We start from the raw sequence: 57,671 nt of genomic DNA, 5'->3' as shown, positions 1-57,671 counted from the left end.
CAGGCGACCGTCCCCAGCGGCCTGGGACTGCTGTTCACCAGCTGGAAGTTCGACGGCGCCCTGCTCTGGGCGGGGGTGATCACCATGGCGGCGATCGTCTACCTCCTGCTGTCGATGCGGGCCCGCAGACTCACCCCCGCACGGCTGGCCGCGGCAGCGCTCTTCTACGTCGTCTTCGGCCTGGGACTCATCCCGATCCTGACCTGACACCCGCACCGCCGGCTCCGTCGGCGGCCGGGGGAGCCGACCATCTGCGGCTGCCGGCAGCACCAACACCTTGAACGGCACAGTACTCGGCCACCACTACAGCCCGGTGCGCCGTCTGTACGGGAGAACGCTGTCCGGGTCCCGGTCCGAACCGGCCGCAGCGGAAAGGCCGGTCCTCTCCCGGGCGGCCCCTCAGGCCGAGGAAAAGCCCGGGACCGAGTCACCATTGAGGTTCCACAGGGCTGCGGTGTACCAGAGGAGAGCCACGCCGAGCACGAGGAGCGAGCCCGTCGCCGGGAGCAGCCAGCCGGGCAGGCGCCGGCTGCGTACGACGATCACCTTGGCCACGAACGCACCGTAGAGGGCGCACCCGGCGAAGGAGTGGATCGCGACCCGTGGGGACGTCGTCTCGATCCCGTAGGCCACGAGGCAGTGGTACGCGATCGGCAGGGAGAAGAGGAAGGTGAGGAATCCGAGCGCACGGTGCCCCAGCCGCACGGACCTGGACGCCGACCGGGCGCCGGGCACGCGGCCGTACATCCACAGGGCGAGGGCGAGCTGGATGAGAGCGAGGCAGAGGAGTGCGCTGCCGAGCCTGGCCTTGAGGTCCGTCGCGGCGGTGCCGTGCCGCCCGTAGAGTCCGCTGGTGTAGTCAGGGGTGTGCTGTGTGCCGAAGACATAGATCCCGACGCCGACCGCGATGGGCACCAGGACGGCGAGCGCGGCGCGGACCGCCCGGCCGTTGCCGCCGATTCCGCCGCGCTGGGCGCTCGCGCCGCTCTCCCGGCTCAGCTCCCGACCTGCTTGCCTTTGGCGTTCAGGACGTACCACGCGGCACCGAACTGGTCGAGGTCCTGTCCGTTGGTCTGGCCGGGCTCGGAGTCACCGGCGTAGTAGTAGAGGGGGTGGCCGTTGTAGGTGACCTGCTCGGTGCCGCCGGAGCGCTTGGTGATGTCGAGCAGCTTCTTGTCCACGCCCTTGCCGGCCTTGGCGGCGCCCTTGCTGAGCAGCGGTGGCCAGGCTTTCGCGCAGTCGCCGGTGCAGGTCGACTTGTTCTTCTCCTTGTCGGCGAGGAAGAGGTAGAGGGTGCGGCCCTTTTCGTCGACGAGGATGGTTCCGAGCTTGCCCGCGGACTTCGTGGTGACGGTGGCCTGCTCCACCTTCGTGGGGGAGGGGCTGGAGACGGCGGGGCCGTGGCCCTCCTCGGCGGAATTGCCGGTGCTGTCGGAGCAGCCGGTCAGGACGGTGGCGAGCAGGACTGCGGCGGCACACGCGGCCGCTGTGGCAGTGCGTTTCATCAGGTGCTCCATGGGGTCGCGGTGGGGCCCCCTTTCTCTCCCCGCTTCCGCCTGCCCGCGTACAGAGCCATCGTCAAGACCACTCGCCCGGCTCATACGACGGTTCGGCCGCCCTGTGCGCCCAGGACGGCTCGGACTCACCCGTACCGACACCCACGTACTGGTGACGCGTCTGTGGCCGTCCTGAAACATTCCCCGTGAGGGAGGGCGGGCAGGAATCGTGCTGACCATGGTTCTGAAGGTGAACGCCCGAAGGGCCATTGAGCAAGGCAAGGAGTGTTCATGATGCGTACCGACCGGAAGATTGCTGTCACCCTCGCCGCCACTGTGCTGGCGGGCGCTGCTGGTGCGGGATTCGCGCAGGCTTCACCGGCGACGGGCAGGAGCGCCGCCCCCTCCGCCTGCCGTCCGGCCAACCACACCGCGAAGATCACCGATGCGCCCAGCAGCGCGGGGCACCGTCACTACCGGGTCACCCTGACCGCACCGCGCGGGTACGAGCCGTGCGAGCTGGCCGGTTCGCCCACGGATGTGCGGTTCTCGGACCACGGCTCGGACAGCGGGGTCACCGCCGGCCGCTACGGCAGCCAGAAGACCGCGGTGACCTTCGGCCCGGGGCACCCGGTCCACTTCGACATCCAGGTTCCGAACACCGGCCGCGTTGCCCCCGCGGACGAGGCGTCATTCACGCTCCAGGCTCCGGGCGGGCAGATCCCCGGTACCTCTTTCGCCGAGGGTGGGTTCACCGTGGCCACCGGCACCCTCATCGGTCCGGTCCAGAGCGGCGCCTGACCACTGTCCACACCTCGGTGGTGTTCCGCAGCAGTCTCTCTGCCGCGGAACGCCACCGAGTTCCTGCCGGCGTCGGCGTACCCTCGTCCGTTTCATGAGGCAGACACCGACCGGGGGAGCGGCGCCTCGCACATGCCTGAACCAGGCCCGGGGCGACAACACCGAACGACCCGCCGGTGACGGTCCCGGCCCTGGACGACGTGCTCCCTGATGGTCAGCAGGCAGCGCCCCCCGCGCCGCCGGGGCCACCGGTGCCGCTCGCCGAGCCGGGGGATCCGGGGCTGCCGGGGTTGAGGCCGAAGCAGCCGGCGCCGCCGTGGCCGCCGGCTCCACCCGGGGCACCCGCGCCGCCGGCGCCGCCTACGCCCCCGACCCCGCCGGCTCCTCGGGAGCCTGCGCCGCCGTTACCGCCGATACCGCCGTTTCCGCTGGTGTGGGAGGCGTCGCCGCGGGCTCCCCCTCCACCGCCGGCCCCGCCGGGTCCACCTGTTCCGCCGTCACCGCCGCTGCCGCCGTTCGCTCCGGCGGAACCGTTCCCGGTCGCGCCCCCGGCTCCGCCTGCGCCTCCGGCACCTCCCGCACCGCCGATGCCGGTGCCGGAGCCATTGCCGCCGTGGCCTCCGAGGCCGGCAGCGCCGCCGGGGCCACTGCCGAATCCGGCGCCGCCCGCCCCGCCGACGCCTCCGGCACCACCCGCATCCCCGAGGGTTCCGTTCCCGCCGTTCCCGCCGCTCGTGCCGGAGTAACCGCTCGGGTGCACGAGGTTGCCCGCACCTCCTGCGACGCCTGCGGAGCCTGCGGTACCCGCGGTGCGTCGGCCGGTGTCCTCGCTGATCCCACCACCCGTGCCGGAGGCGTCGTCCGGGTATGCGGCGACGCCCGCGCTGTCGGCAACGTGCTCGGTGGCCGCAGCGGCGGTACCGAAGGTGAGGAAGGCGGCGGCGATGAGGGCGTTGACGCCGAGCAGGGTGGTGACGCGTTGCCTGTTCACGACGGAGTCTCCTTGCGATGGGGACGGGTGCCGGGGAACGGCGGCAGTCCGGCACGGCATGAGGGCTGGACCGGGTCCCGTTCAGTGTCTACCGGAGCAGCTCGCCGGCCATAAGATCACGAAACGTCATGTATGCGACGTTCCCTGGACTACTGGGAATACCGCGCCGAACCTGAGGCGGCCTGGGCTGTGGAGGGTCGGCAGCGGGGTGAGGGAAACTGGCCCTGTGGGAACAGGCGACGGCTGTATGCGCGCACGCAGTTCTGGGTGATGCGAGTGGACCTCGTCGGCCGGCGGAGACACGGCGAGGCAACACAGGCCACAAATCCGCAGTTCCCTTCCGGGCCGACCCTTCAGCTCCGGCCCGGCACATCCCCGGAGAGAATCGTGGCCGGCTCCCAGCCGGTCTCGGCCAGGCTTCGTGAGGTTACGTACTTCGGCAGGCGCCGGACGGGGGCCGGGCTCGGTGTTCACTCATTCCGGTTGATTGGTGCGGACCCGGCCGGCCCGCCCGCGCCCGTGCGCCATTGTCGCCACGGGAGCGGCTTGCTCCTGTGGCCGATGTCGCTACGGCGGGGCCGGCCCGACCACGCAACGCAGGGAACCCGATATGACCAGCGCAGTCACCGAAACGTCCGAGATCGTCCGGCTCATGACGACCCCCACTTCGGAACGGGACCTGCAGTGGCTCAAGGACGGTTTGCAGGCCGCTGTCGCACTGGAACTGTCGACGCTCCCGCCGTACCTGTGCGGCTACTGGTCGGTCAAGTCGTCGTCGTCCGAAGCCGCTCGGCTCATTTCCCATATCGCGGTCGACGAGATGTTCCACATGGGACTGGTCTCCAACATGCTCACCGCGATCGGCGGGACGCCGCGCATCGTCGAGGCCGCGACGAAGATCTCCTACCCCGGTCATCTCCCGGGCGGGGTACGGCCCCAGCTGAGCGTGTACCTGTCCGGCCTCACGAAGAACTACGTGAAGGAGGTGTTCATGGAGATCGAGATGCCGGAACACCCCCTGGCCTTCACCGACGAGGGTGTGCCGACGATCGGAGCGTTCTACGACGCCCTCCTCGACGCGTTCAAGGACGTCAACCCCACCATCGATCCCGCCAGGCAGTTGACCAGCAACGTCGGTGCGGCGAACAAGCTCGTGCCGATGACCGGCCTCGGCGTCATCGAGGAGAGCATCGCCCTGATCAAGGAACAGGGCGAAGGCACACCGGATTCACCGAGCAGCGGGGACGCCCCGGCCCACTACTACCGCTTCGGCGAGCTGTACCACGGTCACAAGCTGCGGTGGACGGGTACCGACTGGAAGTTCGACGGCGACCCCGTCGCGTTCCCCGACGCCTACCCGATGGCCCGGCTCACGACCGCCTCATGGCCGGACCCGGCTCCGGACGTGGCCGCACTGCTCACGACGTTCAACCAGACCTACACCACCATGCTCGGACACCTCGACAAGGCGTGGGAGACCGGGTCCGCCACCGAGCTGGGTGCGTCGGTCGGCAAGATGTACCAGCTCGCCTCCCCCGCGCGTTCACTCATGCAGATGCCGCTGCCGGACAGCGACGGCACGCAGACCTACGGACCCGAGTTCCTCGTCGTGCCGACCTGAATCGACACCGCAGGTGCCGACCGTCGATCCGATGTCGGCTCCGCCCCGTCGACGTGGGCTCGAACGTGATCGCCCCTCGGGCCGAACGGCGGTGCGGTCCGCGCGCTCCGAGGGGCGGTGTGCTCTTCGCCCTACCTTCCGAGGGCGTGTCCGAGCGCTTCGTCGAGCAGTTCCCGCAGAGCCGAGGAGTCCGGTGCGACGGCTGTGGCGAGGAGCGCCGGACCGCCGGCCAGCGGTGCGAGGACGGCAGCCCCGTCCTTGGTCCCGTCGCGGAGCAGAACGGGACCGCGGCTGACGTCCAGCGCCGGATCCACCAGCAGGAGCTGGCCGACAGCGCGGTGTCCGTGCAGGACCGCGGGACTGTCCCATCCGGGCTCCGGGTCCCCGTAGGCGGTGCACTGGTCGAGCAGCGGCCGGCCCGCGTGGTGGACCCGGATGCGGCTGACGAGGTGGCCCGGCTCCTCGTCGGCCCTGCCCAGGAGTTGTTCCTCCCGCAGCAGCAGTCGTGAGGTGGCGGCGAGGTTCACGGTGCAGGTCTGCCGCAGGTTGCTGCCGGCTGCGCTGATCAGCGGCTGTGGCAGCCAACGCAGCCGGGCGTGCTCCCCGGCGGTCAGCCGTACGTCGTAGGTGGCCGGGGCGGTGGTGGGGCCGCGCAGTGCGAGCGTGGCGGCGGCCGTGGTGACTTCCAGTTCGGCCCGGTCTTCGGCGGTGATGTCGATGGCGAGCCGGTCGCCCCCGAGGGGGGCGCTCATCGCACCGATGATTCCCACCGTCGCGCCCCTGCCGCCGACGCGCATACGGCGCAGATGGAAGGGGCCGTCCCCGCGCAGTTGCGGGAGCGTGGTGACGCGTCCGTTGTACGTCGCGCGGATCCGTGCGGTGGCACGCACACCGTCCGGGTGCCCGGAGGGCTCACCGATGCCGGACACGGGGCCGGCGGGTCCGGGCGAATCCCCTCGGGTGGCGAGTCGGGCAGCGGTGCTCATGCTGCCGCCGCCGTACGCCACCGGGCGAGGTGACCGGTGACCCAGTCGGCGATCTCCCGGATGCCGTCGTCGGAGGTGAGGCTGGTGAAGATGACGGGAAGGCCGCCGCGTTGGCGCTCGGCGTCGGCGGCCATGGTGGCGAGGTCGGCGCCGACGTACGGGGCGAGGTCGGTCTTGTTGACGACGAGAAGGTCGGCGTTGGTGATGCCGGGGCCTCCCTTGCGGGGGATGTCGTCACCGCTGGAGACGTCGATGATGAAGATCTGCACGTCGACGAGGCCCTTGGAAAAGGTGGCGGTGAGATTGTCGCCGCCGGACTCGACGAGCACGAGGTCGAGGGGGTGCAGGCTCTCATCGAAGTGCTCGACGGCCTCCAGGTTGGCGGAGATGTCGTCCCGGATCGCGGTGTGCGGACAGGCTCCGGTCTCCACCGCGGTGATCCGTTCCGGCGGCAGCACGGCCTCGCGCAGGAGGAACTCGGCGTCCTCGCGGGTGTAGATGTCGTTGGTGACGACGGCGAGGGAGAGCTTGTCGCGCAGGGCGTGGCAGAGCGCGGCGACGCTCGCGGTCTTGCCGGAGCCGACGGGACCACCCAGGCCGACGCGGAAGGCGCGGGGACTGCCGTCCGCGCGCAGCGGCTCGGCACTGTGCGTGTGGTGGTGGGGAACGGTCACGGGGTGATCGAGGTGCATGGAAACTCCAACGAGGATGGATGGTTCAGGAGGCGAAGAGCCGCACGGTCCAGGCGGCGTGCTGCTCTGCGGTGATGTCCAGCAGTGGGGCGGACGCCGACGGCAGGGCGTCAACGCCCTCGGTCGTCGCACGGGCCCCTGCGTCGGCGGCGGCAGCGGCGACGGTGTCGATCTCCGTACTGAGGTGCACCAGCAGCCGCGAGGCATCCAGTGGGTCGAGGCTGAGCAGGCGCACCGCCGCGGTGGCCGGGCCGCCGACGCTCTCGTACGCCGTGGCGAGGGCGGTTTCCACCGGGGTGAGCCCGGCCGACCGGGCGGCGAGGCCCTGGACGACGCATTGGTGGGCGCCCCGGGGGAGCTCGGCGGCCAGGCGGTCGAGTTCGGCGGACGGGAAGGTGGCGCGCGCCGCCCGCATCATCTGCCGCCCGAGCCTGCGGGCCACGGCGCGCAGCGCGGGGACGGGGGTGCGTGCGTCGGCGGCGCCGTCCAGCCTCAGCGGGTCGCATCCGGCGGCGGCCGCGGCAGCGAGGCCGGCTGTGGTCAGGCCGGTGGTGTGCAGGCGCCCGCGGCAGAAGGCTTCGAGGCTGTCGATGTCGTGTACGGCTGTGTGGGCGATCGCGGATTCGACGCCGCCGGAGTGGGCGTACCCGCCGGCCGGGAAGCGGCCGTCGGCCAGCAGGAGCAGTGCGGCTCGGCTCATGGCGAGCGGCTGCCTTTCGGAGGGTCGGATGGTGTGTGCTGTGGCCCGTGCGGGTACCCCGCCCGGGCCACAGCGGCAGTGACGGCGCTCGGCAGGGCGGGGTCCGGCCCGGTCAGAAGAGGAAGTACCGCTGTGCCATGGGTACTTCAGTGACGTAGGCGCGTGGCACAGTCGCCCCGTTGAGTTCCGTCCGGGCGTCCCCCGTGGTCGCTCCGCCGATGGTGACCTCGAAGCTGTTGTGGTCGACCTCAAGGCTCTTTGGCACCGTGTCGTTCAGCTTCATGTCGGCCTTGGTGACGCCCCGGGTGCTGGTGATCTCCACGAATTTCTTGTCGAGGCCGAGGCCCTTCGGGTACGGCCCGTCGGCGGCAGAGTCTCCGCCGGAGTTGAGGCGGTCGGCCACTTCCTTGTCGGCCACGAAGTTGACCGAGTTGCTCCGGGTGGCACGGCCGGTCGCTCCCCAGACCTGCCGGGGCAGGTAGGGCTGCGGCGTCGTGATCGAGGCGTTGGCGTCGCCCACCTGCGCGTACGCGAGCTGCCCGCCCTTGAGGACCATGTGCATCTTGACGCCGAAGAACTTCGGCTCCCACAGCACCAGGTCGGCGAACTTGCCGATCTCCACGGAACCGACATGCCCGTCGATGCCGTGCGTGATCGCCGGGTTGATCGTGTACTTGGCAACGTAGCGGCGTGCCCGGTAGTTGTCGTTCGGGATCAGCCGGTCCGGGTTGTACGAGTGGTCCGTGTCGTTGGCGATCGGGCGGACCTTCGCGCTCTCCAGGTCCTCCGGCAGAGGGCCGTAGCGGGACTTCATGACGTGCGCGGTCTGCCAGGTGCGCATGATCATTTCCCCGATCCGTCCCATCGCCTGGGCATCGGAGGACATCATCGAGATGGCTCCCATGTCGTGGAGAAGGTCCTCCGCGGCCATGGTGGACGGCCGGATGCGGGAGTCGGCGAAGGCCATGTCCGCCGGAATGTCCGGGTTGAGGTGGTGGCAGACCACCATCATGTCGATGTGCTCCTTGACGGTGTTCACCGTCAGGGGGCGGGTCGGGTTGGTCGAGGCGGGCAGGACGTTGTCCTCCTTGACCAGCTCGATCATGTCCGGTGCGTGGCCACCGCCGGCGCCCTCGACATGGAAGATGTGAACCGAGCGCTTCTTCCCGTTCTTCGAGAAGGCGCTTCGGGTGCTCTCCAGGAAACCGGATTCGTTCAGGGAGTCGGCGTGCAGGGCCAGCTGCACCCCGCGGGCCTCGCACACGTCCAGCGCCGTGTCGATCACCGCGGGAGTGGCGCCCCAGTCCTCGTGGACCTTGAACCCGATGACCCCGGCGTCGACCTGTTCCAGGAGAGCATCCTCGTTCACCGTGCTGCCCTTGCCCAGCAGGCCGATGTTGACCGGGTACTCGTCCAGGCTTTCGAAAACCCGGGTGATGTGCCACGCCCCCGGGGTCACCGTGGTGGCCGTGCTGCCCTCGGCGGGACCGGTGCCGCCACCGATGAGCGTGGTCACGCCCGAGGCAAGAGCCTCGTGGATCTGCTCCGGACAGATGAAGTGGACGTGCGTGTCCACGCCGCCCGCGGTGAGGATCCGCCCGTTGCCGGAGATGACCTCGGTACTCGGGCCCACCACGAAGTTCGACGGTTCCGGCAGCCCCCGGCCCTGGACCGCTCCTTGCGCTTCTCCCTCGTGACCGTCCGGGGCACAGCGTTTCGGCATCTCGAAATCGAGGATCGGATCCATCGTCTCGGGGTTGTACGCCTTGCCGATCGCGGCGATCCTGCCGTCGCGGATACCGACGTCGGCCTTCACCACACCCCACCAGTCGAGGATCAGCGCACCCGTGATGACCGTGTCCACGGGCTCGCGGCCCTCAGGGGCCCTGTCCCTCGCGATGTGCGACATGCCCATCGACTCACGGATGACCTTTCCGCCACCGAAGATCATCTCGTTGCCGCTGTGCTGCGGCCCGCCGCTCCAGTCGGCCTCGATCTCGATCGTCAGATCGGTGTCGGCCAGGCGGACGCGGTCCTTGGTGGTGGGTCCGTACAGGGCGGTGTAATCGGCCCGTTTCAGTAAGTTGCTCGGCGTCGATTTCTCCCGCGAGTCGGCCGACCCGCTGCTCGACGAGGCGCTTGAGCCGTTGCTCATCGGTGCGTCACCCCGCGCAGCCCTTCGACCTGTCGGTCCCCCTGGATCTCCACCAGTTCGACACAGCACACGTCGCCCGGCTCGAAGCGCACGGACGTGCCGGCGGCGATGTTGAGCCGGCGCATCTGTGCCGCCTCACAGTCCTTGAGCTCCTGTGGCGGCGTCAGTTCCGGACCGGAAGGCACTTCGACCTTGAGGACCTTCAGCCCCGGGTTGACGTCGGGGAAGTGGTAGTGGGAACCGATCTGGATGGGGCGGTCGGACATGTTCCGCACCTTGATCCTTGTCCTGCCCCTACTGATCCCGCCACCGTCCGGCAGCTCGACGGCCTCTTCCTGGAGGTCTGCGTTGAACGTGATCGCCTCGTGCCAGGAAGCCGCGTCCTGGCACTGGTCACAGCACGACGACGGGTCTTTGCCGTTGCCCGCGCAGTCGACCGGACAGTCAGGCTCCCGCGGCGGCTCGGGGTGTTCGATCCTGCCCGGGTACACCTCGGGCTCCTCTGCGGCCTCCGGGAAGGGATCGTGGATCGTGACCAGCTTCGTGCCGTCCGGGAACGTGGCCTCGACCTGCACGTTCTTGATCATCTCCGGGACGCCGTCCATCACCTCGTCACGGCTGAACAACTGCCGACCCGAGTCCATGATGTCGCTGACCGTCTTGCCGGCCCGCGCCTGCTCGAAGACGTACACGGTCAACAGGGCCATCACTTCGGGATAGTTGAGCAGCAGCCCGCTGTCGCGGCGTCTGCGCGCCACGTCGGCCGCCACATGGATCAGCAAGCGTTCCTGCTCGTGCGGAGTTAAGTGCACAATGAGTCGATTCTCTTGATTCGGACAGTACGTGCGGCCGGGCATACCAAGAACGCGGCACACGCCCCCGCATGGCGCCGGACGCTCGTTGATCCTTGGCGGAAGAGGCATGAGGAGTGCTCCCGAGCACGGACCGCGTACACGATCGAGTGAAATGTGAGCGGCAGCATGCATATTCGGCACCCCGCTGTGAGATGGGGGTGGGGCAGAGATGCCGAACTGTGTGTCCGTGAAGGGGTGTTCAGTGAGGTGTCGTGGCTGGTGTCACACCCACGCTCTGCGCGGCTCCGTGTCCGGGGCGGGCGATCCTCGTTGAAGTCGGCATGATCAAGAATTCCCGCCGATTCGTGGCGCCCGCCGTCATCGCGACGGCCGTCGTGCTGTCCCATGGTGCTTTCCCGGCTTCCGCGGCCGAGCCCGCGGTAGAACTGCACTGCTCGGGCCCGGACCTCAATGGTGTGGTGGCTGTTGACTGTGCACCCGCTACCAAGGAGAAGCCGGCGAACCAGGACTGCAAGTCCCTGAAAAACTCCGACGACCCCGCGGTTGCCGGTCTCCTCGGCCTGCTCGGCGTCACTGTCTCCCCGGGTACCGGCATCGGGGTGACCTGCCTGCCGCACAAGCCCGCACAGGGCTGAGGGCTGACCCGGCCGGTCGGCTCACGGCCCGTCCGGCCGGGCACGCTTGGTGAACCCGACAGATCTGCCCCGACTTCCCCCTGGAAAGGGGATTCGCAGCCGAGTCACTGTCGGCGGCGCTGCTCCGGCCACGGCTGCCATCGGTGCGTCGCCGACGGGAGCCGGATCAGCGCTGCAGGACTGTCTCGACGGGGAGCGGGAGCCGTACACCTCGGCTGAGTTGACGCCCTCTATGATGTTCATGGGCCTGACTCACCAACAGACCATTCCGAGTGGAATGGCCCTCCTCGACCAGGAGTTCCCGGGGGTGTTCCGGTGGAGGGGGACGGGGAGGGGGAGGCCACCCTTGTCAAGCAGGGCTGTTTCCCACCGGCACAAGCCTGCGACGGGCGAAGACAGCTCCCAAGGAGTGCACGGCGCGCTGATCCCCCCTCAACTGCTTCCACCTCAGTGACGCGGACGGTAGTGCTATCGACGCGGCGGACTGGCGTTGCCCCACCACGGACCCTGCCTTCTGAAGCGCCCGTCCCATAGATTGATCGTATGAGGGATCAACGCGGTTCGGGTCTGCGGTGGATCGGCGAGCACGCCTACCAGGACGCGAAGGGCCGTATGCCGGGGATGCTCCACGGTATTTCCCTGACGGCGGCCCGCGGCGTGGACATGGAAGAGTTCCTCGTCCGGCTCGGCGCGGATCCTGAGCAGCTCGCATGCGGGGACCTGTACACGGAGCGTCACGATCTCGCCGTGCCCGCGGACATGGGGGACGTCAGCCGCGCGATGTACGGCACCTGCGGCAGCTGGCTCTACGTCCTGGAGGACACATGGGCCGCCACCTGGTCCCTCGGCTTCCGCGAGGTACCGGAGATGGATCCCCTCGTCGGCGAGGAGATCATCTGTCTCACCCTGAACCTCGGACCCGGCCCCTCCCGGATCCTGCACGCGCCGGGCGACGACGGCCGCACCTGGCAGGCCGAGTTCGCCGAGAGCACCGGCCGGAACTCGCAGCTCGACATCGCCCTGCACGCTGCCGGGGCTGTCTTCCCCACCGCCTACGACGGCATGCACACCCAGGAGGAGGCGTCGCGCTACTTCGAGGAGCACCACCGTGACATTTCGGCTCGCGTGTTCGGCGGTGTGGGCGACTACTGCGGCCTCACGATCGACCGGGGCGTGGTGGAAGCCGGAACGCTTCCGCTGGTTCTGCTGCCGGTCCCGCAACTCTGAGACGCGAAAGAGCGCGCGCTCACCTTCCCCCGGGGAGCCCGCTTCGGCTGCCACTCGCTGCGCGGACGGGCGCGCAGCTGGTTACCGCTCGTGCTTGGACGGCGGCTCGGCGCGGTGCGGAGCGGCCAGGTCGAGCAGGAGCATCGCGTCGTGGTCGGGAGTGCCGGGTTCGGCGGTGTAGATGCCCATGCGATGGCCGGGGGTGCCTTCGAGGGCCATGCCCTGGAAGCTGAGGGTGATTCTGCCTACCTGGGGGTGCTGGAAGGTCTTGGTCGTGATCTTGCGGCCAGTGACCTCGTAGCGTTCCCACAGTCCGGCGAAGTCCGGGCTCTTGAGGAGCAGCTCGCCGACGAGCTGGGTGAGATCGGGGGCGTCGGGGTCGGTGCCGGCCAGGGCGCGCAGGCGGGCGACACAGCCGCGGATCTGGTTGTCCCAGTCGGGGAAGACCTCGCGGGCGGCGGGGTGGAGGAAGAGGTAGCGGGCGAGGTTGCGCCGGGTGGCGGGCCAGTCGTCGATGCCCGCGTACAGCGCGAGGCCGCCGGGATTGTGCGCCAGGACGTCCATGCTGCGGCTGACGACGTAGGCCGGGTTCGGTCGCACCGTCTCCAGCAGCAGCTTCAGGTGCGGGCGCACGGTCCGGCTCGGCGTCGGGGCGGTCCGGGGCGCGTAGCGTGCGGCCCGGACCGCGAGGTCGCGCAGATGCTGGTGCTCGGCGTCGTCGAGCTGCAGGGCGCGGGCGAGGGCGTCGATGACTGCCGGGCTGGGGCGGGTCTCCTTGCCGCGTTCCATACGGGTGTAGTAGTCGATGCTGACCCCGGCCAGCGTGGCCAGCTCCTCACGGCGCAGCCCGGGGGTGCGGCGTACACCCGGCCCGGGGGTGCGGCCGGCCGACTGGGGACTGGTCTGGGTGCGGCGGGCGCGCAGGAAGCGTCCCAGTTCGTCGTCGCCGCTGTGGTGCTCGGGTGCCATATCGACAGTGTCCGCCCGTCGACGGTGCGATGCGCCCGTCGAGGGGGGCCCTGTCACACCCCCGCCGGCTACCCCCTGGCACATCTCGGCCTGCCTCTGTCAGGCGAGGCGGGGCAGGGTTGAGCGTGTCGCCCCGTGCTCGGGAACGGGTGCCCGCCGTCCCCGTACCGGCCCCGCTCGGGCCGGTGCTGTCTCGATGGCGTGCCTCGTTCCGGCGGGCCACGGTGGATGTGATGGAAAGCGACACGGCCGAGCGGAGCCCTGGCTCTCGGCCCTGCCCAGCGGAAGGGAACGATCATGGTGGACTGGAACGGATCGGATCTGGAGAAGATCGCTGCGGCTGAGGAGCTGGACCTTGCCTCCGAACGGGGCAACGGCACCCTGCGCGCTCCGGTGACGATGTGGGTGGTCCGCTCCGGCGGCCATCTGTACGTCCGCTCGGTCAAAGGCCCCGCCGGCCCCTGGTATCGGGGGGCTCGCTCCCGTAGCCGGGGTCGCATCGAAGCCGGCGGCGTCCGGCAGGACGCCACCTTCCACCAGGCCGACCCCGGCGAGTACCCGGCGGTGGACGCCGCCTACCGGAAGAAGTGCGGGCACTACCCGAGCATTGTCGAGCACGTCCTGACCCACCGGGCCCGCATTTCCACCCTCCGGCTCGAACCACGCTGACCAGCTCAGAGGCCGCCGGACTTCACCAGCTCAACAACTCTCCACAGGTACGAAAGGCAAGATCATCCATGCGTGCCACCTTCATGTACGGACCCGGCGACGTGCGGGTCGAGAACGCGCCCGACCCGCGGATCGTCGAGCCCGCGGACGCGATCGTCCGGATCACGCTGGCCTGCGTCTGCGGCTCCGACCTGCACCCGTACCGCTCCATGGCCAGGACCGACGAGGGCGTGCCGATGGGGCACGAGTTCCTCGGCGTCGTTGAGGAAACGGGCCCGGAGGTCGTCGGCCTCAAGCCGGGCGACTTCGTTGTCTCGCCGTTCGCGTTCGCCGACAACACCTGCCCGATCTGCCGCGACGGTTTCCACACCGCCTGCCCGCACGGAGGCTGGTACGGCACCGGCGGCGTCGGGGGCGCGCAGGCCGAGGCCATCCGCGTCCCGCAAGCCGACGGCACCCTGGTGAAGATCCCCGCAGGCGTGGACGCGGCGCTCCTGCCTTCGCTCCTCGCCCTGAGCGACGTCTACCTCACCGGCTACCACGCCGCCCACATGGGCCGGGTCGAGCCCGGCAGGACGGTGACCGTGATCGGCGACGGCGCGGTGGGCCTGTCCGCCGTGCTGGCTTCCCGGCGCATGGGAGCCGAGAAGATCATTCTCATGGGCCGCCATACCTCCCGCACCGACCTGGGCCGCGAATGGGGCGCGAGCGAGGTCGTGGCCGAACGTGGCGAGGAAGGGGTGGCCAAGGTGATGGACCTGACCGGCGGCGAGGGCTCGCACGTCGTGCTGGAGGCCGTCGGACTGATGCCCGCCTACGAGCAGGCGTACGGCATCGTCCGGCCAGGCGGGATCATCTCTCGTGTCGGCGTGCCGCAGTACGAGGAGGCCCCGGTCGGCTTCGGCTCGCTGTTCGGGAAGAACGCCGGGCTGACCGGCGGCCCGGCACCCGTGCGCGCCTACATCGAGCAGGCCATCCCCGACGTGCTGGAGGGCCGCATCGATCCTGGTCGGGTGTTCGACGCCGAGGTCGGCATCGAGCAGGTCGCCGACGCCTACAAGGCGATGGACGACCGGAGTCGGCTGAAGGTGGTGGTGCGCCCGTGACCGTACGCAAGTCGAGCTCGCGGCCATTGCGATGCCCGCCGCGCCCGGCGGAGCGGACACCCACGCGAAGAGCCATGCCGCGGCCCACATGAACGTCGGCAACAACCGTTCCATCCGAGTTCAACTCCCTCAGGAGAATCACGGACATGAAGCACATCAAGCTGGGTGACCTGCGGGTCTCCCGCATCGGACTGGGCGCGATGGGAATGACGCACGGCTACACCGGATCCGGGACGGACGAGGCGGAGTCCATCCGTACCGTGCACCGCGCCCTGGACCTGGGCGTCACACTGATCGACACCGCCGAGATCTACGGCCCGTACACCAACGAGGAACTCCTCGGCCGGGCACTGAAGGGCCGCCGCGACCAGGTGGTGCTGGCGACGAAGTTCGGCCTCGTCTCCCACGCGGGCGGGGGACCGTGGAACCTCGACAGCAGCCCGGCCAACATCCGCACGGCGGTCGAGGGCTCGCTCGAACGCCTGGGCACCGACCACATCGACCTGTACTACCAGCACCGGGTCGACCCGGACACGCCGATCGAGGAGACGGCCGGTGCGGTCGGCGAGCTGATCGCCCAGGGCAAGGTCCGTGCGTTCGGCTTGTCCGAGGCCGGCCCGGACACCATCCGCCGCGCCCACGCCGTCCACCCCGTGACCGCGGTGCAGTCGGAGTACTCACTGTGGACCCGGGGCGTGGAGGAGCGGATCCTGCCGGTGCTGCGCGAGCTGAACATCGGCCTGGTGCCGTTCTCGCCCCTCGGCCGCGGCTTCCTGACGGGCACGATCCGATCCACCGACCAGTTCGACGCGGACGACTTCCGGCGCGACAACCCGCGCTTCACCGGCGAGAACTTCCTGCGCAACCTGGCGATCGCCGATGAGGTCCAGGCCGTCGCCGTCGAGGCCGGCGCCACGCCCGCGCAGGTCGCGCTGGCCTGGCTGCTCGCGCAGGGCGACGACATCGCCCCGATCCCCGGCACCAAGCGCGTAAGCCGGGTCGAGGAGAACACCGCCTCCGACGGCGTCGCTCTCACCGCCGCTCAGATCGCCCAGCTCAGCAGTCTGCCGCCCGCCGCCGGAGAGACCCACACCGAAGCCCAGGCGCGGATGCTCGAACGCTGAGGCCGCTCACCCCGCCCGGCTGCCCGACGGCTCCCACGCACCGAACGACAAGGAAGATCCACATGCAGACCGTCACCCTGAACAACGGCATCGAGATGCCGGTCCTCGGCTTCGGCGTCTACCAGATCCCGCCGGAGAAGACCGAACAGGCCGTCACCGACGCCCTCGCGGTCGGCTACCGGCTCCTCGACACCGCGGCAGCGTACGGCAACGAGGGTGCCGTCGGCCGGGCCATCGAGAAGAGTGGGATTCCGCGCGCGGAACTGTTCGTCACCACCAAGCTGTGGATCCAGGACGCGCAGGCCGAGGAGAACACCCGCCGCGCCTTCGAGACGTCCCTGACCGAGCTGGGCCTGGACCACGTCGACCTGTACCTGATGCACCAGCCCTACGGCGACGTCTATGGCCAGTGGCGCGCGATGGAAGCACTCAACCGCGAGGGCCTGGCCAGGGCGATCGGCGTCGCCAACTTCTACCCCGACCGGCTCCTGGACCTGATCCTCAACAACGAGATCACCCCCGCGGTCAACCAGATCGAGACCCACCCCTTCTTCCAGCGCACCGCCGACCACGACCTCATGCGTGAGCACGGAGTCCAGCACCAGTCCTGGGGCGGATTCGCCGAAGGCAAGAACGACCTGTTCACCCACCCCGTCCTGAGCGAGATCGGTAGGGCACACGACAAGTCCGCAGCCCAGGTCGTACTCCGCTGGCTGATCCAGCGGAGCATCGTCACGATCCCCAAGACGGTCAGCCCCGACCGGATGGCGCAGAACTTCGACGTCTTCGACTTCGCACTCACCGACGCTCAGATGGCCCGGATCGCCGACCTGGAAACCGGTACGACGCTGTTCTTCGACCACCACGACCCCGAGATGGTCGCCTGGCTCAGCAAGCGCCGCCTGGGCAGCTGATCACCGCGCGTGGGCCGTCCGCCGCCGGGACCGGGGGAGCCGCTGCCCGATCCCGCTCTCCCAGGCGCGGCGCCCGGTCCCGGCCTAGGGTGATGGGCAGAGGTAGTCCTGTTTCTTCGTATCGCGGGAGTGATCGTGGCTGACAAGAACGAGAACGCGCTGGACAAGCTCAAGGGCAAGGCGAAAGAAGTGACCGGCAAGGCGACCGGTGACAAGCGCAAGGAGACCGAGGGCAAGACGGACCAGGTCAAGGCCGACGCGAAGAAGAAGGCCGACGACGTGGGCGACCGTGTCGAGGGTGCCGTCGATTCACTCAAGCGCGACGACAAGGACTGACGCCCTGGCGCGCGTGTCCCCGTAGTCCCGGTGGAGCCGGTCTGTACGTACGGCCGGCCCGAGGGGGAGAGACCCGCACCGGCAAATGGCCTCGGCCTCGTGGTCGAGGTCCTTGCCCGGTCGGGCCGTCAGGCAGGAGTGACTGTCACGGGACATGTGCGGCGTCGGGCACGGTGAACGGGGCAGCACGAGCCGTTCGGTCTCCAGGAAGATATGCATGCCGCGATCTTCACCGCCGGCAGCCGGGGCCACCACCGATTCGGTCCACGGCATCCTGCTGCGTGCCATCGAGGGCGATGAGCCGTGTGCCTGCGGTCCGCGGGCCTGGATCAGGAACCATCGCGACCACTTCGACAGCGGCGAGAGAGCAAGGAATGCCATGCTGCCTCAGATGGCAACGGACAAGCGGCTCCCACCGGCCGAGCTGGACGCGGGCCCCGGCGTGTACGAGGACGGCTTCCGTACGACCGCACCGCAGTGGTATAGGAACGGCATGAAGGACACCGACATGAAGATGGGCGAGCGGCACCGATGAACAAGAAGTACCTGATCCTGCCCGCCGTACTCCTGGCCGCGACCGCGACCGTCACCGCTGTCCGCATGTGGCCCAGCCCTCTGAAGGACCTGCGGGCGCAGAATCTCTGCCTCGGCATGCTTACGGAGAAGACCGCCAGGCTCCTCGACGACCACAAGGGCGGCAAGCCGGCCGTGGACGAGGACAGGAGCGAAGGGGCGGGGGCCGACCCCGTGTTCTCCACCGTCTGCTTCGTCGGGCGTGGGACGAGTGAGGACACGACCCCCCGGATCCAGTACACCCTGGATGTCCGGCCTGCCGACGCCCCGAACGAACCCATGAAGGGTGCCACCCCACTCACCGACGGCCGGTCCGGGTGGGTGGGCCCCCGGCAGAGCGAGGTCCAGCTCCCCACCGCATGCCCGAAGCGGATGAAGACCGATGCCGCGTACGTCACCGTCACCCTGAAGGTCGCACCCGGGGTGGTCGCGGCGGAGAACTGGGACGAAGCGGCCCTCACCGCCGCCTCCCGCACGGTTGCGCTGGAAGCCGTCGACAACCTCACCGAGCAGTACGACTGCGCGGCATAGGCACGAGTCTCCGATCCGCGGAAGCCGCTTCGGAGAACGGGCCACCCCGACCGCGCGAACATCCTGCATCAGGAGATCGTCGGCGACAGAAGGGTGCCTCGGTGAACTGGAGACGGCACCGTGCGGGCTGTTTCCCCGCGCGGCGACGACCGCAGCTGCGATGGCCGCCTGTGCCCTGGTGGGGCTCGCCTGTTCGCCCGTGCCCGGATCGGTTCCCGGTCCGGGCACCACGACTGTCCCGTCCCGGCAGGCCGCCCACGCGAAAGACCCCCGGCCGTGCCCCCGCACGCTGGTGGGCGTCGCGCACCCCGATGACGACCTGTTCTTCCTGAATCCGGAGATCAGGCGGACCATCCGCGCCGGATGCCCGGTCGACACCGTCTACCTGACCGCAGGCGACGGAGGCATCAAGGACCGGCTCAAGGTATCGGAGTACGTGGACCGCAGGGAGTACGGGGTACGGACGGCCTATGCGGAGATGGCGGAGGGCGCCAACCGTTGGGAGCGGGCGGATGTGTCGGCGGACGGCGTCCGGACCAGGTCCTACCGGCCCGCGGCCCGTACGGCAGGCCGCCGTGTTCAGCGGTGGGACTCCAGGCGCCCGCGATGCGGCCACTTCGGCAGTCCGGGCGCTTCCGGGAACCCCTCGGCTCGGGCGCTCGGCATCCCGATCCGCAGCAGGTCGGTGCTCCGGGCGTACAGCAAGAAGCGCTCCCAGAGGGGCCGGTACGTGGCGTTCGCGCGGTAGAGCGATTCGATCTGCCATCAGCGGGAGAAGAACGTCAACAGTGAGCGCCACAGCCGCAGCACCGGACCCGCGCCGGTCCGGGAGCCGTGTTCGAAGACCGCGCGGAACATCGCGAAGTTCGGCGAGATCTGGGTGATGCCGAGGCCGCCCGCGCGCCGGATCAACTCCAGCACCATGAACAGGAACAGCCCGTTGTCCGAGTTCCGGTGACGCGGCATCAGGTCCAGCGAGAGCCCGTCGCCACCCCATGGGGCGAAGCGCAGCAGGGCACGCGTCCGTCCGCCGGCAACACGGCAGACGAGTATCACGCAGCGCCCGTCCCGGGGGTCGCCGAGACGGGCGCTGCGCCATGGGGAAACCGCGTTCCGTCGCCCCGTCGCTCGTGGGGGCGGCCGGAGAGGTGGGGCGCCACCCGGCTGAAGGCGGGTGCGCCGCGCCCCTGCCGGCCGCGGCGTGACCCACCGCCCGGACGGAGGAACGTCCGGGCGGCGGGCCACGGTGATCAGTGGCGCAGGTTGAGACGGTGCACGCCGCCGTCGATGGTGCCGACGTAGAGGGTGCGGCCATCGGGGCCCGCGGCCAGTTTGGTGGTGTCGGTGTTCTGCAGGCCGGTGGAGATGTTGTGCCAGCTCCGACCGGCGTCGGTGCTGCGCATGACGCCGCGGCCGCCCTGGAGGAGGCCGCTGGCCCTGGAGCTGGTGGTGGCCGCGTAGAACGTGTCCTTGACCCGGAGCAGGTCGGAGACATGGATCGCGAGAGCGCCGGTGTCCGCGGTGCGGAAGGTCCGGCCGCCGTCGGAGCTGACGCGGATGCTCTCGCCGCCGATGACGAGACGCCGTCCGTCGAGATCGATCGCGGTCACCGGGCCGTCGGTGACTTTGGTGACCGTCACCCCACCGTCGTCGGACCGGTAGAGACCGGCCGTGTTGCCGAGCCACAGGCGCAGCGGGTTCGCGGGGTCACCCACGATGGTGTCGAAGGAGCGCTCGTGGTAGAGGTTCTTCCACGTCGAGCCGCCGTCGCTGGTGGCGAACAGCCCGCGGCCCAGAAGGCTTTGGAAGCTGACCATGATCCGGTTCGGGTCGGCGGGGTGGACCAGGAGTGCGGTCGGCACCTCCGCCGAACTGCCCCTGTTCTCCCAGGTGGCACCCCCATCGCCGCTGCGCTCGACGGCGAACGCGCCGAACCCGGTGCGCCGGACCTTCCAGACCACCTTCGGATCCTTGGCCGACACGGCGAGCTGGGGCACGCCGACGCCCCGCCCGCCCTCGCCGCCCGACCGGCCCCATTCCGGGCTCGCGACGGGAAGCGCGGTGCGGTAGACCGCGCTCTCGGTGGCCGCGAGCAGATGGCCGTCACTGACGGCGAGAGCGTTGACGGTCAGCCCCTGGACGCCGATCCGTCGATATCCGGTGCCGTCCGCGGCACCCCGGTAGAGACCGTCCTGCTCGCTGGAGACGGTGACGGAACCGTCGGCCCAGCGGTCGTAGTCCACCGGTACCGCTGCCCTGGACGGCGCGGCGACCTCGCTCCACGTCCGCCCGTGGTCGCGGCTGAGACGGCCCTTGCCGGTCAACGTGCTCAGGTACAGGTCGTCACCCGAGAGGGTCAGGTGGAGGCCGCCTTCCGTCATGGACAGCAGGGTGGTCCAGGTCTTTCCGCTGTCATGGGAACCGACAACTCCACGGCCCGGGACATACATCGCCACGACGGAGGAGTCGGCGGCCAGCCTTCCGACGGCTCCGTCTGCCGCGTCGAAGAGCGGCCGTGCCTCGCCGGGGTTGCCCGAGCCGATGCCGGAGCGGGCCCAGACACCATGATTCGTCGTCATGTAAAGGGAGTCGCCGGTGATGGCGGCGGAGGTGATGGCGCCGGTGACACCGGTCGGATACGTCGTCCAGTGGTCGCCCGCGTCCGTACTGACCAGCAGTGCGTCCGAGGAGACCGCGACCAGGGTGCGGGTCCGTTCATCAGTGGCGAGCGCCGCGATGCGCGTGTCCGGGAGGCCGAGCGTGCGCCAGGTCCGCCCGTTGTCATCGGTGCGCAGGATGGCGCCCCGGCGACTGCCGTCGCGGACGCTGTTCACGACGTACCACCAGCGGTCGGGATTCTTCGCGTCCACCACGAGCGGTCCCGTGCCGTCCGGGACGGGAAGCCGTCCCAACTGGCGCCAGGAGGCACCATTGTTGGTGGTCAGCCAGGGAGCCGCCTTCTGGTACTGGGTGAGGACGGCCTGCTTCGGACGGCTCGACGAGAGCGCGACGGAGCCGGCCTCGCTGTGGGGACCGACCGGCTCCCAGCGGTCCTTTCGGCTGTCGACCGGGGTGACTTCGAAGGCGCCGGCGCCGGTGAGCCGCTGTCCGGTACCGGCGGTGCCGCGTACCGAGACCCGGTAGGCCCCGGCCGCGCTGCCGGTCACCTCGGCCCGGTAGTAGCCGTTGGCGGGATCGAGCGTGGAGGTGACCTCGACGGCCTTGCCGCGCGGCGGGGTGACGGTGACGACCGGCGGTGCGGCCAGCCGGGTCGGCGGGGCGATGTGCACGGTCGAGTGACCGTCGCTCGGGTCGGGCGCGGCCTGGACGGCCAGATGGCGGACGGCGAGCAGGTAGGGCACCTCGATCGCCGGACCCCGGCCGGGAGTCGCCGTGAGACGGCCGCTGATCTCGGTGTCGGCCACCGGCCGGGCGACGCGCAGCGAGACCGTGACGGTCGCGGTCCTGCCGGCCGGCACGGTGACCCGCTTCGGCGAGACCGTGGCCGGACCGTCGGTCCGCAGCGATGTCACGACCGGGTGGCTGCCGGGGTTGCGCAACGTCACCCTCGCGACGCCGCCGACGTGACGCCGGGACAGATCGGCGAGCCCGAACGACACCGACGCGGGTGAGGCGCCGACCGTGGCCGACGCGGCCGCGGCCACATCGAGCCGGCCCGAACCCTGTGTCGTGGGCCCGCTGCCCTTCAGCGGCTCGGCAGTGCCGATCAGCGCGGCCTTGATCTCGGCGGGGGCCCGGTCGGGATGCAGCTGGCGCAGCAGGGCCGCGGCGCCGGCGACGTGCGGGGCGGCCATCGACGTACCCGACATGCGGTACTGGCCGGGCCCGTACAGCGCCTTGGGGATGGTGGAGCGGATCTCCACACCGGGCGCGACCAGGTCGGGTTTCAGGCCGAAGGCCGGTGTGGGGCCGCGGGACGAGAACGAGGCGATCTGGTCGGTGGTGTCGGTGCCGCGCAGCGTCACCGACACCTTCCCGGCGGCGAGCCGGGTGCTCAACTCCGCGTACTGGGTCGAGTCGATGCCCATCACCACCAGGCGGTCCATGCGCAGCGAGTCGCCGGAGGCGTCGATCCGCGCGGACGAGGACGGCACCTGGACCACTCCCGGCTCGGGGTTCACCTCCGGCGGCCGGACCTCTCCCGGCGCACCGGCGACGAACACCGGGCCGTCGTTGGAGGGCAGGCCGGCCAGTGCGGCGATCGCGCCGCGCTTCTCCGCCTCCTGCGCCCACTCCACCGCGCTCCCCGTCAGGTACTGGGCGCTGGCGGCGACGAGCATCCGGGCCCGTACGATCTTGCCGCGTACGTCCCCGGCCCGCTTCCAGTCCTCGGCGGTGCCCTCGCCGACATCGACGAGCGGCGCCGTGACGGGGCGCTGCGGCGGGTTCGCCGACAGGATGCCGCGGTAACTCTGGATCAACTCGGGTTTCGTGCCTGCCAGATACGCGCTGGGCAGGCGCAGATTGCTCGTCGACGCGCCGACCGAGACCACACCGTCGGCCGTTCCCGGACTGCTGACCGTACCCGGGCCCGGACCGTCGTTGCCGGCCGCGGCCACCACGACCACACCGGCCTTTACGGCCGCGGTCGCGGCGCGGCCCAGCGGATCGGTGCCGTCGCCCGGGCCGCCGAGGCTCAGGTTGATGACATCGGCGCGGTGCGGGCCGGCCGGATCGGAGGCAGCCTCGATTCCCGCGATGATGTCCGATGTGTAGCCGGAGCCGTCGGCGTCCATCACCTTGTAGGCCAGCAGATTCGCGCCGGGCGCCACGCCGGTGACGCCGCCCTTCCGGGCCGCCTTGCCCGCGATGATGCCGGCGACATGGGTGCCGTGGCCGTTGTCGTCCATCGGGTCCTCGTCGCCGTTGACGAAGTCGTGCCCGCCGACGACCTTGTGCCCCTTGCCGAGTCCGCCGCCCAGGTCGGGGTGGCTGTAGTCCACGCCGCTGTCCAGGACCGCGACGGTGGTTCCCTTGCCGGTGACGCGACTTCCGGCGGAGTCCTTGCGCTGCCAGACGCCGGGCGCTCCGATCAACGGCACGCTCGCGTCCGTCTTCGTCAGCACCCGGGTGTCGGGGAGGACGGCGGTGACGCCCGGCAGCGCCGACAGCCGCCCGACCTCGGAGGCGGGCACCGTCATGGCCACGGCATTGACGAGCAGCCCCAGTCTGCGGGTGGCCGAAGCGTGCAGCCCGGCGCTCTTCACCGAGCCGAGGAACGTCACCTGCCGCGCGTCGAGCGCGCGGCGGGCGGCACCGACGCCGCGGGCGGCCTCGGCGGACAGCAGCGATCCACCGGGTGCGGCGGTGACCGCGGGGCTCCCGGAGAGTTCGACGAGCACTCGTTGCGACGGGTCGGGCGCGGCCGCGTCGGCGGCACCCGGTATCGCCGCCAGCGTGCCGGCGAGAACAACGGCGGCGAGGGCGGTATGACGCGATCTTCGTGACTTCATTGCCATGCCTAAAGGTCTTAACGGTGAGGGCACTTGTCGCACAACTGATCTTCGTGGCCCATTGCTGCCGCTGGCACAAGTGGGCCACCATCCGTCCATGACTCCCGAAACACCGCAACTCACGGCGGCAGGCATCGATCCGTTCGACGAGAGCGTCTACCGCGCCGTCCTGACCCGGCGGACGGCGGCGCCCGCCGAACTCACCGCGGATCTGTGCTGTTCGGCCGAGCGCGTCGCCAGGGCGCTGGACCGGCTCCGTGACCACGGGCTGGTCGGCCGCCTCTCCGGTTCCCGCCGCCGCTACGCGGCGATCGAGCCGGGCGCCGCGGTCGAGGCGCTGGTGCGGGCCAGAAGCAATGAGCTGGAGCGGGTCCGTTCTGCGGCCGACGAGCTGTCCCGGCTGTTCGCCGCCGCGCGCACCGGTGCGACGTACGAGGACGAGGTGGAGATCACCACCGGCAGCGAGGCGCTCGGCCGCTGGTTCGTCCGCCTTCAACAGGAGGCCCACGAGGACGTGATGACCCTGGACCGGCCGCCGTACGCCCTGACCACCTCCAACCCGGTGGAGGCGACGGCGCTCGGCCGCGGCGTACGGTACCGCGCGGTCTACGCTCCCGAGGCCCTGGAATGGCCGGGCGTGCTCGACGACATCCGCGAGCTGGTCCGGCACGGCGAACAGGCCCGCGTCCTGCCCGGCCTGGGCATCAAACTCGCCATCGCCGACCGCAAGCTCGCCCTGATGCCGCTCTCCCTCGACCTCAAGGGGGTGCGCGCCGCGGTGATCCGCCCCTCCACTCTGCTCGATGCCCTCACCGACTACTGGGAAATGTGCTGGGAGCGGGCACTGCCCCTCAACGCCCCGGCGGAGGACCCCCTCGGCGAGGAGGACCGGCTCGTCCTCACCCTCCTGGTCAGCGGTCTCAAGGACGAGGCGATAGCCCGCCAGCTCGGCTGGTCCGTCCGCACCATGCGCCGCCGCATCAGCCGGCTGCACGACCTCCTCGGCGCCGCCAACCGCTTCCAGGCCGGAGTGATCGCGGCCCGCCGCGGCTGGTTGTGAGGCAGCACGCGCACAGCGGACGGGGCGTCGATGAGCGGGCGTCGGCTCTCGTCCCGGTGCGCACCGGGACGGGGCTTCGGTGGGAGCGGGCGCGGGGGAATCCGGCGGCCGTCCCCGGGGCCCGAGGGATCAGGCCGCTGTTCCCGCCTCCGGTGCTCAGGCCGACGTGGTCAGGCCGACGTGGTCAGGCCGACGTGCTCAGGCCGACGTGCTCAGGGCCGCACGGGTCACGGGGTACGCGAACTCCTGGCCGGCGCAGTAGCGTTCCACCTCGTCCAGGGCACTGCGGGTGATGCGCTGGAGCTCACCGCCGAGTGAGCCGGCGATGTGCGGGGTCAGGAGGACGTTCGGCAGCGAGTACAGCGGTGAGGTCGCCGGCAGCACTTCGGGGTCGGTGACGTCGAGGACGGCGTGGATGCGTCCCGACGACGCCTCGGCGGTGAGGGCCTCGGTGTCGATGAGCGAGCCCCGCCCCGTGTTGACGAGGGTGGCGCCGTCCCGCAGGAGCGACAGTCTGCGGGCATCCAGCAGATGGTGGGTCTCGGGCAGGGCGGGGGCGTGCAGCGAGACGACGTCGGAGACCGCCAGCATGTCGTCGAGTTCGACGAGCCGGGCTCCCATCGACCGGGCCGCAGCGGGGTCGAGGTGGGGATCCGCCAACAGGACGTCGAAGTCGTGGGGCCGAAGCAGTTCCAGCACCCGGCGTCCCACGAGGGAAGCGCCCACCAGGCCGACCGTCCTGCGGTAATTGCCGAAGCCGGGGTAGTGCGCCGCCCAGTCCAGGGTCTCCCGGTGCTCGCGGTAGAGCCCGCCGATCTCCAGCACGCGCTTGTTGGCGAAGAGGATGGCGGCGACCGTGTACTCGGCGACGGGTACGGCGTTGGCGGCGGCCGCGGTGGAGACGAGGAGTCCGCGGTCCCAGCACGCGTCCGTCACATGGTGCTTGACGCTCCCCGCCGCGTGCACGACCGCCTTCAGCGCGGGCATCCGGGCCAGCACGGCGTCGTCGAGCGGGGGGCATCCCCAGGACGTGATCAGGAGGTCGACGGTGGCCGGGTCCGGAATCCGTTCGAAGTCCTCCGTGACGAACTGCGGGTCGATGTCGACATGACGCGTCAGCCGGTCGAGCGCGGCCGGAGGGAAGAGGGCGTCGTGGTGCCGGCGGCCCATCGCGAACAGGGCACGCGGGCGGGGCTGGGTGGATGGCATGGGGATCCTCATGACGGTGGCCTACTTGACGGCGCCGGCTGTCATGCCGGACTTCCAGAACCGCTGGAGCATCAGGAAGAGGACGACCAGGGGAACCACGGACACCAGCGATCCGACGATCGCCAGCAGGTAGTCCTGCGGATGTCCCTGGGAGAGCGCGGAGGAGTACCAGACGTACAGACCGAGGTTGACCGGGAAGAGGTCCTTGTCGGACAGCATCACCAGGGGCAGGAAGAAGCTGTTCCAGATCTGGGTGAACTGGAAGAGGAAGATGGTCACGAAGCCGGGCGCGATCATGGGCAGGGCGACCCGGCAGAAGATCCTGAACTCGCCGGCCCCGTCCATCCGGGCGGCCTCAAGGACCTCGTCGGGGATGTAGGACGCGCTGAAGACCCGGGCCAGGTACACGCCGAACGGGAACACGAGACCGGGGACGAACACGCCCCAGAAGCTGTTCACCAGACCGGCCTTGGCCGCGATCAGGTAGAGCGGTATCGCCATGGCCGTTCCGGGCACCATCACGCCCAGCAGAACGAGGGAGAAGAGCCTCTCCTTGCCGGGGAAGACCAGCTTGTCGAACGCGTATCCGGCGGCCACACCGAACACCGTCGCCAGCAGCCCGCCGACACCGGCGTACAGGATCGTGTTGAGCAACCAGCGCAGGAAAATACCGTTGTCGGCCTCGAACAGGTACGTGAGGTTGTCGACGAGCGCGAAGTCGTTGCCCGGTGCGAAGCCGTTCGTGGCGAAGAGGTCCTCGCGGCTCTTGGTGGACGACAGGACCAGCCAGAGCATCGGCAGCAGTGTGTAGAGGGCGGCGAGACCCAGCATCGCGGTCACGCCGGCCTTGGACAGCAGGACCGATGAACGGTTTCCGGGCCCGCGCCGGAGCGGCCCGCCCCCGGCCTTCCGCTCCGGGGCCGTGGTGGACGCCGGGGCGTTGCGTGTCATGGTTTTGGTCACGACTGGCTCCTGCTGCGCGAAATACGGGTGACGAGGAATGACAGCACCGCGGCGAACAGCGCGATGAGCAGCGAGGCCGCTGCCGCCAGACCGAAGTCGTTGTGGGTGAAGGCGGCGGTCTGGACGAACATGTTGGGCGTCCAGCTGCTGCCGATCGAGCTGGAGGCGCTGTAGATGACCTTCGGCTCCGTGAAGAGCTGGACCGATCCGATCACGGTGAACAGCACGGCCAGAGCGATGGCCGGGCGGATCATCGGCACCTTGATGGACAGGGCGGTACGGATACCTCCCGCACCGTCGATCTTCGCCGCGTCCAGGGCCTCGCCCGGCACCGCCTGCAGGGCGGCGTAGAAGATGACCATGTTGTAGCCGATCCACTCCCAGACGGCGATGTTGGCAGCGGAGTACACCGCGTTGTCCGCCGACAGGAAGTCGATGTCGAGACCGCCGGCGCCGAGGAAGTCGATCACCGGGCTCAGCCCGGGCGTGTACAGGTAGACCCAGATGAGTGCCGCGATCAGACCGGGCACCGCGTGCGGGAGGAACAGGGCCAGCTGGAAGAAGGCCCGCGCCTTGGCCAGCGCCGTGTCCAGCAGCAGGGCGAGGACGAGTGCGCCACCGATCATCACCGGGATATAGATGGCGACATACGCGGCGATCGTGAGGAAACCGCCGCGGAACGCCGGGTCCGACAACGCGTGTACGTAGTTGTCCAGTCCGGCGAAGACCTCTTCCGTGCCACCGAAGCCGAGGCCGGAGGTATGGGTGGTGAACAGACTCATCCAGCCGGCATAGAACAGCGGCGCGAGGGTGACGGCGGCGAAGAGGACGAAGAACGGTGCCAGGAGCAGTGCGGCGGTACGGCGCTGGGCGCGGGCTGACGGGCTTGTCACACCGGGCCTTTCTCGATGAGAGCGGGAAGCTGCGCGGGCGGGAGTCGAAGTCGGCCTCGACCGGCGGGCCGGACCTCGGCTGACCAGGGGGTCGCGTACTACGGGGAGACCTTCATCCCGCGACGTTCCATGTCCTTGACGGTGGCCTGCTGGGCGCCGGTGAGGACGTCGAAGAGCTTCACCCTGCCCTCGGCGACCTTCGGGAGCTGGTCGACGACGGCTGTGTTGGTGGTTCCCATGACAGGGCCCCACATCCAGCCCGGCCGGACTGCTTCGTAGGACTTGCCGCCCACGGCGTACACGTCCTGGCCGCCGAAGTAGTCGGTGGGGAAGGCGGCCTCGGTGACCGGCACGAGACGGGGATCGGCGGGGAACATACTGCTGGTGCCGGAGGAGACCCACGCCTTCATGCCCTCGGGGTCGGTGGTGATCCACTTGATGAACTCGGCGGCGGCCGCGCTGTTCTCGGCGCCCTTCGGGACGACGAAGGAGGAGCCGCCGTACATGGCGGAGGCAGGCTTGCCGTCCCAGGTCGGGACCGGGGCCACCGACCACTTGCCCTTCTGGTCGGCGACGGTCGCCTGCTGGGCTCCCGCGCACCAGCTCGCACAGACGTAGGCGACGGTCCGGCTCTGCTGGACACTCGTCCAGAACGGGTCGAGCGAACTCAGCGAGTGGACGAGGTCCTGCCGGGCGAGGTCACCCCAGTAGTCGGCGACCTTCCGGGAGGGAGCGTCGGTCAAGGACACCTTCCAGGAGTCCTTCTCCGTATCGAACCACTGGGATCCGGCCTGCCAGGCGAGGGCGGTCAGCAGTCCCGGGTTGTCGGTGTTCAGCACCCCGCCGCGCGCTTTCGGGTCCGCCTTCTTCACCTGGCCGGTCATGTTCCGGTACTCGTCCCATGTCTTGGGGACGTCGATCCCGTGGCTCTTGAAGAAGTCGCTCCGGTAGTAGAGCATCAGCGGCGCGGCGTCGCGGGGAACACCCCACGTCTGGCCCCCCAGCTCTACCAACTGCCGTACGGATTCAGGGAAATGGTCCTTGACCAGGGGGCCGAGAGACTCGCCCAGTTCCTCCAGCTTGCCCTGAGTGGCGAACTCCGGCAGCTGCGGGTACTCGACCACCGCGACATCCGGTACGGTGCCGGCCTTCACGGCGTTCGTGAGCTTGGAGTAGTACTCCTGGCCCGAGGGCACCGCCTCGAAGGTCACCTTGATGTCCGGGTGGGTCCGGTTGAAGGCCTCCGCCACCTTGTCGGAGCCCTTGACGAAGGACCAGAAGGTGATCTCTCCCGTGCCCTTCGCCGCCGTGGGCTTCCCGTTGTCCGAGTCTCCGCACCCTGTGGCCAGCAGGCCAAGTGCCGCGACGGAGCAGACCATCGCTGTCAGTCGTCTACGAAACATGATGTGCCACCGATCGTTTGCCTGGGTGTCACCGCAATCATTCGTTACGTACGACAGCGAGTCAATGCATTTGCTTTCGTTTTCTTCAAACGAAGCCACATGGCATCACATGGTCATACGCCCGCACGACGTTCGGCACCACAGGACGCGCGGACCCGCAGTTCCGGGCGGAGCAGGATCTCCGCCAGCGGCGTGGCGGGGTCGGACAGCCTGCGTACCGCCAGGTCCAGCGCCCACGCCCCCACCGCCTGTTTGGGGGGTGCCACCGCGGTGAGAGGCACCTCGCTCAACTCGGCCACCTCGTCGTCGTAGGTGACCAGGGCCAGGTCCTCCGGCACCCGCAGCCCCCGTGCGCGCAGGAGGCCGACGAGGGCGATGGCGTCGATGTCGTTGTGCACCAGCGCCGCCCGGACCTCACCGGATTCCACGGCCCGGACCACCTCGTCGAAACGTGCGTCGGCCGGAGCCGCATCGCCATGGGTGACGATGCGGTACTCCGGCCCCGGCCGCAGCCCCATGGCCGCCACGGCGTCGGCGTACCCGGCGCTGAGCAGAGCCGTGTTGGGGCTCTCGACTCTCGCGACCAGGGCCACCCGGTCGTACCCGAGCCCGGCGAGATGGCGTACCGCCAGCGCCGCTCCGTAGGCGTGATCGGAGGCCACCTGCTCCAGCCTGCCCGCCCGGATCCCCGCCCTGCGCTCCACCAGCACGGCCGGCACCTCAAGGGTGCTCAACCACTGCTCGGCCTCGTCCAGCGGGCGCAGGCCCGGGTGCAGCATCAGCAGCAGGCTGTCGATCCCGTCGGCCATGAGCTGGCGGACCTGCTCCCGGTTCTCCGCCAGGGACTCCCCGGAGACGGCGAGCACGATCCGGACGCCGCGCGAGCGGGCCGCGTTCTGTACGCCGCGGATCACCTCCGCGTAGTAGTAGCCGCCCGGCGGCACCACCAGGCCGACGGCGTACGTCTCCGCGGTGGGCGGGGGGCCGGGGGCCGGGGCCTCCGACGGAGCGGGATGCGCCGCGGCCAGGGCCCTGGCCCCGCCGTGCACCCGGGTCAGCAGTCCCCGGCCGGCCAGCTCCCGTACGTCCTGGCGCAGGGTCACGGCGGAGACCCCCATCTCCTCCGCCAGCGCCTTCACGGTGATCGAACCCTGGTGCTCCACCGCACGCAGGATCGCTTCCCGCCGCTCGTCAGCCAACACCTTCAGTCCCCTCTCGGTAACGAGTGAGTCATATTCCTTCACTCGACAACCGAAAGATATCAATCAAAGGTCATCAGGGGCCTGGAACAACGGATCCGCTACGGGAGCGCCCCTCGCCTGCGGAGGGTCAGCGCGAAGGCCTGTCGTCGACCGCGACGAGGCTGGAACCGCGGAGCGTGTAGAGCAGTCCTCCGTGCGCGTTGACATGCGGGCCGCTGTACCAGGCCCCATTGATGTCGGCGACGACCGTACTGACGGCGAACGTCTTCGGGTGGAAGCGGAAGAGGGTGGTGTCCGAGACGCCGTAGACGGCCCCCCGGTTGGTGACCATGGCGGCGAAGCCCTTGCTGACGCTGCTGACGTCAGCGCTGTGCACCACCTTCCGGGTCCGCCGGTCGACGACGAACAGACCGCCCTTCGTGGTGAGTCCGTAGAGGTTCCGGCCCTGCACCGCCAGGGCCGCCACGCCCGCCGTCTGCTGCGGATCGAGACGCCACTGCTCCTTTCCGGTGACCGGATCGACGGCGACGACCGTGGCGCGCGGTCCCTCCTTCGAGGCGTTGTCGCCGCCCAGGTAGGCGACGCCGTCCCGGTTGGCCACGGCCCGGACGAGCTGGATGTCGTCGATCGGATTGACGTAGGAGGCCGACTTCCCGGTCTTCGGCGAGTATGTCCACAGAGCGCCGCCGCCCTCGGTGTCGGACTGCACGCCGACGAGCAGCAGCCCGTTGTCCGGGTCCCACGAGGTGTCCAGCGGGCGGTTCTGCTCGCTGGGGAAACTCGCGGCCTGCTGCGGCTGCCGTCGTGCGGAAGGGGAGTAGCGCCAGATGCCCTGCGCGTTGTACTGGCCGGTGTACAGGACACCATCGATCACTTCGGCGTCCTTGGCCTCACCGGGTGCCCGCAGGTTGACGACCTCGCCGCTCTTCAGATCGCGCCGGGAGACGGCGCCGTTGCCGCCGAGGTAGACATAGCCGCGGCCGGCGGCGATCCCCATGCCCGCTTGCGGTCCCGCCTTCGCTCCCGCGTCGTGCAGGTCGGTGACCACCGACGTACGGGCCGACACATCGATCTCGGCGACGAAACCGTAGCCCGAGACGACCGCCAGCTTCCCGTCGACGTGGTCCACGCCCCAGATCTCGCCGAGGTCCGGTCCGGTGAACTGCACGGGGGAGATGGTCCTGTTCGCCTTCGAGTAGGCGTGCACTCCCGTCTCGGAGGCGAAGTAGAACCGCTCCTCGTCGGCGGCGAACGTCTTGACGACCTTGCCCTCGGTGGCCACCACGGTGTACGAGGAGAGGTCCTCCAGGTCCATCACGGCCACCTTCGCGGGATCGACTCCGCCCGACGTGCCGACGATCAGGTGACCGTCCACGACAGCGAGTTCACGCAGGCTGGGGTCCTTCTCCATCTCCTTGGGCACGATCGAGGTGAACGTGCGGGTCTGCCGGTCAAAGGCGAACAGAGACGCCCTGCTCGCGCCGCTCCCGCCGGCGAGGACGCTGCCCGCCCCGAAGAAGACGGTGGTGTCCGTGGCCGCGACCGCCCTGGCCAGGGTCGCCTTCGGGTCGGGGGCGCCCCGGTCGGTGACAACGCCGGTGGCCGGGTCGTACTCCCACAGGACGGGTGCCTTCCCCGGGACGCCGCCCACGGCGAAGACCGTACCGTCGGGGGCGACCGCCAGATCCCGGATGTCGCGGTCCTCGGTCCTGCCGATGGCCACGGCGGGCTTGTCGGGCGTCTTCAGGTCCCACCGGTAGAGATTCGGCCTGCCCTGGTCGGCCTTGACCAGGACGCCGATGTAGAGGTACCGGCCGGTGGGGTCCGCCGCGAGTGCCTGGACGGAGGGCTCGGGCCCTGCGCCGAGGTGGGTGGACGACACCACCTTCCGGCTCGGCAGATGGAACCCGACGACGCTGGAGGGGGTCAGATTGCGCGAGCCGATATAGACGGTGTCGCCGACCAGCAGTCCGCTCATCAGTGAGAACTGGACCAGACCCGGTCCCAGATCGGTCACCACCGTCGAGGGCGCCGCACCGGCTGCCGCGACGGCCCGGGGAGCGAGGAGAGATCCGGCGGCAGTGGCCAGCCCGAACGCGCCACCGGCCTGGAGCAGTCGGCGCCTGCTGGGGGAGGGAGAGTCGGTCATCTGTACTCCAAGAGGTGTTGAGTCTGCTGGATTCACGTCAGGACAGGTCGAAGACGCGGATGTCGTCGTGCTGGACGATCCGCGTGGGTACGTCACCGTTCTCGATCGACTGCGAGGGACGGTAGAGCCCCCACTTGAGGTAGCCGTGATCGGCGGGATTCCCCGGCCGGTAGGTGCGCACGTTCTCGTACGAGACGACCGGCTGATGGGCGGACCGGCCCGGAAGCCGCACGGAGACCCGGAAGTAGCCCGTCTCGTCGGTGGTCCAGCGCGCATCCACGCGGAAGTTCATCCACGTGTTCACATAGGGACGGAGATCCGCCACGACGGTCGACTGCCGGTTCAGGTGCGGCGACCGGAATGCCACCTCATTGCGCTTCGTCATGAGGTAGAACGCGGGGACATTGCCCCCCGCGTACTTGCCCTGGAAGACGATGTCCCCCGACTCGCTGTCTCCCGGCGCGTACGGCTGCCAGTCCTTGAGCAGCACGCTGAACTCGTAGCGCTGCACGTCACCCACGACGAAGCGACCCGATGCGAGCAGGTCCGTCGCGCTCTCGCTGCGCGGCGCGCCGTCGGACTCGTATTCCGGATCGCCGAGCGTCACCTTGTGCTGGACCGCGTACGAGCCGCCGTGTGCGGGCTGCGCGACGCCGGAGGCGTCCGGCGCCGTCGCGTGTGTCGTGGTCAGGGCCTCCACTCCCGAGTCCACGGTTCCGGTCTCGTAGTCCACGCGCAGCTTCTCGGTGGTGGCCCGTGCTGCCGCGGAGCTGACGAGCGAGATCGGTTCCGGATCGGATCCCGGCGCATGCGGCGACAGGACGGGAACCAGCAGCGCCCCCGCGCAGAGGGCGGTCGACACCTTCGGAAGCCTGATCATTTCACTCCTCGACATCGTGGGACCGCAGGAACCGGCCGAAAGGCCCCCGTCCGGCTCGCGTCCACTGGGCGTACGACCGCGGGCCGTGCCGGGCCATACGTTCGGTGACGGTCAGCACGGGGCGTCGAGAGGGTGCCGAATGTGCCACTTCAGGCGACATGCCTGGATAGTGACTATTCGGCACGATCGGGCGATGTGGCCGAAGCTCAAACGATGAAGTGACATCACTTGAGCTCGCATCGAGGGCGACCCGTGCAGCCTGCATGCTGACACGGATCCGAATGAAACCGAAAGAGTGACGACGCTGATTAATTTAGATCAAGGCATGACAGCTATATGACCATGGTTTCGTTGCCGCAATAGGCCATGGAGTCGAAGGGGTCGTGGCTCCGTCTGTCGCGAGAGTGTCATCGTTCGATGGATTGTGATGCGAAACGGAAGGGAAGGGTGAGCGGCAGAAGAGCTCACCATGGCAGCGCTCAGGGACTGCGTCGGCGAAGGAGGGCGGGGGACGGCCGACCCCGTGGTGTTCGCGCTGATACGGATCGGATCTCCCGGCGGGCGGAGAAGGCGAAGGCGCCGCCCTTGTCCAGGACGACGCCGACCCGGCCGCGGCACTCGTCCGCCGGCGAGCAGGCCGCGCACGGCGATTTCCGCGTCACCTCCACGCGGCGCCGGCCGGAACGCTCATGTACGGGCTCAGCTCTCGGAGGCGGATCCGGGGAGCTCCACCGCCTCACGCAGCAGCTGTACGGGATGCCAGGCGTCGCGGCGCGTGCCGTGGAAGATCTGCTGACGGCAGGAGACACCGGTCGCCACCACCACGGTCTCCGGCGGCTCCGCCCGGACGGCGGGGAAGAGCCGGTCCTGACCGACGGTCATGGACACCTCGTAGTGCTCGGACTCGAAGCCGAAGGAACCCGCCATCCCGCAGCATCCGGCGTCCAGTTCGGACACCTGCACCCCGGGGATACGGCTGAGCAGGCTCATGGTCGCGGCGGTGCCGACCTCCGCCTTCTGGTGGCAGTGCCCGTGGTAGAGCAGCCTGCGTCCGGCGAGCCAGGAGTCCTCGCGCAGCCGTAGCCGGCCGTCATCGACGGCCTCGACCAGCAGTTCCTCCACCTGGCGCACCCGCCCCGAGACGTCCTTGACGGCCGAGTCGTTCGGCAGCAGAGCCCTGTGCTCGTCGCGCAGCGTCATCAGACAGGACGGCTCGCAGCCCACGATCGGTGAGCCGGGCTCCGTCGTCTCGGTCAGCAGATGGGCGAGCGCGAACGCCTTGTCCTTGGCATCCTCGACCAGCCCCTTGGACAGACTCGACCGGCCGCAGCATCCCCGGCTCTCCAGCCGGACCTGCCAGCCCGCCAGTTCCAGCAGCTCGATGGCGGATCGGCCGATGTCCGGCTCGGTGAACGTGGTGAAGGAGTCGGCGAGGAACGTGAGCGTTCCCTGCGTGACCGCCGGACGGCTCGACGCGGCGCCGCGTGCGTGCTTGCGGAACCAGCGCACCAGATTGCGCCGTACGAACACCGGCAGCGGGCGCTGGGACGAAATGCCCAGCCACCGGTCGAGCAGCACACGCAGCGGGCGAAGCCGGCCCGGAAGATTCGACAGCGGTGCGGCGACGGAACCGAGCCGGTTCAGCAGCCGGATCGAGCCGAAGATCCGCGACCGCACCGGTACCCCGTGCAGATCGTGATGGTGCGACAGCGACTCGGCCTTGAGCGTGGCCATGTCGACACCGAGCGGGCACTCGCTCTTGCACGCCTTGCACATGAGGCACAGATCAAGGATCTCGTGCAGCCGCTCATCGCCGAGCGCCTTCGCGGGATCGGGTTCGGAGAGCGCCTTGACCAGGGCGTTGGCCCGGCCTCGGGTGGAGTCCTCCTCATTGCGGGTGGCCATGTACGAGGGGCACATGGCGCCCGTACCGCTCTTGCGGCACAGCCCGATGTTCATGCACCGGTCGGCGGCGCCTCTCATGCCGCCCACCACCTCGAAGGAGAGGCGGGTGCGCAGTGGCGCCGCGGGGGGCAGCGCCCGGTCACGGAGGTTGTCCGTCATCGGGGGTGCGTCCACGATCTTGCCGGGGTTCATCAGGTTGTCCGGATCGAAGACCTGCTTGACCTGGCGCATCGCCTCGTACAGCCGCTCGCCGAAGATCTCCCGGTTGAACTCGCTCCTGGCCAGACCGTCGCCGTGCTCGCTGGAGTTGACACCCCCGTACTCCGTGACCAGGTCCTTGATCTCCACCGCCACCGCGCGCATGGTGGCGACCTGCCCCGGGTCGGTCAGATCCACGAACGGCCGGATGTGCAGACAGCCGACCGAGCAGTGGCCGTAGAAGCCGGCGGTCAGCCCGTGCCGGTCGAGCACCTCCTTGAAACGCTTCGTGTACTGAGGGAGATGGACGGGATCGACGGCCGTGTCCTCCACGAAGGCCTGCGGTCGGCGGGTGCCCTCACCCGCGGCCATCAGCAGACCGAGGCTGGACTTGCGGACCTTCAGCAGGGCGGACTGCTGGTCCGGGGTGACGGCCCGGAGGGTGTGATAGCCGTGCCGGTGCCGCGCCCAGAGCCTGGTGAGCCGCTCCAGGCCGGCGAGCAGTTCCCGTTGATCGTTCCCGGTGAAGCTGACGAACAGCAGGGCGTCGGGGTCGCCTTCGAGGATGCTGCCGAGCGAGGCGTACTCGATCTTCTGCCGGGACAGATCAAGGATCGTACGGTCCATCAGTTCCACCGCGGCAGGGTCACAGGCCAGAGCGTCCTCGGTGGCTTCGATCGCCGCGGCGGTGCTGGCGAAGTGACCGACGGCGATCACGGTGTGGCGCGGTCTGGGTACGAGATCGACCAGCGCCTCGGTGGCGACGAGGAGTGTGCCCTCCGAGCCCACGACGAACTTGGCCAGGTCGAACGGCGTGCCCGGACGCGCCATCCGGTCCAGCCGGTAGCCGCACGCCCGGCGCCAGAACGTCGGGAAACCCTCCGCGATGGCACCGGAGTTGGCCTCGACGATCCGCGGCAGCCGTTTGTAGAGGCTTCCCTCCAGCGTGGGCTGTGCTGCCCGGCGCGCCCGCTCCGCCTCGTCGACCGGTGCCAGCAGGGCCCGGCTCGCGTCGGAGAGTACGACATCCAGCTCCCGCACATGGTCGATGGTCATGCCGTAGCGCAGTGAGCCGCTGCCCGCCGAGTTGTTGCCGATCATCCCTCCGACGGTGGCCCGGTTGCTCGTGGAGGTGTCGGGACCGAACATCAGCCCCAGCGGCCCTGCGGCTCTGTTCAGTTGGTCCTGTACGACCCCGGTCTGGACGAGGGCCGTGCGGCGGCCGTCGTCGATCTCCAGGATGCGGTTCATGTACCGCGACAGGTCCAGGACGAGCCCCGGCCCCACGGTCTGTCCGGCCAGACTGGTCCCGGCCCCGCGCGGCACCAGCGGTATGCCGTACTCCCCGGCCGCCGCCACCGCCGCCTGTACGTCGTCGGCATGACGGGGGAAGACGACTCCCATCGGGGTGATCGTGTACATGCTGGCGTCCCGCGAGAACAGATGCCGGGTGTAGTCGTCGAACCCCACATCACCGTCGAGCTCCCGCCGGAGCCGGTGTGCCAGGTCCTTCGCCGCCGTGCCGCCGGCGCCGGTCGCGGAGGCGTCCGAGCTGATCGTTGTCATGTTCTCTCCCTCCACAGGTCGAACGGTCAGGGGTTGCGCAGCACGTCGAGGGCGTCTCCCAGACCGCGCGGGCCGATGGGTACGCCGGCGAGTTCGAGGCCCATCTGCACCCCGGCGAGCGTTCCGGCCAGGGCGAGGTCGTTGAAGTGGCCCAGGTGCCCGATCCGGAAGACCCGGCCGCCGAGTTTGCCGAGGCCCGCACCGAGGGACATGTCGAAGCGGTCGAGGATGATCCCGCGCACCCCGTCGGCGTCGTGGCCGGGGGGCAGCAGCACCGCGGTCAGCGACCCCGAGTGTTCCCGTTCGTCGGCGCACAGCACTTCGAGTCCCCAGCCGCGCACCGCGGCCCGGGTCGCCGCGGCGTGCCGGGCATGCCGGGCGAAGACCGTGTCCAGCCCCTCGTCGGCGAGCATACGAAGGGCCTCCTCCAGGGCGTAGAGGAGGTTGGTCGCCGGGGTGTACGGGAAGAAGCCGCGGCGGTTGGCCTCGATGACCGGCTGCCAGTCCCAGAACGACTTGGTCAGCCGGGCGGTGCGCGAGGCGGCGAGTGCCTTGCCGCTGACGGCGTTGAAGCTGAGCCCGGGGGGCAGCATGAGCCCCTTCTGCGATCCCGCGACGGTGACGTCGACCCGCCATTCGTCATGGCGGTAGTCGATCGAGCCGAGCGAGGAGATGGTGTCGACGAGCAGCAGCGCCGGGTGGCCCGAAGCGTCGATGGCCTGCCGGATCTCGGGGATACGGCTGGTCACGCCGGTCGAGGTCTCGTTGTGGACGACACAGACGGCCTTGATCGTGTGGGTGATGTCGGCCGCCAGCCGTTCGGCCACGGTCTCCGGGTCCGCGCCGTGGCGCCAGTCCCCGCGGACGAGATCCACTTCGAGGCCGAGGCTCAGCGCCATGTCCTGCCACAGCGTGGCGAAGTGGCCGGTCTCGAAGCAGAGCACCCGGTCGCCCGGGCTCAAGGTGTTGACCAGTGCGGCTTCCCAGGCGCCTGTCCCGGAGGCGGGATAGATGACCACCGGGCCCGCGGTGCCGAACACCGGCTTGACCGCGTCGAGCAGAGACAGGGTCAGGGTGGCGAACTCGGGTCCGCGGTGATCGATCGTGGGTGCCGACATGGCCCGGAGCACCCGGTCCGGGACGTTCGTCGGGCCTGGGATCTGGAGAAAGTGGCGGCCGGTACGGGAGGTCATGCGAACGGCTCCCCTCAAGGGTTGTGCCGCATGGCGGCACGGCGTATCGTATGGTGGCACGGCGGAGCATAGGGTTCGGTCCTGGAAGGAGTCAATGGATGCAGAGCGTCCTCAACGCGCTCAGGGCACTGGAGGAGGTGGCCGCGCGTCAGCCGGCCGGGGTGGCGGACCTGGCGCGGGCCATGGATCTCCCGAAGAGCTCCGTTCAGCGTGCGCTGGTCACCCTGCATGCCGCGGGCTGGATCCGTCCGGCCGGCGGCGCCCCCACCCGATGGGTGGTCACCACCAAGGCGCTGCACGTCGGTCGGCACGCCTCCGGTGAACTCGGACTGCGCGATGTCGCCGTACCGGTGATGGAGGAGCTGCGCCGCCGGACCGACGAGACGGTCCACCTGGCGGTGCCCGAGAGCGGCAAGGTCGTGCTCATCGAGCGGCTGGAGACGGTCCAGCCGGTGCGCATCATCCTTCCGCTGGGGCAGGTTCTGCCGCTGCACGCCTCGGCCAACGGAAAGGCGGTGCTGGCGGTGAGCCCCGCCGAGGTCATCGACCGCCAACTCGCCGAAGGACTGTCGGACTTCACGCCCACCACGATCACGGAGCCTCGGCGACTGCTCGCCGAACTGGCCGAGATCCGGGAGCGCGGATACGCGACGAACGGCGGCGAATGGCGCACGGATGTCTCGGCGGTCGCGGCGGCCGTGATCGGGAGCTCCGGGCAACCGGTCGCGAGCATCAGCGTCAACGTCCCGACCAGCCGCCTGACCAGCGAAGACCGGTCCGCCTACGGCCTCTTGGTGCGGGAGGCCGCAGCGGCGGTCAGTTCCGCACTGGGCGGCGGGCGCACCCCGACAGAAGGTGACGGCCTGTCAGTCCAGAACTCTTGACGCCTTCTGGCGCCGCTCCCATACTTCCGAATGCGGAAACCGAATTCCGCATAGCGGAAACATTGGAGTCGGACTGAAGGCGAGGAAACCTCGTGTCAGATCACGTCATCTCCCTCATCGGTCTCGTACTGATATTCACCGTCGCCACCGTATTTTCCGTACATATGGGCGCACTGGCCATCGTGGTCACGTTTGTGGTGGGAACCGCCTTCGTGCATGAATCCGCCGACGATATCTTCGCGGGGTTCCCCGGGGATCTGTTCGTGGTGCTGGTCGGTGTGACCTTTCTCTTCGCGATCGCGAAGAACAATGGCACGGTGAGCTGGCTCGTCCACGGGTCCATGAGAGTGGTGCGCGGCCGGATCGCACTCATCCCATGGATCATGTTCCTGGTCACCGCCGTGCTGACGGCTGTCGGCGCGGTCGTCCCGGCGGCCGTCGCGCTCGTCGCGCCGATCGGTCTGGGATTTGCGAAGCGCTATCGGATCAATCCACTTCTGATGGGACTGCTGATCATCAACGGGGCCAGCGCGGGAGGCTTCTCCCCCATCAGCGTGTTCGGCAGCATCACCAACGGAGTGATGTCACGGAACGATCTGCCCGGAAATCCCGCACTGTTGTTCCTCTGCTCCTTCCTCTTCAATGTCGTCCTCAGTCTCTTCGTGTTCTTCCTGTTCGGCGGGCGCGCACTGCTGGGACGGCGGGAGACGGTGGCGGGCCCGGGGGCGGCGGACGGGAAGCCGCGGGTCGCCGGGGATTCCGTTGCCGGCGGCCTCGGAGCGGGCGGTGGCGGTAGCCGGACGGCGGCCGCGCCCTCCGGGTTCCCCACGTCCTCGACGGTGGCGCCGACGAGCGGCGGACTGGCCGTGGCGGTCGCCGGTGAACCCGTCGAGGAACCACCACTGACCCTGGACCGCGCCCGTGCGCTCACCCTCCTCGGTCTGCTCGGCCTGGTCGCCGGATCCCTCTTCTTCGACCTCAACGTCGGGCTGATGGCCCTCACCGTGACGGTCGTCCTCTCCCTCGCCTCACCGGAGTCGGCAAAGGGGGCGGTGGACGAATGCGCGTGGTCGACGGTCCTGCTCGTCTGCGGCATCGTCACATTCGTCAGCCTGATGGAGCGGATCGGCACCATCGGTTACCTGGGCGAGGGCGTGGCCTCGGTCCGTACACCGCTGCTGGGGGCGCTGCTGATCTGTCTGATCGGGGCGGTGGTCTCCGCCTTCGCCTCCACCACAGGCATCCTGGGCGCACTGATTCCGCTGTCGGTCCCCTTCCTGCTGGGCGGTCAGGTCGGCACGGTCGGTCTGATCGCCGCGCTGGCGATCTCGGCATCGGTGGTGGACTCCTCGCCGTTCTCGACCAGCGGGGCCCTGGTGGTCGCCAACTCACCCGAGGAACGCCGGGACACGGTCTTTCGCGGTCTCATGGTGTGGGGCCTCGCCATGGCCGCGGTGGTACCCCTCGTGACCTGGGGACTGTTCGTCGTCCCGGGCTGGGACTGAGCGCCGCCGGGCGCCGGCGCCCGCTCTGCTCGACCGGTCAGACGATGAGCGGGGAGTCGCCGTAGCAGTGGTGTCGGCAGCCCCGAGGATGCGGCCGTCCGGGTCGGCTGCGGTTTGCGGGGTGCGCATCACGGAGGCTTCGCAGACGGCAGTCCGGCCTCCCGGGGCACGCCGCTCGTTGATGGTGTCGGCGGCCCGGATGGTGATCTCGTGGCGTTCCGGAGGGGGAAGTCAAAGGTGTCGGTCGCCAGTGCCGCGTCGCATTCGTTCTTGGACCGGTGTGCACCGGTCCGAGGCACTCCGAGCGGCAGGGGGTGGGACTCGCTGTCGGCATGGCCGGTGCGGCGCGCGCCGTTCTCGACCGGACGCTTCCCTCCCCCTGCCGACAGCGGCACCGTTTCGGCGAAGCAGATGTCGACCTGAGGTGGTACAGGATGCCCGCGCGGGTGTGCTTGGCGGGTGAAGGATGAGCGAGGGATGGGCGCTGCCGGACTGCGACCAGGCCGGGCCGTCGATACCGACTAATGGGGTGCAACAGGCAAAAGGGTGGCCTGATTTCAGGCCATGCTCAGATCATGGCCCTGACGCGGGTGGCCGGGTGAGCCCCGAAGGATCTTCACGCGCAGGCCTCATCGGCAGCGGAATCTTCACTCTGTGATCCGTGGAGCGTCGGCGCGGAGGGGAACCGATGGCGGCGGCACCCGTATGACCTGCGAAGACATGTCCGTATGACAGCCAACCAAAATTTTGCCGCTTCTGTGAACCGTCACTCCCCATGTAGTCATGGTCGAGGCGGCCCCAAACAACCTGGGGGCCGCCTCATTCATGCTCATGGGGGGTATTCACCATGTCCAAACTCACCCGTCGTCAGACCCTGGGGGCCGTCACCGGCGCAGCCGCGGGCATAGCGCTCGTCGGCGTGGCCACCGCGTCCGCGGACACCGCGCCGGTCAAGGGCAGCGACAAGGCGGCCGCACCCGGTGGCACCGGCGGGCCCGCGCCCTTCGACGAGGTCTTCCAGGGGCGCCGCATCCAGGGCCTGCCCGCCGAGGCTCATGCCCACGCCGGACACAGCACCGGCTACCGCGTCCTGGTCGACGGCCGCGAACTCCATGTGATGCAGCACGGAAAGAGCGGCTGGAGCAGCGCGATCAACCACTACGAGAGATTCGCCGACCCGCGCGACGCCGCGCGCACGGCGGTCACCTCACTCAAGGGTGCCTCCGTCGTTCCCTTCGACCCCACAGCCTGAGCCGGGAGCAACTGCCATGACCGTACGCAAGAACCAGGCGAACCTCACAGGTGCCGAGAAGAAGGCATTCGTCGACGCTGTGCTGGAAATCAAGCGCACAGGTGTGTACGACGAGTTCGTCGCCGCCCACCGTCTCCGGTTCGCGCTGGACATGAACACCGGGATATACGTGGGTCACTTCGGCCCGTCGTTCCTTCCCTGGCACCGAAAGTTCCTCATCGACTTCGAGAACGAACTCCAGAAGGTCGACCCGTCGGTGTCGATCCCCTACTGGGACTGGACCGCGGACAACACCGTCGGCTCGTCGCTCTGGGCGCCGGACTTCCTCGGCGGCACCGGCCGAGCCCTGGACGACCAGGTGATGGACGGCCCCTTCGCCTACTCCTCCGGCAAGTGGCCCATCACCATCCAGGTCGACACCCGCCCCTTCCTCGCCCGCAATCTCGCCTACCGCGTCCCCACTCTGCCGACCCGGGCCGAGGTCGACGCCGCCCTCGCCATTCCCACCTACGACTCCGCGCCCTGGCGTGACGGCTCGTCCGGCTTCCGCTCCACGCTCGAAGGCTCGGCGGGATACATGAGCATGCACAACCGGGTGCACACCTGGATCTGGGGTCAGATGGAGACGAGTGTTTCCCCCAACGATCCGGTGTTCTGGCTGCACCACGCCTTCGTCGACAAGCTCTGGGCCGACTGGCACACACTCCACCCGAGCAGCGCCGAGTACCTCCCCGCCGGAGGCACCCCCGACGTGATCGATCTGGACGAGACCATGCCTCCCTGGACCGACACGACCCCTCAGAGCATGCTGGACCACACGCCCTTCTACACCTACGCCTGAGTTCAGGGTGTGACGGGTCCGCTGCCGGAATCGACGCCGTCTCGCCGTCGATTCCGGCTTGCAGGTTCATGTCGTGTGCGTTGACCATCCATGACGGGCGCGACACCGGGACAGCGGCCGTACTTCCACTGTTGTGCGAGCCGCTTTCCCGGATCGTCACCCTCGAAGTGCACGCCGAGCGCGTACGAGGTGGGGGAGGCCCGGCCGGTTCACACGCTGGAGCCGAACAGAGCTGTGCAGACGATGCCGCTGTTGCCGCAATGGTTACGCGGCAGACTCAACGGCAAGCCGGCCTGGTTGCCGCTGCCCAACCCGCTCCCGGCCACCGTGGTGCCCGCGGCCTGTGCACTGCCCTGGCTGACGCACGTGTTGCCGAACACCGCGTTCCCGATCCCGATGACGTTCGCGTGAGCGGCACCCGCCGGAACCAGGGCCACCCCGGCCACCGCACCCAGCACCGCGGCCCGCTTCCCCACACGTCCGCCGCCGCCCGTACCGTGACTCTCCGCACCCATCGCGATTCTCCTTCATCCGGGACCACGTCCCGGTGGCTGTTCGGACCACGCACGGCCGGACCGTCCCGGGCCGCACTCCCGAACCAACGAGAGAACCCGGCTCCCGACACGCGGACTCCGCCAGCCCCTTCTGACGCAGGTCGCCGAGGTGATCCTGAGTCGACCGCGGCCTTGTCCCTGGAACTCGGGATGCGCTTGACGAGGCGGTGGATTCCGGCGCCCACGTTGGATCACGCGGCGGGGACGTGGTTGTCGCGCTCGCACCCATGCGCTGGACGACGTACTCGGGGGCGGTGAAGGCAGCGCCGTGAGGGTGAGTCTGCTGAGCCGTTGCCGAACGGCCACGACGTCAACAAGAACTCCTCAAGAGTGCTGCCGGTCTTCTCGGCAGCGGCAGGACCGTTCCCACCCCGTTCACACAGCCCCTCGGCAGTCGGCCGAACTGCCGCTTCCGCAGACCGGGTTGGTCCGGTGGCAGACGGCTGCCTGCCGGACCCGGCTCGCCAGTGGCGGCTTCCCTCCGGGTAGCATCAGGCCTTCCGCGACCGGGAGGTAGAGCGACTCCTCGTCGGCTGCCGACCGGGCGGACAGCCACCGGCGACATCCTGACCGGGGGATAGGGTTCGGCCGAGAAGAACCCGCTCGGTGCACGCCAACTGTGCCAGGGCAACACGCTGGCCGCTCAAGGAGGAGCCGGATGCTGCAGGCTCTGGGACTGGGACCGGCCGAAGAGGTCATCTACACGGCGTTGTTGGCCTGCCCGACAGCCTCGCCGCAGGATCTGGCCCGGCAGACCGGACTCAAGGAGGCCGAGAGCGTCCGGATCCTGGTTGACCTTGCGGCACGCGGCCTGGTGGCCGTCGTGACCGAGACCGGGAGCGGGGCATCCGGCTCCGCGGACGACGAGGCCGGCCAGCAGACTGCCCGCTACCGGCTCACACCGCCCTCGGTGGCCCTGGCCCCGCTCCTTGTCGAGCAGCGCAACGCGCTGCACCAAGCCGAGACCGCCTTCTCGATCCTGAGCGAGCAATACCGCAGTACGGCCGCACAGACCGCGGGGGGTGTCGTGGAGGTGGTTGTCGGTGTGGAGCAAGTCGCACACCGGTTCCACCAGTTGCAGAGCGGCGCCCAGCGGGAGTTGCTCGTCTTCCTCGTCGGCGCGCCCATCGCGGTCCCGCGCGAGGACACCGATACGTCGGAGAGTTCCGCGCTGGACCGCGGAGTCGACTTCCGGATCGTGGCCGCCAAGGACTATCTGGACGGTCACGACATCGTGCGGGACGTGCGGGCGGCCGTCATGGCCGGCCTTGAGCTGCGCCTGGTCGACTCGCTGCCCCTGAAGATGGTCGTGTCGGACCGGGAGCGTGCCATGGTTCCACTGGACATGGCGGATTCCGGGGGTGAGCCGAGCGCGGTCGTGGTGCACCGCAGCGGCCTGCTGACGGCTCTGGTCCATCTCTTCGAGAAGGAATGGGCCCAGGCCCGGCCGATGTACACGGCCACGGGGGAGCGCGAGGAGTCGGCGGCCGATCAGCCGACCGAGGGGGAACTGGAGGTTCTCACCAGACTGTTGGCCGGGATCTCCGACCGGAGGACCGCATCCCAGCTCGGGCTGTCCATACGTACCGTCGAGCGGCGGATACGCCGTCTGATGGATCTGGCAGGGGTGGACTCACGCTTGCAACTCGGATGGCACGCCGCCCGCGCGGGTTGGCTTTGATCTCCTGTTCCGTCTGAGAGCCGAGAACTCCGTGATCGGCTCCCGGCGGCTCGGCGACGGGGAACGACAGCGTGACGTCGGCGGGCCCGTCAGCACGTTCCGGCACGACACACTCCCCGCGTGCCGGGCGCGAAGACCGACGGAGCCGGCGAACCACGGATGTGACCACGTGGCGGAATACCGTCACGTGGGGAACCCGTCACGTGCGGAGCTCCTACGGGGTTCGTGTCTCTGCCAGGATGCAGCCGCAAGCCTGGCATGTTCACGGCGTCAAGTAGGGGAGATTCATGCATCCCATAGCGCGCACAGCCTTGGGCGCGGCAACCGCCGCCGTCCTGTGCGTCACCGCGGTCGCGCCTTCCGGGGCGGCGGACACACCACCTGACGGCGCTTCGCGACAGAGGCCCGTCATCGGCAGCGGGACACCGCCGACGGGCGGCAAGCAGGTAACGGTCACGCTCGTCACCGGCGACAAAGTGTTGGTGACAACGGACCCGTCGGGCCGCAGCTCCGCGGCCCTGCTGCCCCACGAGGACGGCACACAGCCGATCGTGCAGAGCTTCCAGCTGGGCAAGGACCTCTACGTCTACCCGGAGGGCGCTTCCCGAGCGATCGCCGAAGGCAAGGTCGACGAGCAGCTGTTCAACGTCACCGGCCTGATACGCCAGAGGTACGACGACACGCACACCGACACGTTGCCGCTCATCGCCACGTACCAGAACCGTGTCGACGTCGCCGACAGCGCGCCGGCGGCCCCCCGCGGTTCGGAACAGGGTCTGAAGCTCCCCGCGGTGAACGGCGTCGCGCTCAAGGCGGGCAAGGACACTGCCGCTGCCTTCTGGCGGGACATCACCAACACCCGTTCACGTGCTGCCTCCACGTTGAAGAAGCTGTGGCTGGACAGCAAGGTCGAGGCCACGTTGGACCGGTCCACCAAGCAGGTGCACGCGCCGGAGGCCTGGGCCGCCGGCTACGACGGCAAGGGCACCAAGGTCGCCGTGCTGGACACGGGCGTGGACGCCGAGCACCCGGACCTGGTGAACCGGGTCGCCGCGTCCAAGAACTTCACGGACTCCAACAGCACCGACGACCGGCAGGGTCACGGCACTCACACCGCGTCCACCGTCGGCGGTTCCGGAGCGGCCGACGACGGCCGCAGGAAAGGCGTCGCCCCCGGGACCTCCCTGCTCGTCGGGAAGGTCCTCAACGACTCGGGGTCCGGCGCAAGCTCCTGGATCATCGCCGGTATGCAGTGGGCCGTCGACCAGCAGGCCGATGTCGTCTCCATGAGCCTGGGCAACCCCGCGATCGGCACCTGCTCCGACCCCCTGGCGCAGGCTGCGGCAGAACTCTCGCAGAACACGCACACCCTGTTCGTCGTCGCTGCGGGCAACGCAGGTTCGGCCATCGAGACCGTCTCCTCGCCCGGCTGTGTGCCCGGCGTGCTGACCGTCGGCGCCGTCGACCGCGACGACACCACCGCGTGGTTCTCCAGCCGCGGCCCGGTAGCCGTCACCCATACGCTCAAGCCCGAGATCGCCGCTCCCGGCGTCGGCATCTCGGCCGCCAGTGCCGGCGGCCGCGGCCCCTACGCCTACCGGGAGATGTCGGGCACCTCCATGGCGACCCCGCACGTCGCCGGCGCCGCGGCCGTCGTCCGCCAGGCCCACCCGGAGTGGACCGCGCAGCAGGTCAAGGCCGCCCTCGTCTCCTCCGCCCGTACCGGCGGACAGGTCGCCGGCGCCGACCAGACGGGGGCGGGCGTGCTCGACGTGTTCGACGCGGTGCGCCAGAAGGTGCTGTCCGCACCGGCTGTCCAGGGCGGCAGCTACAACTGGCCGCAGGACACATCCGACCGCACCACCGTGCAGGTGCCCTTCACCAACACCGGCACCGAGGACATCGCCCTGAATCTCAGGGTGAGCGGTGTGCACGGCAACGACGGCAGCGATGTCAGCTCCGGCATCATCGAGCTGGAGCACGGCAGGGTGACCGTTCCCGCACGGGCCACGGTCCAGGTGCCGCTGCGGATCGACCCCACCGCCCGTCTCAAAGCCGCCCAGTACGGTGCAGTCACCGGCCGCGTCGTGGCCACCGGCGGCGACGCGCATGTCAGTGTGCCGGTCACGCTCCACGTCCAGCCGGAAACGGTCACCCTCCGGGTCAAGGTCATCGACCGCGACGGCAAGCCCGCGAACGGCGCCTCCTCGCTGGACCTGGTCAGCCTCGACACCGACCAGGGCGAGCGCCGCAGTAACCAGGGGGCTGCCGAGCAGACGTACAGCGTGCGTCCGGGTGACTACGCTCTCGCCGGCTTCGTGGCCACGTACGACGCGGACAACGCACCCGGATCGATCGGCTACCTGGGCCGCCCGCAGCTGCGGATCACCCGTGACACCACCGTCGTCCTCGACGCCCGCAAGGCACATCGGATCAGCCCGCACACCGACCGCCCTTCCAAGGTGAACAGCACCACGCTCAGCTACGGCCGCACCTGGGACGACACCTGGCAGCTGAACGGATCACTCACGGTCGGCAGCACCGTGCAGAAGTTCTACGCCTCTGTCGAAGGGCGCGCCCAGAAGGGCTTCTTCGAGTTCCGGCCCACCTGGCGCGCCACGGGTTCGCAGAGCGGCTCGTCCTATGTCTACAACCTCTCGTTCCCGACCGGGGGGCCGCTGCGGTCCGACCGGGTCTACCGTCCGAGTGATTCCAAGCTGGCCCGGGTCACCGAGAAGTGGAACGCCCTCGGGAAGGAGGCCGACTATCTCGACGGCCTGTTCATCCTCCCCGCCTGGAACAGGAACACCACTGTCCCGGTGAGCCTGCTCGCCCCGGTCGAGGTGCCGGGCACCCGGACCGCCTACTACACGACCGGCGACGACACCTGGCTCCACGGCGCGATGACCAGCTTCCCGTTTGCCGCGTTCATGACTGACCGATACCGCGTCCATCAGCCCGGTGACCGGCGTACAGAGGAGTGGTATCGCGGCCTCCTGCGACCGGCCGCGGCGCGCGACACCGACGGCGGTCCGGCACTGGCCGCCGAGCGGCAGGGGGATCTGATCGGCTTCCAGAGTGCGCTCTGGCTCGACGGCTCCGGCGATCACTGGTCCTACGGCGGGTCCTTCGGCGACCTGGGCAACCTGTTGCTGAAGCGCGACGGGAAGGAGATCGCCAGAAGCGCCTATCCGTACGATGCGTTCAAGGTGCCGGCCGAGGACTCCGCGTACGAGCTCACCCAGAACCTGTCAAAGATCGATACCTCGGACCGGAACTGGCTGCGTTCCACCGCTGTCACCACTACCTGGAGCTTCCGCTCCCGCCTGGAGCCCGACGTCTACTCCCGTGGCGTGCCGATCCTCTTCCCGGCGTACGACCTGCCGGTGGACAGCGTGAACACGCTGCCCGCGCGGAGAGGTACCAAGGTCGGTCTGTCCGCCGAGGGCCACGCCGGGTACACACCGGGCGCGATCACGGAGGCCGCACTGTCCTACTCCTACGACGGCGGCACCACCTGGACCCAGGCGCCGGTCGAGCAGCGGGCCGGCAAGTGGACGGCCACCCTCGACCACACCGGTGCCACCGGCAAACAGGTCATGCTGAGGACCACCCTCACCGACTCCAACAGCAACTCGGTCACCCAGACCATCACCCGCGCCTACGACGTTCGATAGCCACACGGTCGGGCCGGGCGGCCTCCCGCAACAGGGACACCGCCCGGCCACCCCTGCGCCGCCTCACCTGCGATCAGCGCGGACCTGTGCGGGGAGCTCTGTGTGCGCGTCGTGTCGCGCTCAGTGATGCGGGGACCGTCGGACGGACAGGACCGCGACATCGTCATGCTGCGCTCCTTCTCCGGCGAAGGCGCGCGCGTCGTCGTAGAGGGCATCCGGCAGTTCGGTGGGAGAGAGCGAGGCGCGCTCGGCGAGGCGTTCGGTGATGGGGTAGAACGTGCCGTCGGCGGCACGGGTCTCGGTGAGCCCATCGGTGGTCAGCAGCAGCGTCGCGCCGGGCGGGAAGCTGAACCAGCTGACGGTCGCGGGTTCGGCGGCGAGTTCAGCGAGACCGAGGGGCACGCCGGAGTCGAGGGCCGGTGTGCTGACCGTGGCGTCAAGCAGGAGCTGCGGCGGAATGTGCCCGCAGTTGATGACTTGTACCTCGTCGTGCGCGTCGATGTTGAGGATGAGCGCTGTGACGAACCTTTCGTCGTCGCCGGTCTGTGCGGCATAGGAGTTGTGCCGTACGACAGAGCCGTCAAGGGCATCGGCGAGCGCGGTCAGGGTGGGCTCCCGGTGAGCCCCCTCACGGAACGCGCCGATGACGGCGAACGCGGCGCCGACCGCAGGCAGGCCTTTGCCCTGGACATCGCCGATCAGTACCCGGGTCCCCCACGGGGAGACGACGACGTCGTAGATGTCGCCGCCGACGAGCCGGTCCTCCTGCACGGGCTCGTACACGCCGTCGACCAGGACGTCGTCGGTGAGCAGAGGCAGCGGGCGCAGGATGTGGCGCTGCATCGCCGCGGCGGTGGAGCGAATCCGCAGCATCTCGTGTTCCCGGTGGATACGCCGATGGCAGGCGTACACGGAGGCCGCCCCCAGGGTGAGGGTGAGAAGCACCATGAGGATCCTGTCGAGCCACGAGGCCCCGTCACCGTGCCGGACCACCACAGCGAGGGTGACCACGAGCGTGGTCCATACAGAGACAAACTGCGTCTGACGTACGGTGCACAGCGCCGACGCCGTGCCGGGCAGAAATACCAGGAGCCCCAGGAGCCACACCAGAGATCCGGACAGGGCTCCGAGGACCATCACCAGAACCGTAATCGACACCACGCCGATCACGACTTCGACGTTGCGCGGCGTCTCGGTGGCCTCGAAGGGACGTGCGAATCTCTTCGGGTGATTGCGGGGCACGGGACCTCCTGGCAGCTGGTGTATTCCCGTACGCTAGGCAGGCCCGCCGCGCGAGAGCCGTTGCCCCGCCGGACAATGTTCGGCGCGGCTCCGGCCGTGCGGTGAGGAAGGGCGGCGGCCATCCGGGATGAGCCCGCGGTATGGACGTACTCCTGTCAAGACCGACGGCTCCGGGACAACCCCTCCCAAGAACCCTCGGGGAGGACCGGTTCACCGGCGAGTGGCGCTTCCCTCATCTCCGCGATGGCGGTCACGGCGGCGACGGGGCTCCGTCTTCGTTTTCGCCGAGGGCAGGAGGGGCGGGGCGGCCGGTCTCCGGGGCGATGCCCGGGTCGGGTGAGAGTGCCTCCGCCGGGGGCAGGCCCGCGCGGGCGCGGAGCATGTCGGCCTCTGCCCTTCGCATCTCGGCCTGGGCGCGCATGAGGTCGGCGTCGGCCTGTCCACGAGCCTGGACGATGTCGGAGGCGTTCTGCCCTCGGGCTCTGACGAACTTGGCGAGTCCGTTGAGAATGCCTCCGATGAGCACTCCGGAGGCTGTGATGACGCTGACGATGGCCACGACGACGGGAGGTGCGTCGGAAGGACCCAGTTCGGCACTGTTGCCGATGTCCGGCAGGACCGCTCTCGTGCTGAGCCAGGCCACCACCAGCAGCGCGATCACGATGGCGGCCCACAGCGCCACAGAGGTACCTGGAGCATTCCGCACGGCGTGCCACGCCCGCCCCGGCCATCGCAGGTCGGCCCGCAGCCGCCGTTGTTGAGCACGGAGGACCCGAGTGGCAGCGTGGTCGTCGCCGGCACGGTGGAATGCGGCGGCGAGCTGTTCGTACGGTTGGGAGCTGTACTCGTCAGTGGCTTCGGCCAACCAGGCCAAGCGCTGATCAAGCGGGAACGGGCCGACCCAGGACAGAGTGCTGTAGACGAATCCGTCGATGGATATCCGGCCGCGGCCGGGCCAGCTCGTCGCTCTGTCGACCAGTTTGTCGACCCTCGCGCCGGACAGAACGACCCGTCCTTCTTCCGGCCGCTCCCCGAGGAAGCGCAGTTCCGGGGTCTGGACACGGCGCAGCGAGATCTCGTCCTCGCGCCCGAGCAGCCTGAAGCGCGCCGATGCGAAGTCGATCGCGTCGCCGAAGCGCCCGTCGTCGAGCCGGACACCTCCCACGCACTCGAAGCGTTGCTCGCGCGGGAGGGCGGAGAAGGCTGAGGCACCGGCCGAGTCCGGAGACGGCCGACCCTGCGCACGCGGGGGAGTGGAGACGCTCGCACAGGGATTACCTGGCGCCGACGTCAGGGAGAGCGTGTGACCGACGGTCATCCGTGGCGCGTTCAGAGCGCGGAGCTCCTGAGCGTTTCTCAGCCGACTGCCGCGCAGCGAGAGCGAGAAGCCCACCGTCGCGCCGCGCAGGCTCAGCTCACCGTGGCTCTCCATCATCTCGGCCCGGAGATCCTGCCCGACGGAGATCCCGTCCGCCATGATCGAGTGGCCGTGCCGGTCGCGGGACACGACGGCCTGGTTGAGCAGCAGGTCCGCGCCTATGCGCGCGCCGGTGAGGCGGACGCCCCCGGAGAAGTGACAGCGCGGCAGATGAAGGTCGCCCCTCGTATGCACTCGGGCAGCCTCCAGACGCGGCACCGAACAGTCGACGAGCCGTACCGTCGTGAAGCGCGCCTCGGTAAGCAGCATCTCCCTCTCGAAGCGGCACTGCTCCAGTCCGACGTACGGGACGACCGTGCCCCCCGCGACATCGAGTACGCCGGTGACCTTCACACCGCGAAGTCTGAAGGACGAGAGCCGACCGGGCAGGGCCGGTGGGCCGTCGAGCAGCAGCCGGGCCACGATCCGGGCGCGCACGCTGCGCTCGGGTCCCCAGGGATGTCTGCCGTGCGGATCGTCGACCTCGCTGTCGCCCGTACGAAGGTCGTGGACACTGCCGTTGCGGAACGCGTGCCACATCCCGGCCTCGGCCGCGGTCAGCCCGTCCGGCGGATCGTGGTCGCCTGTCGGCGCGATACTCATCGTCGCGTTCCCCTCTGACCGACTCGTTGCTCGTGCCCCTGTGCATTGCGGCTTCCATCAGAGCGCTGGGGCTCGCGGGAGGGGCCATCGTCGCACCGCGACCGTACCTGCCGGCCCGCCTTCGACCTCATCGCCCGATCGGAGACGCTCCTGAAGGAGCCGCACTCCATGGAGCCCCCATCGTGCCGCCCCCGGCATGCGCGGGCGGGCGGAATCCCGGAATCCGGCGCGTACGGCTGCGGCTTCGGGTTCAGGAGACCGAAAGTCCCGGCGCCGATGGTGCCGCCTCCGGCACGTCGTCCTTCACCATCGGTTCTCCCGGTCGGGAAGCCCCCGGTCAAGGCCGTCGGCGGCCAGGATCTCGCTCGGCGTGCCCGGTCCCGCTGCCGCCCGGGCCCGCCGGCTTTCCGGCATGTCAGCGGGGCGCCGTACTCTGCGGCGACGACCTACGCCGCCGAGGCGGCAAGCCCGCACAGGAAAGCAGACAGCACTCGTGTTCCAGGAAACCCCGATCTACACCCGACTCGTCACCGAACGCGGCGACGTCCCCACCGAGGTGCGCACCGACGCCGAGCGCATACACCGGGATCTGTCGCGGTTGTTCCCCGCGAGCCTTCCGCTCGGTTCGGGCACACCGCACTACCGGCCGCGCGAGCAATAGCCGGGTGCCTCCGCACCGTCCGGGTGTCAGCGGGTGCCGCCCTGTACGCCGCATGACCGCGTGGCCGTACGGCGACCGTTGACCGTCCGCACCGGCTGAGATCCGGCCGGCTGCGACCGCTGCGCGATCCGGGTGCCCCCGATGAGGAATGACCGTGTGGCCATCGCCACGGCCTGCTAACGTCTGCGGCATGAAGCGCGCTGCTATGACGACGACGCCGGAGAGTGTCCCGGCGCGCTGACAGATGTCTTAGTGCGAAGCCCCGGGGCGAGTGCCCCGGGGCTTCGCCTTGCGGTCACTCGCCCGATGTCCGCGAGGAGACCGCCATGCATGACCACCGCAAGCTCGGCCGTGAACTGGACCTGTTCGACACCGACCCGCTGATCGGTGCGGGCCTTCCGTACTGGCTGCCCGACGGAGCGACCGTACGGCACACCCTGGAGGAGTACATCCGCGCCGCCGAGCGGCGGGCCGGCTACCGCCACGTGTACTCACCGGTCCTCGGAAAGCGGGAGCTGTACGAGATCTCCGGGCACTGGGCGCACTACAGCGACGACATGTTCCCCCCGATGGACCTCGGCGGTGAGCAGGTCCTCCTGCGGCCCAGCCTGTGCCCTCACCACGCGGTGATCTATCGCTCCCGCCCCCACAGCTACCGGGAACTGCCCCTGCGCATGGCCGAGCTGGGAGGCATGTACCGCTCCGAACTCTCCGGCGTACTCGGCGGGCTGACCCGGGTGCGGGCCATCCAGCTCAACGACGCGCACATCTTCTGCACCCTGGAGCAGGTCGCCGAGGAGGCGCAGGGCGCACTGGAGATGATCCGCCGGGCCTACGAGGCGCTCGGCATCACCCCGACCCGCTATCGGCTCTCCCTCCCCGGCCCCGGCGGCAAGTACGTCGCCGCCCCCGAGAAGTGGCAACAGTCCACCGCCCTGCTCACCGACGTCCTCGACCGCTCCGGCCTGCCCTACGAGGCGGCCGAGGGAGAGGCCGCGTTCTACGGCCCCAAGATCGACGTCCAGGTCACCGACGGCGCCGGCCGGGAGTCCACCCTGTCCACCGTCCAGGTGGATTTTCACCAGCCCGAGCAGTTCGGCCTGCACTACATCGGCGCGGACGGCGCCAGACACCGCCCGGTCATGATCCACCGCAGCATCATCGGCAGCGTGGAGCGAGCCGTCGCCCATCTCATCGAACAGCACGGCGGCGCCTTCCCTGCCTGGCTCGCCCCCACTCAGCTGGTGATCCTGCCGATCTCCGACGCCGAACTCCCCCACGCCGCGGCCCTCGCGCGGCGATGTGCCGGACTCGGGCTGCGTGCCGAGATCGCAGGACCGGAGCGCGGCACCCTGGGCGCCCGTATCCGCGAGGCCCGACTGGTTCCCTACCAGGCCGTCATCGGCGCCAAGGAGGCAGCCGAGGATCATGTCGCCCTGCGCCTGCGTGGCGGACTCCGACTCGACCCGCGGCCGGCCGGCGACGCACTCACCCGCATCAGCGCGCTCGTCGATGCCCACAGCACCGACCTGTGGGCCGGCACTGCCCATTAGCGGATGGCGCGATCAGCGGCTGCTGTCGCCGGCTCAGCGCTTCGGGGTCTGCGACAGGAGCCGTTCCTTCGGGCGCTCCACCGCTTCGACGGTGTCGGGCGGCCGGCGTCACGGCAGCCCTGAAATGGCTCAGAGGCGTCGTGTCCGGCCGCGTTCGGCTGCGCTAGCGTCGCCTTTCAACACCGATGGGGAGGTCTCGTGCGCGCTCTCGTCTATCTGGGTCCAGGCTCCGCCGAACTTCAGGACCGGCCCGACGCACAGCTCGTGAACGGTGATGACGTCGTGGTGGAGGTCGTCGGTACGGGAGTCTGCGGGACGGACCGCAAGATTCTGCTCGGGAAGTTCCCGGCCCGGCCGGGCGTCGTGCTCGGACACGAGTCGGTGGGGGTGGTGCGGGAGACCGGACCCCAGGTGCGCTCGGTCGGGGTAGGGGACCGGGTGGTGGTCAACCCGACGCTGTTCTGCGGCTGGTGCGTCCCGTGCCGCCGGGGAGCGACCAACTTCTGCCGTCACAAGGCCGGGACCGAGGTAGGCGTCGACAAGGACGGCACATACGCGGAGACCGTGACGCTGCCGGAACGTTTCGTCGAACGGGTTCCCGCCGGGCTGTCCTTCCGCAGCGCGGTCCTGATCGAGCCGCTCGCCTGCGTCCTGAACAACGTCGAGGCCGCGTCCCTCACCTTCGACGACACCGTGGTGGTGCTCGGCGCGGGCCCGATCGGGATGCTGACCGCACTGGTCGCCTCCCGCCACGCGCGCCGGGTCACCGTCGCCGAACCGGACGGCTACCGGCTGGAGCGGGCGGGCGAGCAGTTCGCGCACGTGGTGGACGTGGCCGGAACGGACCCGGCCGAAGCCGTGGTGAAGGCATCGGGCGGCGAGCGTCCCTCCGTCGTCTTCGACACCACGGGCACCGGCCTGGACGCGGCACTGCGGTTGACCGACGACGGCGGCCGGGTGGTGGTGATGGGCTTCGACGACACCTACACCGTGCCGCTGCGCCCGCTCCAGCTCACCAACCGGGGCATTCAGCTGATCGGCGCCGGGGACTACCGGGCCGACACCTTCCCCGTCGCCGTGGACCTGGCCGCCGAACTCAGCGACCCCCAGCGGCCCGGCGACGGCGACGGACGGGTCCTGGAGCGGCTGGTGACACACGAGTTCCCGCTCGAACGGTACGCGGAGGCGTTCACCGCGCTCGGCGGCCTCACCCGGGGCGACGGAGGCGGCGGCACCGAACGCCCCGCGCGCTACGGCGCGCTCAAGGTCGTCATCCGCTCGCACTCCGGCCCGGTCGGCGCCGACGGCTGGCCGGTGGACGCGTGAGCGCGCCGCGGCTCGGCTCCATCGAGTCCGGCGGGTCCAAGTTCGTCTGTCTGGTCGGCTCGGCCCCCGACCGGATCGAGGCCGAGACCCGGTTCCCGACCGGCCGACCGGGCCCCACCCTGACTCGGGCCATCGCCTTCTTCCGGGAGACGGCCGCCGAGACCGGACCGCTGGACGCGATCGGCATCGCCTCCTTCGGACCCCTCGAACTGCGCCCGGGACATGCCAAGTTCGGCCATCTCGCCGCCACCCCCAAGCCCGGCTGGTCCGGGGTGGACGTCGCCGGTCCGTTCGCTGCCGCGCTCGGAGTGCCGGTGGGCATCGACACGGACGTCAACGGTGCGGCCCTCGGCGAGGGGCGCTGGGGCGCTGCGCGGGGTCTGGACACCTACGTCTACCTCACCGTCGGCACCGGGATCGGCGGCGGTGCGGTGATCGGCGGCAAGGTGGTCAGCGGCCTGGTCCACACCGAGATGGGCCACCTCACGGTGCCCCGGATCGCGGGCGACACCTTCCCCGGCTCCTGCCCCTTCCACGGCGACTGCTGGGAGGGGCTGGCGGGCGGTGAGGCGATGGGCGCCCGCTGGGGGGCCCCGGCCGAGGAACTGACCGGGGACGCACTGGGTGAGGCGCTGCGGCTGGAGGCGGCCTACCTGGCCGCGGGGCTGCGCAACATCGTCTACACGACCGCACCCCAGCGGATCGTGATCGGCGGCGGCGTCTCGGAGTTCCCCGGGCTCTTCCCGCTGCTCCGCGCCGAACTGGCCTCGGCACTGGCCGGCTACCCCGGGCTGCCCGAGCACGCGGCCGAGGACTTCGTGGTCCCGGCGCGGCTCGGCCGGCTCGCCGGACCGGCGGGCGGACTGGTGCTGGCGGCCGGGGCGGCCGCCGCCGCACGCCCATTGCCCGGCGCTGGACCATTGGGGGGAACGGCCGCATGAGGGCGGCCCCGGGCCGGGCAGGCTGGTTCGTATGACGCGCCCCCATCCGGTGGGACTCCTGCACCCGGCCACGCACGCCTGGCTGACCCGGCACGCCCTGCCCGGGGCCCTGCTGCACGAGGTGGACCCGCTGCCCGGCGGGTTCACCAACGACATGGTCCTGCTCACCGCCCAGCACCCCGACGCGGCGGGCGCGGAGCGCTACGTGGTGCGCCGCTACCGGCCCCACGGCAGCCGGGTCCCACGCAACACCTGTGCGGTGGAGATCGCCGTCCTCGGCCGGGCGGCGGCCAGGGCCGTCCCGGTGACCGCGGTGGTCGCGGCCGATCCGCAGGGCCACGCCACCGGCCGCCCCACCCTGCTCTACCGGTTCGTGGACGGGACCCCGCTCAGCCAGGTGCTCGCGGACGGCCCGGCGAGCGGCGAAGCGCGGGACCTGGGCCGGGCCGTCGGCGTGGTGCTGGCGCGGATCGGCCGGGTCAGGCTGCCCCGCCCGGGCGTCTTCGGCGACTCCTCGCTGGTACCGGCCCCGGACGGCGAGGCCCCGCTGGGCGACCTGCCCGGTTTCGTCGACCGCTGTCTGGACACGGCGGCCGCGGACGGGCCGCTGAGCGGGACGGATTCGGCGGTACTGCGCGCCCTGGCCCGCCAGGGGCCGTCGGTACTCGCCGCTCTGGAGGGTGAACGGAGCCTGGTGCACGGTGACTTCAACCCGAAGAACGTTCTGGTCCAACGGCGCGCCGGACAATGGGAGGTGGCCGCCGTGCTCGACTGGGAGCTCGCCTTCAGCGGCTCCCCGCTCTTCGACGTCGGGAACATGCTGCGCTTCGCCCACGAGTACCCGCCCGCGTTCGCCACGGGCTTCGTCGACGGCTTCCGGGGCGGGAACGGCCGTCTGCCCGCGGACTGGCAGCGGCTCAGCCGGACGCTGGACCTCTTCGCGCTCGCCGACATCCTCACCGCTCCGCCCGAACCCGCCTACTTCGCCCGTGCGCGCGCCGTACTCCACCGGTCCGCCGCCGGCCGGCACTGATCGCTGCCGATCACAGCCGCCACCGGTCGTCCACGTTCCCATCCGGCCCGTGCGCCACTTCATTC

At 69.8% G+C, this 57,671-nt stretch carries 46 protein-coding genes and 3 pseudogenes (1 of these 49 only partly in view); 25 read left to right on the top strand and 24 right to left on the bottom strand.

Annotated features, from left to right (window positions below):
* Positions 1-207, top strand: the end of a protein-coding gene (locus OG251_RS02160) for a sodium:calcium antiporter (RefSeq protein WP_326675295.1). It extends 843 nt beyond the left edge of the window; the window shows 207 of its 1,050 coding nt (coding positions 844-1,050); its start codon lies beyond the left edge, outside the window; it ends in the stop codon at positions 205-207.
* A gap of 192 nt (positions 208-399) precedes the next feature.
* On the opposite strand, the gene OG251_RS02155 is transcribed toward OG251_RS02160, so the two are convergent.
* The gene (locus OG251_RS02155) at positions 400-960 is read right to left on the bottom strand and encodes a DUF6529 family protein (RefSeq protein WP_326681123.1); all 561 of its coding nucleotides are present in this window, start codon (positions 958-960) and stop codon (positions 400-402) included.
* A gap of 35 nt (positions 961-995) precedes the next feature.
* Positions 996-1,505, bottom strand: a complete 510-nt coding sequence (locus tag OG251_RS02150; protein ID WP_326675294.1) for a COG4315 family predicted lipoprotein — start codon at positions 1,503-1,505, stop codon at positions 996-998.
* 282 nt (positions 1,506-1,787) lie between these two features.
* Between OG251_RS02150 and OG251_RS02145 the strand changes: the two genes are divergently transcribed.
* Positions 1,788-2,297, top strand: coding sequence for a DUF4232 domain-containing protein (locus OG251_RS02145; RefSeq protein WP_326675293.1), 510 nt, complete (start codon positions 1,788-1,790; stop codon positions 2,295-2,297).
* Between the two features lie 214 nt (positions 2,298-2,511).
* Here OG251_RS02145 and OG251_RS02140 read toward each other — a convergent pair whose 3' ends face one another.
* Positions 2,512-3,288: a hypothetical protein gene (locus tag OG251_RS02140; protein WP_326675292.1), complete on the bottom strand. Its 777-nt coding sequence runs from the start codon at positions 3,286-3,288 to the stop codon at positions 2,512-2,514.
* Between the two features lie 610 nt (positions 3,289-3,898).
* Here OG251_RS02140 and OG251_RS02135 point away from each other — a divergent pair.
* Positions 3,899-4,909, top strand: a complete 1,011-nt coding sequence (locus OG251_RS02135; RefSeq protein ID WP_326675291.1) for a ferritin-like domain-containing protein — start codon at positions 3,899-3,901, stop codon at positions 4,907-4,909.
* A 131-nt stretch (positions 4,910-5,040) separates the two neighbouring features.
* Here OG251_RS02135 and OG251_RS02130 read toward each other — a convergent pair whose 3' ends face one another.
* From OG251_RS02130 to OG251_RS02105, 6 genes and pseudogenes are all read right to left on the bottom strand, one after another.
* The gene (locus OG251_RS02130) at positions 5,041-5,895 is read right to left on the bottom strand and encodes an urease accessory protein UreD (RefSeq protein WP_326675290.1); all 855 of its coding nucleotides are present in this window, start codon (positions 5,893-5,895) and stop codon (positions 5,041-5,043) included.
* Positions 5,892-6,587: an urease accessory protein UreG gene (ureG, locus tag OG251_RS02125; protein ID WP_326675289.1), complete on the bottom strand. Its 696-nt coding sequence runs from the start codon at positions 6,585-6,587 to the stop codon at positions 5,892-5,894. The genes OG251_RS02130 and ureG overlap by 4 nt, the downstream gene beginning before the upstream one ends.
* Before the next feature lie 25 nt (positions 6,588-6,612).
* Entirely contained in the window at positions 6,613-7,287 is a 675-nt protein-coding gene (locus OG251_RS02120; protein ID WP_326675288.1) for an urease accessory protein UreF, read from the bottom strand.
* Positions 7,288-7,399: 112 nt separating this feature from the next.
* Positions 7,400-9,442, bottom strand: coding sequence for an urease subunit alpha (locus tag OG251_RS02115; RefSeq protein WP_326675287.1), 2,043 nt, complete (start codon positions 9,440-9,442; stop codon positions 7,400-7,402).
* Positions 9,439-9,933 carry an urease subunit beta gene (locus tag OG251_RS02110; protein ID WP_326681122.1) on the bottom strand — a complete coding sequence of 165 codons (495 nt, stop codon included), beginning with the start codon at positions 9,931-9,933 and terminating at the stop codon, positions 9,439-9,441. Before OG251_RS02110 ends, OG251_RS02115 begins: the two co-directional genes overlap by 4 nt.
* Before the next feature lie 27 nt (positions 9,934-9,960).
* Positions 9,961-10,254 (bottom strand): annotated as a pseudogene (locus OG251_RS02105) (urease subunit gamma); the annotation flags it as partial.
* Between the two features lie 323 nt (positions 10,255-10,577).
* On the opposite strand from OG251_RS02105, the gene OG251_RS02100 reads away from it, so the two are divergent.
* Positions 10,578-10,892, top strand: a complete 315-nt coding sequence (locus OG251_RS02100; protein ID WP_326675286.1) for a hydrophobin family protein — start codon at positions 10,578-10,580, stop codon at positions 10,890-10,892.
* A gap of 543 nt (positions 10,893-11,435) precedes the next feature.
* Entirely contained in the window at positions 11,436-12,119 is a 684-nt protein-coding gene (locus OG251_RS02095; protein WP_326675285.1) for a hypothetical protein, read from the top strand.
* An 81-nt stretch (positions 12,120-12,200) separates the two neighbouring features.
* Here OG251_RS02095 and OG251_RS02090 read toward each other — a convergent pair whose 3' ends face one another.
* Positions 12,201-13,088: a helix-turn-helix transcriptional regulator gene (locus OG251_RS02090; RefSeq protein WP_326675284.1), complete on the bottom strand. Its 888-nt coding sequence runs from the start codon at positions 13,086-13,088 to the stop codon at positions 12,201-12,203.
* A gap of 297 nt (positions 13,089-13,385) precedes the next feature.
* Between OG251_RS02090 and OG251_RS02085 the strand changes: the two genes are divergently transcribed.
* The 8 genes and pseudogenes from OG251_RS02085 to OG251_RS02050 form a co-directional block, all read left to right on the top strand.
* Entirely contained in the window at positions 13,386-13,757 is a 372-nt protein-coding gene (locus tag OG251_RS02085; RefSeq protein WP_326675283.1) for a DUF2255 family protein, read from the top strand.
* A gap of 68 nt (positions 13,758-13,825) precedes the next feature.
* Positions 13,826-14,863 (top strand): alcohol dehydrogenase catalytic domain-containing protein, encoded by a 1,038-nt coding sequence (locus OG251_RS02080; RefSeq protein WP_326675282.1) that lies wholly within the window; start codon positions 13,826-13,828, stop codon positions 14,861-14,863.
* Positions 14,864-15,009: 146 nt separating this feature from the next.
* Positions 15,010-15,987 carry an aldo/keto reductase gene (locus tag OG251_RS02075; RefSeq protein ID WP_326675281.1) on the top strand — a complete coding sequence of 326 codons (978 nt, stop codon included), beginning with the start codon at positions 15,010-15,012 and terminating at the stop codon, positions 15,985-15,987.
* A 62-nt stretch (positions 15,988-16,049) separates the two neighbouring features.
* Complete coding sequence (locus tag OG251_RS02070; RefSeq protein WP_326675280.1) at positions 16,050-16,901, top strand: aldo/keto reductase; 852 nt, start codon at positions 16,050-16,052, stop codon at positions 16,899-16,901.
* 135 nt (positions 16,902-17,036) lie between these two features.
* Positions 17,037-17,237, top strand: coding sequence for a CsbD family protein (locus tag OG251_RS02065; RefSeq protein WP_326675279.1), 201 nt, complete (start codon positions 17,037-17,039; stop codon positions 17,235-17,237).
* A 217-nt stretch (positions 17,238-17,454) separates the two neighbouring features.
* Entirely contained in the window at positions 17,455-17,772 is a 318-nt protein-coding gene (locus OG251_RS02060) for a hypothetical protein (protein ID WP_326675278.1), read from the top strand.
* Positions 17,769-18,341: a hypothetical protein gene (locus tag OG251_RS02055; RefSeq protein WP_326675277.1), complete on the top strand. Its 573-nt coding sequence runs from the start codon at positions 17,769-17,771 to the stop codon at positions 18,339-18,341. The genes OG251_RS02060 and OG251_RS02055 overlap by 4 nt, the downstream gene beginning before the upstream one ends.
* A 160-nt stretch (positions 18,342-18,501) precedes the next feature.
* Positions 18,502-18,810: pseudogene (locus OG251_RS02050) on the top strand (PIG-L family deacetylase); the annotation flags it as partial.
* A gap of 110 nt (positions 18,811-18,920) precedes the next feature.
* Here OG251_RS02050 and OG251_RS02045 read toward each other — a convergent pair.
* Positions 18,921-19,467, bottom strand: a pseudogene (locus tag OG251_RS02045) (phosphatidylglycerol lysyltransferase domain-containing protein); the annotation flags it as partial.
* A 124-nt stretch (positions 19,468-19,591) separates the two neighbouring features.
* Positions 19,592-23,815, bottom strand: coding sequence for a S8 family serine peptidase (locus OG251_RS02040; protein ID WP_326675276.1), 4,224 nt, complete (start codon positions 23,813-23,815; stop codon positions 19,592-19,594).
* Between the two features lie 97 nt (positions 23,816-23,912).
* On the opposite strand from OG251_RS02040, the gene OG251_RS02035 reads away from it, so the two are divergent.
* Complete coding sequence (locus OG251_RS02035; protein WP_326675275.1) at positions 23,913-24,875, top strand: helix-turn-helix domain-containing protein; 963 nt, start codon at positions 23,913-23,915, stop codon at positions 24,873-24,875.
* Positions 24,876-25,073: 198 nt separating this feature from the next.
* On the opposite strand, the gene OG251_RS02030 is transcribed toward OG251_RS02035, so the two are convergent.
* The 9 genes from OG251_RS02030 to OG251_RS01990 form a co-directional block, all read right to left on the bottom strand.
* Positions 25,074-26,045: a hydroxyacid dehydrogenase gene (locus OG251_RS02030; protein WP_442818408.1), complete on the bottom strand. Its 972-nt coding sequence runs from the start codon at positions 26,043-26,045 to the stop codon at positions 25,074-25,076.
* A gap of 60 nt (positions 26,046-26,105) precedes the next feature.
* On the bottom strand, positions 26,106-27,035 hold the full coding sequence (locus tag OG251_RS02025) for a carbohydrate ABC transporter permease (protein WP_442818407.1): 930 nt from the start codon (positions 27,033-27,035) through the stop codon (positions 26,106-26,108).
* Positions 27,036-27,043: 8 nt separating this feature from the next.
* Complete coding sequence (locus tag OG251_RS02020; protein WP_326675272.1) at positions 27,044-27,940, bottom strand: carbohydrate ABC transporter permease; 897 nt, start codon at positions 27,938-27,940, stop codon at positions 27,044-27,046.
* Positions 27,941-28,038: 98 nt separating this feature from the next.
* Positions 28,039-29,343 (bottom strand): ABC transporter substrate-binding protein, encoded by a 1,305-nt coding sequence (locus OG251_RS02015; RefSeq protein WP_326675271.1) that lies wholly within the window; start codon positions 29,341-29,343, stop codon positions 28,039-28,041.
* A 113-nt stretch (positions 29,344-29,456) separates the two neighbouring features.
* Positions 29,457-30,545, bottom strand: a complete 1,089-nt coding sequence (locus OG251_RS02010) for a substrate-binding domain-containing protein (protein ID WP_326675270.1) — start codon at positions 30,543-30,545, stop codon at positions 29,457-29,459.
* A gap of 127 nt (positions 30,546-30,672) precedes the next feature.
* Entirely contained in the window at positions 30,673-32,694 is a 2,022-nt protein-coding gene (locus OG251_RS02005) for an outer membrane protein assembly factor BamB family protein (protein WP_326675269.1), read from the bottom strand.
* Positions 32,695-32,731: 37 nt separating this feature from the next.
* Positions 32,732-33,574 (bottom strand): heparin lyase I family protein, encoded by an 843-nt coding sequence (locus OG251_RS02000; protein WP_326675268.1) that lies wholly within the window; start codon positions 33,572-33,574, stop codon positions 32,732-32,734.
* A 699-nt stretch (positions 33,575-34,273) separates the two neighbouring features.
* Positions 34,274-37,243 carry an FAD-binding and (Fe-S)-binding domain-containing protein gene (locus tag OG251_RS01995; protein ID WP_326675267.1) on the bottom strand — a complete coding sequence of 990 codons (2,970 nt, stop codon included), beginning with the start codon at positions 37,241-37,243 and terminating at the stop codon, positions 34,274-34,276.
* A 26-nt stretch (positions 37,244-37,269) separates the two neighbouring features.
* A complete protein-coding gene (locus OG251_RS01990) occupies positions 37,270-38,436 on the bottom strand; it encodes a pyridoxal-phosphate-dependent aminotransferase family protein (RefSeq protein ID WP_326675266.1) in 1,167 nt (388 codons plus the stop codon).
* A gap of 98 nt (positions 38,437-38,534) precedes the next feature.
* On the opposite strand from OG251_RS01990, the gene OG251_RS01985 reads away from it, so the two are divergent.
* The 4 genes from OG251_RS01985 (at position 38,535) to OG251_RS01970 (ending at position 42,918) form a co-directional block, all read left to right on the top strand.
* A complete protein-coding gene (locus tag OG251_RS01985; RefSeq protein WP_326675265.1) occupies positions 38,535-39,320 on the top strand; it encodes an IclR family transcriptional regulator in 786 nt (261 codons plus the stop codon).
* 92 nt (positions 39,321-39,412) lie between these two features.
* The gene (locus tag OG251_RS01980; protein ID WP_326675264.1) at positions 39,413-40,825 is read left to right on the top strand and encodes an SLC13 family permease; all 1,413 of its coding nucleotides are present in this window, start codon (positions 39,413-39,415) and stop codon (positions 40,823-40,825) included.
* A gap of 847 nt (positions 40,826-41,672) precedes the next feature.
* Positions 41,673-42,077 carry an apotyrosinase chaperone MelC1 gene (gene melC1, locus OG251_RS01975; protein WP_326675263.1) on the top strand — a complete coding sequence of 135 codons (405 nt, stop codon included), beginning with the start codon at positions 41,673-41,675 and terminating at the stop codon, positions 42,075-42,077.
* Positions 42,078-42,093: 16 nt separating this feature from the next.
* Positions 42,094-42,918: a tyrosinase family protein gene (locus OG251_RS01970; protein WP_326675262.1), complete on the top strand. Its 825-nt coding sequence runs from the start codon at positions 42,094-42,096 to the stop codon at positions 42,916-42,918.
* A gap of 209 nt (positions 42,919-43,127) precedes the next feature.
* On the opposite strand, the gene OG251_RS01965 is transcribed toward OG251_RS01970, so the two are convergent.
* Positions 43,128-43,433, bottom strand: a complete 306-nt coding sequence (locus OG251_RS01965) for a chaplin family protein (RefSeq protein WP_326675261.1) — start codon at positions 43,431-43,433, stop codon at positions 43,128-43,130.
* Positions 43,434-44,130: 697 nt separating this feature from the next.
* Between OG251_RS01965 and OG251_RS01960 the strand changes: the two genes are divergently transcribed.
* Both OG251_RS01960 and OG251_RS01955 read left to right on the top strand, forming a co-directional pair.
* Entirely contained in the window at positions 44,131-45,153 is a 1,023-nt protein-coding gene (locus OG251_RS01960; protein WP_326675260.1) for a helix-turn-helix domain-containing protein, read from the top strand.
* Positions 45,154-45,440: 287 nt separating this feature from the next.
* Positions 45,441-48,830 (top strand): S8 family peptidase, encoded by a 3,390-nt coding sequence (locus tag OG251_RS01955; protein WP_326675259.1) that lies wholly within the window; start codon positions 45,441-45,443, stop codon positions 48,828-48,830.
* A gap of 120 nt (positions 48,831-48,950) precedes the next feature.
* On the opposite strand, the gene OG251_RS01950 is transcribed toward OG251_RS01955, so the two are convergent.
* Both OG251_RS01950 and OG251_RS01945 read right to left on the bottom strand, forming a co-directional pair.
* The gene (locus tag OG251_RS01950; RefSeq protein WP_326675258.1) at positions 48,951-50,072 is read right to left on the bottom strand and encodes a PP2C family protein-serine/threonine phosphatase; all 1,122 of its coding nucleotides are present in this window, start codon (positions 50,070-50,072) and stop codon (positions 48,951-48,953) included.
* Positions 50,073-50,322: 250 nt separating this feature from the next.
* Positions 50,323-52,092 carry a Yip1 family protein gene (locus OG251_RS01945; protein WP_326675257.1) on the bottom strand — a complete coding sequence of 590 codons (1,770 nt, stop codon included), beginning with the start codon at positions 52,090-52,092 and terminating at the stop codon, positions 50,323-50,325.
* Between the two features lie 493 nt (positions 52,093-52,585).
* On the opposite strand from OG251_RS01945, the gene OG251_RS01940 reads away from it, so the two are divergent.
* From OG251_RS01940 to OG251_RS01920, 5 genes are all read left to right on the top strand, one after another.
* Positions 52,586-52,753 (top strand): hypothetical protein, encoded by a 168-nt coding sequence (locus OG251_RS01940; RefSeq protein WP_326675256.1) that lies wholly within the window; start codon positions 52,586-52,588, stop codon positions 52,751-52,753.
* A 224-nt stretch (positions 52,754-52,977) separates the two neighbouring features.
* Positions 52,978-54,306 carry a threonine--tRNA ligase gene (gene thrS, locus OG251_RS01935; protein WP_326675255.1) on the top strand — a complete coding sequence of 443 codons (1,329 nt, stop codon included), beginning with the start codon at positions 52,978-52,980 and terminating at the stop codon, positions 54,304-54,306.
* 198 nt (positions 54,307-54,504) lie between these two features.
* Positions 54,505-55,632 carry a zinc-dependent alcohol dehydrogenase gene (locus tag OG251_RS01930; protein ID WP_326675254.1) on the top strand — a complete coding sequence of 376 codons (1,128 nt, stop codon included), beginning with the start codon at positions 54,505-54,507 and terminating at the stop codon, positions 55,630-55,632.
* Complete coding sequence (locus tag OG251_RS01925) at positions 55,629-56,573, top strand: ROK family protein (RefSeq protein ID WP_326675253.1); 945 nt, start codon at positions 55,629-55,631, stop codon at positions 56,571-56,573. The genes OG251_RS01930 and OG251_RS01925 overlap by 4 nt, the downstream gene beginning before the upstream one ends.
* A gap of 31 nt (positions 56,574-56,604) precedes the next feature.
* Positions 56,605-57,606, top strand: coding sequence for a phosphotransferase (locus OG251_RS01920; protein WP_326675252.1), 1,002 nt, complete (start codon positions 56,605-56,607; stop codon positions 57,604-57,606).
* Positions 57,607-57,671 lie beyond the last annotated feature (65 nt).

The sequence above is a fragment of the Streptomyces sp. NBC_01237 genome (assembly GCF_035917275.1).
GTDB lineage: Bacteria > Actinomycetota > Actinomycetes > Streptomycetales > Streptomycetaceae > Streptomyces.
The sequence above is the reverse complement of the archived record's forward strand: the minus strand, read 5'-3'. Positions and strand labels throughout refer to the sequence as shown.

What these genes read in the sequence shown, in the direction of transcription:
- OG251_RS02085 (WP_326675283.1), top strand. Translation starts at nt 13,386, where the DNA reads ATGGTGGACTGGAACGGATCGGATCTGGAGAAGATCGCTGCGGCTGAG.
- OG251_RS02150 (WP_326675294.1), bottom strand. Translation starts at nt 1,505, where the DNA reads ATGAAACGCACTGCCACAGCGGCCGCGTGTGCCGCCGCAGTCCTGCTC.
- OG251_RS02040 (WP_326675276.1), bottom strand. Translation starts at nt 23,815, where the DNA reads ATGAAGTCACGAAGATCGCGTCATACCGCCCTCGCCGCCGTTGTTCTC.
- OG251_RS01985 (WP_326675265.1), top strand. Translation starts at nt 38,535, where the DNA reads ATGCAGAGCGTCCTCAACGCGCTCAGGGCACTGGAGGAGGTGGCCGCG.
- OG251_RS01945 (WP_326675257.1), bottom strand. Translation starts at nt 52,092, where the DNA reads ATGAGTATCGCGCCGACAGGCGACCACGATCCGCCGGACGGGCTGACC.
- OG251_RS02015 (WP_326675271.1), bottom strand. Translation starts at nt 29,343, where the DNA reads ATGTTTCGTAGACGACTGACAGCGATGGTCTGCTCCGTCGCGGCACTT.
- OG251_RS02115 (WP_326675287.1), bottom strand. Translation starts at nt 9,442, where the DNA reads ATGAGCAACGGCTCAAGCGCCTCGTCGAGCAGCGGGTCGGCCGACTCG.
- OG251_RS02100 (WP_326675286.1), top strand. Translation starts at nt 10,578, where the DNA reads ATGATCAAGAATTCCCGCCGATTCGTGGCGCCCGCCGTCATCGCGACG.
- OG251_RS02035 (WP_326675275.1), top strand. Translation starts at nt 23,913, where the DNA reads ATGACTCCCGAAACACCGCAACTCACGGCGGCAGGCATCGATCCGTTC.
- OG251_RS02075 (WP_326675281.1), top strand. Translation starts at nt 15,010, where the DNA reads ATGAAGCACATCAAGCTGGGTGACCTGCGGGTCTCCCGCATCGGACTG.
- OG251_RS01955 (WP_326675259.1), top strand. Translation starts at nt 45,441, where the DNA reads ATGCATCCCATAGCGCGCACAGCCTTGGGCGCGGCAACCGCCGCCGTC.
- OG251_RS02070 (WP_326675280.1), top strand. Translation starts at nt 16,050, where the DNA reads ATGCAGACCGTCACCCTGAACAACGGCATCGAGATGCCGGTCCTCGGC.
- OG251_RS02055 (WP_326675277.1), top strand. Translation starts at nt 17,769, where the DNA reads ATGAACAAGAAGTACCTGATCCTGCCCGCCGTACTCCTGGCCGCGACC.
- OG251_RS01920 (WP_326675252.1), top strand. Translation starts at nt 56,605, where the DNA reads ATGACGCGCCCCCATCCGGTGGGACTCCTGCACCCGGCCACGCACGCC.
- OG251_RS02060 (WP_326675278.1), top strand. Translation starts at nt 17,455, where the DNA reads ATGCCGCGATCTTCACCGCCGGCAGCCGGGGCCACCACCGATTCGGTC.
- OG251_RS02120 (WP_326675288.1), bottom strand. Translation starts at nt 7,287, where the DNA reads ATGAGCCGAGCCGCACTGCTCCTGCTGGCCGACGGCCGCTTCCCGGCC.
- OG251_RS01995 (WP_326675267.1), bottom strand. Translation starts at nt 37,243, where the DNA reads ATGACAACGATCAGCTCGGACGCCTCCGCGACCGGCGCCGGCGGCACG.
- OG251_RS01965 (WP_326675261.1), bottom strand. Translation starts at nt 43,433, where the DNA reads ATGGGTGCGGAGAGTCACGGTACGGGCGGCGGCGGACGTGTGGGGAAG.
- OG251_RS02005 (WP_326675269.1), bottom strand. Translation starts at nt 32,694, where the DNA reads ATGACCGACTCTCCCTCCCCCAGCAGGCGCCGACTGCTCCAGGCCGGT.
- OG251_RS02090 (WP_326675284.1), bottom strand. Translation starts at nt 13,088, where the DNA reads ATGGCACCCGAGCACCACAGCGGCGACGACGAACTGGGACGCTTCCTG.
- OG251_RS02130 (WP_326675290.1), bottom strand. Translation starts at nt 5,895, where the DNA reads ATGAGCACCGCTGCCCGACTCGCCACCCGAGGGGATTCGCCCGGACCC.
- OG251_RS02135 (WP_326675291.1), top strand. Translation starts at nt 3,899, where the DNA reads ATGACCAGCGCAGTCACCGAAACGTCCGAGATCGTCCGGCTCATGACG.
- OG251_RS02095 (WP_326675285.1), top strand. Translation starts at nt 11,436, where the DNA reads ATGAGGGATCAACGCGGTTCGGGTCTGCGGTGGATCGGCGAGCACGCC.
- OG251_RS02025 (WP_442818407.1), bottom strand. Translation starts at nt 27,035, where the DNA reads ATGACACGCAACGCCCCGGCGTCCACCACGGCCCCGGAGCGGAAGGCC.
- OG251_RS02030 (WP_442818408.1), bottom strand. Translation starts at nt 26,045, where the DNA reads ATGGGCCGCCGGCACCACGACGCCCTCTTCCCTCCGGCCGCGCTCGAC.
- OG251_RS02000 (WP_326675268.1), bottom strand. Translation starts at nt 33,574, where the DNA reads ATGATCAGGCTTCCGAAGGTGTCGACCGCCCTCTGCGCGGGGGCGCTG.
- OG251_RS01970 (WP_326675262.1), top strand. Translation starts at nt 42,094, where the DNA reads ATGACCGTACGCAAGAACCAGGCGAACCTCACAGGTGCCGAGAAGAAG.
- OG251_RS01990 (WP_326675266.1), bottom strand. Translation starts at nt 38,436, where the DNA reads ATGACCTCCCGTACCGGCCGCCACTTTCTCCAGATCCCAGGCCCGACG.
- OG251_RS02080 (WP_326675282.1), top strand. Translation starts at nt 13,826, where the DNA reads ATGCGTGCCACCTTCATGTACGGACCCGGCGACGTGCGGGTCGAGAAC.
- OG251_RS01960 (WP_326675260.1), top strand. Translation starts at nt 44,131, where the DNA reads ATGCTGCAGGCTCTGGGACTGGGACCGGCCGAAGAGGTCATCTACACG.
- ureG (WP_326675289.1), bottom strand. Translation starts at nt 6,587, where the DNA reads ATGCACCTCGATCACCCCGTGACCGTTCCCCACCACCACACGCACAGT.
- melC1 (WP_326675263.1), top strand. Translation starts at nt 41,673, where the DNA reads ATGTCCAAACTCACCCGTCGTCAGACCCTGGGGGCCGTCACCGGCGCA.
- OG251_RS02145 (WP_326675293.1), top strand. Translation starts at nt 1,788, where the DNA reads ATGATGCGTACCGACCGGAAGATTGCTGTCACCCTCGCCGCCACTGTG.